53 protein-coding genes and 1 riboswitch are annotated in these 51,362 nt (G+C 42.3%); of the genes, 12 read left to right on the top strand and 41 right to left on the bottom strand.

All coding sequences use genetic code 11. The features are described from left to right. From K1I97_RS03980 to K1I97_RS03970, 3 genes are all read right to left on the bottom strand, one after another. A partial coding sequence (locus K1I97_RS03980) for an accessory Sec-dependent serine-rich glycoprotein adhesin (protein WP_223351602.1) occupies positions 1-2,699 on the bottom strand: 2,699 nt, incomplete at its 3' end. 699 nt (positions 2,700-3,398) lie between these two features. Further along, a complete protein-coding gene (locus K1I97_RS03975; RefSeq protein ID WP_223331374.1) occupies positions 3,399-4,943 on the bottom strand; it encodes a peptide chain release factor 3 in 1,545 nt (514 codons plus the stop codon). Between the two features lie 143 nt (positions 4,944-5,086). Further along, complete coding sequence (locus tag K1I97_RS03970; RefSeq protein ID WP_223331373.1) at positions 5,087-5,779, bottom strand: YwaF family protein; 693 nt, start codon at positions 5,777-5,779, stop codon at positions 5,087-5,089. Between the two features lie 165 nt (positions 5,780-5,944). Here K1I97_RS03970 and gatC point away from each other — a divergent pair, with 165 nt between their 5' ends. The 6 genes from gatC (at position 5,945) to nusB (ending at position 10,671) form a co-directional block, all read left to right on the top strand. Then, positions 5,945-6,247: an Asp-tRNA(Asn)/Glu-tRNA(Gln) amidotransferase subunit GatC gene (gene gatC, locus K1I97_RS03965; protein WP_223331372.1), complete on the top strand. Its 303-nt coding sequence runs from the start codon at positions 5,945-5,947 to the stop codon at positions 6,245-6,247. Beyond that, positions 6,247-7,713 carry an Asp-tRNA(Asn)/Glu-tRNA(Gln) amidotransferase subunit GatA gene (gatA, locus tag K1I97_RS03960; RefSeq protein WP_223331371.1) on the top strand — a complete coding sequence of 489 codons (1,467 nt, stop codon included), beginning with the start codon at positions 6,247-6,249 and terminating at the stop codon, positions 7,711-7,713. Before gatC ends, gatA begins: the two co-directional genes overlap by 1 nt. Next, complete coding sequence (gene gatB / locus K1I97_RS03955) at positions 7,713-9,155, top strand: Asp-tRNA(Asn)/Glu-tRNA(Gln) amidotransferase subunit GatB (protein ID WP_223331369.1); 1,443 nt, start codon at positions 7,713-7,715, stop codon at positions 9,153-9,155. The genes gatA and gatB overlap by 1 nt, the downstream gene beginning before the upstream one ends. Before the next feature lie 129 nt (positions 9,156-9,284). Beyond that, a complete protein-coding gene (gene efp / locus K1I97_RS03950) occupies positions 9,285-9,845 on the top strand; it encodes an elongation factor P (protein WP_000568642.1) in 561 nt (186 codons plus the stop codon). A 21-nt stretch (positions 9,846-9,866) separates the two neighbouring features. Further along, positions 9,867-10,256, top strand: a complete 390-nt coding sequence (locus K1I97_RS03945) for an Asp23/Gls24 family envelope stress response protein (protein WP_000510584.1) — start codon at positions 9,867-9,869, stop codon at positions 10,254-10,256. Further along, positions 10,249-10,671 carry a transcription antitermination factor NusB gene (nusB, locus tag K1I97_RS03940; protein ID WP_223331367.1) on the top strand — a complete coding sequence of 141 codons (423 nt, stop codon included), beginning with the start codon at positions 10,249-10,251 and terminating at the stop codon, positions 10,669-10,671. Before K1I97_RS03945 ends, nusB begins: the two co-directional genes overlap by 8 nt. A gap of 249 nt (positions 10,672-10,920) precedes the next feature. Here the strand turns inward: nusB and K1I97_RS03935 are convergent, their stop codons facing one another. From K1I97_RS03935 to K1I97_RS03830, 22 genes are all read right to left on the bottom strand, one after another. Continuing rightward, the gene (locus K1I97_RS03935) at positions 10,921-11,229 is read right to left on the bottom strand and encodes a hypothetical protein (RefSeq protein WP_223331366.1); all 309 of its coding nucleotides are present in this window, start codon (positions 11,227-11,229) and stop codon (positions 10,921-10,923) included. A 13-nt stretch (positions 11,230-11,242) separates the two neighbouring features. Further along, the gene (locus K1I97_RS03930; RefSeq protein WP_223331364.1) at positions 11,243-11,557 is read right to left on the bottom strand and encodes a hypothetical protein; all 315 of its coding nucleotides are present in this window, start codon (positions 11,555-11,557) and stop codon (positions 11,243-11,245) included. Continuing rightward, the gene (locus tag K1I97_RS03925; protein WP_223331363.1) at positions 11,538-13,259 is read right to left on the bottom strand and encodes a cutinase family protein; all 1,722 of its coding nucleotides are present in this window, start codon (positions 13,257-13,259) and stop codon (positions 11,538-11,540) included. The genes K1I97_RS03930 and K1I97_RS03925 overlap by 20 nt, the downstream gene beginning before the upstream one ends. Then, the gene (locus K1I97_RS03920; protein ID WP_223331361.1) at positions 13,252-13,653 is read right to left on the bottom strand and encodes a hypothetical protein; all 402 of its coding nucleotides are present in this window, start codon (positions 13,651-13,653) and stop codon (positions 13,252-13,254) included. The genes K1I97_RS03925 and K1I97_RS03920 overlap by 8 nt, the downstream gene beginning before the upstream one ends. 140 nt (positions 13,654-13,793) lie before the next feature. Further along, positions 13,794-14,195: a hypothetical protein gene (locus tag K1I97_RS03915; RefSeq protein ID WP_223331359.1), complete on the bottom strand. Its 402-nt coding sequence runs from the start codon at positions 14,193-14,195 to the stop codon at positions 13,794-13,796. A 140-nt stretch (positions 14,196-14,335) separates the two neighbouring features. Then, positions 14,336-14,737, bottom strand: coding sequence for a hypothetical protein (locus K1I97_RS03910; RefSeq protein WP_223331358.1), 402 nt, complete (start codon positions 14,735-14,737; stop codon positions 14,336-14,338). 66 nt (positions 14,738-14,803) lie between these two features. Then, complete coding sequence (locus K1I97_RS03905; RefSeq protein WP_223331357.1) at positions 14,804-15,226, bottom strand: hypothetical protein; 423 nt, start codon at positions 15,224-15,226, stop codon at positions 14,804-14,806. A gap of 69 nt (positions 15,227-15,295) precedes the next feature. Then, complete coding sequence (locus tag K1I97_RS03900; protein ID WP_223331356.1) at positions 15,296-15,718, bottom strand: hypothetical protein; 423 nt, start codon at positions 15,716-15,718, stop codon at positions 15,296-15,298. A 69-nt stretch (positions 15,719-15,787) separates the two neighbouring features. Further along, positions 15,788-16,189, bottom strand: a complete 402-nt coding sequence (locus tag K1I97_RS03895; RefSeq protein WP_223331355.1) for a hypothetical protein — start codon at positions 16,187-16,189, stop codon at positions 15,788-15,790. A gap of 151 nt (positions 16,190-16,340) precedes the next feature. Beyond that, positions 16,341-17,108 (bottom strand): acetyl-CoA carboxylase carboxyl transferase subunit alpha, encoded by a 768-nt coding sequence (locus tag K1I97_RS03890; protein ID WP_223331354.1) that lies wholly within the window; start codon positions 17,106-17,108, stop codon positions 16,341-16,343. After that, on the bottom strand, positions 17,105-17,971 hold the full coding sequence (accD, locus tag K1I97_RS03885) for an acetyl-CoA carboxylase, carboxyltransferase subunit beta (RefSeq protein ID WP_223331353.1): 867 nt from the start codon (positions 17,969-17,971) through the stop codon (positions 17,105-17,107). Before accD ends, K1I97_RS03890 begins: the two co-directional genes overlap by 4 nt. Positions 17,972-18,006: 35 nt before the next feature. Then, positions 18,007-19,374: an acetyl-CoA carboxylase biotin carboxylase subunit gene (gene accC / locus K1I97_RS03880; protein WP_223331352.1), complete on the bottom strand. Its 1,368-nt coding sequence runs from the start codon at positions 19,372-19,374 to the stop codon at positions 18,007-18,009. A gap of 11 nt (positions 19,375-19,385) precedes the next feature. Continuing rightward, on the bottom strand, positions 19,386-19,808 hold the full coding sequence (gene fabZ / locus K1I97_RS03875) for a 3-hydroxyacyl-ACP dehydratase FabZ (RefSeq protein WP_000565515.1): 423 nt from the start codon (positions 19,806-19,808) through the stop codon (positions 19,386-19,388). After that, complete coding sequence (gene accB, locus K1I97_RS03870) at positions 19,805-20,293, bottom strand: acetyl-CoA carboxylase biotin carboxyl carrier protein (RefSeq protein WP_223331351.1); 489 nt, start codon at positions 20,291-20,293, stop codon at positions 19,805-19,807. Before accB ends, fabZ begins: the two co-directional genes overlap by 4 nt. 2 nt (positions 20,294-20,295) lie before the next feature. Further along, a complete protein-coding gene (gene fabF / locus K1I97_RS03865) occupies positions 20,296-21,531 on the bottom strand; it encodes a beta-ketoacyl-ACP synthase II (protein WP_000774052.1) in 1,236 nt (411 codons plus the stop codon). Positions 21,532-21,559: 28 nt separating this feature from the next. Next, positions 21,560-22,291 (bottom strand): 3-oxoacyl-[acyl-carrier-protein] reductase, encoded by a 732-nt coding sequence (gene fabG / locus K1I97_RS03860; protein WP_001177612.1) that lies wholly within the window; start codon positions 22,289-22,291, stop codon positions 21,560-21,562. A gap of 45 nt (positions 22,292-22,336) precedes the next feature. Further along, positions 22,337-23,257: an ACP S-malonyltransferase gene (gene fabD, locus K1I97_RS03855; RefSeq protein ID WP_223331350.1), complete on the bottom strand. Its 921-nt coding sequence runs from the start codon at positions 23,255-23,257 to the stop codon at positions 22,337-22,339. Further along, a complete protein-coding gene (fabK, locus tag K1I97_RS03850) occupies positions 23,250-24,224 on the bottom strand; it encodes an enoyl-[acyl-carrier-protein] reductase FabK (protein ID WP_223331349.1) in 975 nt (324 codons plus the stop codon). Before fabK ends, fabD begins: the two co-directional genes overlap by 8 nt. 117 nt (positions 24,225-24,341) lie before the next feature. Continuing rightward, on the bottom strand, positions 24,342-24,566 hold the full coding sequence (locus tag K1I97_RS03845; protein WP_000257840.1) for an acyl carrier protein: 225 nt from the start codon (positions 24,564-24,566) through the stop codon (positions 24,342-24,344). A gap of 57 nt (positions 24,567-24,623) precedes the next feature. Continuing rightward, entirely contained in the window at positions 24,624-25,598 is a 975-nt protein-coding gene (locus K1I97_RS03840; RefSeq protein WP_223331348.1) for a beta-ketoacyl-ACP synthase III, read from the bottom strand. Continuing rightward, complete coding sequence (gene fabT / locus K1I97_RS03835) at positions 25,598-26,032, bottom strand: fatty acid biosynthesis transcriptional regulator FabT (protein ID WP_000386342.1); 435 nt, start codon at positions 26,030-26,032, stop codon at positions 25,598-25,600. Before fabT ends, K1I97_RS03840 begins: the two co-directional genes overlap by 1 nt. A 90-nt stretch (positions 26,033-26,122) precedes the next feature. Beyond that, positions 26,123-26,908, bottom strand: coding sequence for an enoyl-CoA hydratase (locus tag K1I97_RS03830; RefSeq protein ID WP_093586704.1), 786 nt, complete (start codon positions 26,906-26,908; stop codon positions 26,123-26,125). Positions 26,909-27,110: 202 nt separating this feature from the next. Here K1I97_RS03830 and K1I97_RS03825 point away from each other — a divergent pair, with 202 nt between their 5' ends. From K1I97_RS03825 to serS, 3 genes are all read left to right on the top strand, one after another. Continuing rightward, positions 27,111-28,475 (top strand): aspartate kinase, encoded by a 1,365-nt coding sequence (locus tag K1I97_RS03825; RefSeq protein WP_000869649.1) that lies wholly within the window; start codon positions 27,111-27,113, stop codon positions 28,473-28,475. Between the two features lie 2 nt (positions 28,476-28,477). After that, positions 28,478-28,849, top strand: a complete 372-nt coding sequence (locus K1I97_RS03820; protein ID WP_132973510.1) for a DUF956 family protein — start codon at positions 28,478-28,480, stop codon at positions 28,847-28,849. A 213-nt stretch (positions 28,850-29,062) separates the two neighbouring features. Continuing rightward, entirely contained in the window at positions 29,063-30,337 is a 1,275-nt protein-coding gene (serS, locus tag K1I97_RS03815) for a serine--tRNA ligase (RefSeq protein WP_132973508.1), read from the top strand. 25 nt (positions 30,338-30,362) lie between these two features. On the opposite strand, the gene K1I97_RS03810 is transcribed toward serS, so the two are convergent. The 7 genes from K1I97_RS03810 to zapA all read right to left on the bottom strand — a co-directional run bounded on the left by K1I97_RS03810 (position 30,363) and on the right by zapA (position 38,879). After that, positions 30,363-31,262, bottom strand: a complete 900-nt coding sequence (locus K1I97_RS03810) for a TDT family transporter (protein ID WP_132973506.1) — start codon at positions 31,260-31,262, stop codon at positions 30,363-30,365. A gap of 110 nt (positions 31,263-31,372) precedes the next feature. Next, positions 31,373-31,921 carry a carboxymuconolactone decarboxylase family protein gene (locus K1I97_RS03805; protein WP_033680925.1) on the bottom strand — a complete coding sequence of 183 codons (549 nt, stop codon included), beginning with the start codon at positions 31,919-31,921 and terminating at the stop codon, positions 31,373-31,375. 130 nt (positions 31,922-32,051) lie between these two features. Continuing rightward, positions 32,052-33,374 carry an alanine/glycine:cation symporter family protein gene (locus K1I97_RS03800; RefSeq protein ID WP_223331347.1) on the bottom strand — a complete coding sequence of 441 codons (1,323 nt, stop codon included), beginning with the start codon at positions 33,372-33,374 and terminating at the stop codon, positions 32,052-32,054. A 90-nt stretch (positions 33,375-33,464) separates the two neighbouring features. Further along, positions 33,465-33,553, bottom strand: a riboswitch (glycine riboswitch). A gap of 235 nt (positions 33,554-33,788) precedes the next feature. Continuing rightward, on the bottom strand, positions 33,789-35,018 hold the full coding sequence (locus K1I97_RS03795) for a glycosyltransferase (RefSeq protein WP_223331378.1): 1,230 nt from the start codon (positions 35,016-35,018) through the stop codon (positions 33,789-33,791). A 576-nt stretch (positions 35,019-35,594) separates the two neighbouring features. After that, positions 35,595-37,931, bottom strand: a complete 2,337-nt coding sequence (locus tag K1I97_RS03790) for an endonuclease MutS2 (protein ID WP_223331344.1) — start codon at positions 37,929-37,931, stop codon at positions 35,595-35,597. A 100-nt stretch (positions 37,932-38,031) separates the two neighbouring features. Next, positions 38,032-38,580 carry a CvpA family protein gene (locus tag K1I97_RS03785; protein ID WP_125394717.1) on the bottom strand — a complete coding sequence of 183 codons (549 nt, stop codon included), beginning with the start codon at positions 38,578-38,580 and terminating at the stop codon, positions 38,032-38,034. Further along, positions 38,577-38,879, bottom strand: a complete 303-nt coding sequence (gene zapA / locus K1I97_RS03780; RefSeq protein ID WP_223331343.1) for a cell division protein ZapA — start codon at positions 38,877-38,879, stop codon at positions 38,577-38,579. The genes K1I97_RS03785 and zapA overlap by 4 nt, the downstream gene beginning before the upstream one ends. Positions 38,880-38,965: 86 nt before the next feature. On the opposite strand from zapA, the gene rnhC reads away from it, so the two are divergent. The 3 genes from rnhC to recD2 all read left to right on the top strand — a co-directional run bounded on the left by rnhC (position 38,966) and on the right by recD2 (position 42,983). Then, entirely contained in the window at positions 38,966-39,847 is an 882-nt protein-coding gene (gene rnhC / locus K1I97_RS03775) for a ribonuclease HIII (RefSeq protein WP_223331341.1), read from the top strand. 3 nt (positions 39,848-39,850) lie between these two features. Continuing rightward, complete coding sequence (gene lepB, locus K1I97_RS03770) at positions 39,851-40,465, top strand: signal peptidase I (RefSeq protein WP_125844723.1); 615 nt, start codon at positions 39,851-39,853, stop codon at positions 40,463-40,465. A 148-nt stretch (positions 40,466-40,613) separates the two neighbouring features. Then, entirely contained in the window at positions 40,614-42,983 is a 2,370-nt protein-coding gene (recD2, locus tag K1I97_RS03765; protein WP_223331339.1) for an SF1B family DNA helicase RecD2, read from the top strand. A 47-nt stretch (positions 42,984-43,030) separates the two neighbouring features. On the opposite strand, the gene tig is transcribed toward recD2, so the two are convergent. The 9 genes from tig to mvk form a co-directional block, all read right to left on the bottom strand. Next, the gene (gene tig / locus K1I97_RS03760) at positions 43,031-44,314 is read right to left on the bottom strand and encodes a trigger factor (RefSeq protein ID WP_223331338.1); all 1,284 of its coding nucleotides are present in this window, start codon (positions 44,312-44,314) and stop codon (positions 43,031-43,033) included. A gap of 92 nt (positions 44,315-44,406) precedes the next feature. Further along, positions 44,407-45,063, bottom strand: coding sequence for a DNA alkylation repair protein (locus K1I97_RS03755; RefSeq protein WP_223331337.1), 657 nt, complete (start codon positions 45,061-45,063; stop codon positions 44,407-44,409). After that, positions 45,064-45,696, bottom strand: coding sequence for a response regulator transcription factor (locus K1I97_RS03750; RefSeq protein WP_223331335.1), 633 nt, complete (start codon positions 45,694-45,696; stop codon positions 45,064-45,066). It abuts the gene before it with no gap. Positions 45,697-45,705: 9 nt separating this feature from the next. Beyond that, the gene (locus tag K1I97_RS03745; protein WP_223331333.1) at positions 45,706-46,704 is read right to left on the bottom strand and encodes a sensor histidine kinase; all 999 of its coding nucleotides are present in this window, start codon (positions 46,702-46,704) and stop codon (positions 45,706-45,708) included. Continuing rightward, on the bottom strand, positions 46,701-47,399 hold the full coding sequence (liaF, locus tag K1I97_RS03740; protein ID WP_223331331.1) for a cell wall-active antibiotics response protein LiaF: 699 nt from the start codon (positions 47,397-47,399) through the stop codon (positions 46,701-46,703). Before liaF ends, K1I97_RS03745 begins: the two co-directional genes overlap by 4 nt. 76 nt (positions 47,400-47,475) lie before the next feature. Further along, entirely contained in the window at positions 47,476-48,486 is a 1,011-nt protein-coding gene (gene fni, locus K1I97_RS03735; protein WP_223331329.1) for a type 2 isopentenyl-diphosphate Delta-isomerase, read from the bottom strand. Beyond that, on the bottom strand, positions 48,470-49,477 hold the full coding sequence (locus tag K1I97_RS03730; protein WP_223331326.1) for a phosphomevalonate kinase: 1,008 nt from the start codon (positions 49,475-49,477) through the stop codon (positions 48,470-48,472). The genes fni and K1I97_RS03730 overlap by 17 nt, the downstream gene beginning before the upstream one ends. Beyond that, positions 49,464-50,417: a diphosphomevalonate decarboxylase gene (gene mvaD, locus K1I97_RS03725; RefSeq protein WP_223331325.1), complete on the bottom strand. Its 954-nt coding sequence runs from the start codon at positions 50,415-50,417 to the stop codon at positions 49,464-49,466. Before mvaD ends, K1I97_RS03730 begins: the two co-directional genes overlap by 14 nt. Next, positions 50,399-51,277, bottom strand: a complete 879-nt coding sequence (gene mvk / locus K1I97_RS03720; RefSeq protein ID WP_223331324.1) for a mevalonate kinase — start codon at positions 51,275-51,277, stop codon at positions 50,399-50,401. Before mvk ends, mvaD begins: the two co-directional genes overlap by 19 nt. Between the last annotated feature and the right edge of the window lie 85 nt (positions 51,278-51,362).

Raw genomic sequence — 51,362 nt, 5'->3', positions numbered from 1 at the left:
GCGCTTGTTGAAGCACTTTGGCTAGCACTCGTCGAGGCTGACTTGGATGCGCTTGTTGAAGCACTTTGGCTAGCACTCGTCGAGGCTGACTTGGATGCGCTTGTTGAAGCACTTTGGCTAGCACTCGTCGAGGCTGACTTGGATGCGCTTGTTGAAGCACTTTGGCTAGCACTCGTCGAGGCTGACTTGGATGCGCTTGTTGAAGCACTTTGGCTAGCACTCGTCGAGGCTGACTTGGATGCGCTTGTTGAAGCACTTACTGAGGCACTCGTTGAGGCAGACACACTTGCCGACGTACTTGCGCTTGTTGATTGTCTTTGACTTAGACTAGTTGAAGTACTGCTACTCTTATACTCACTATCAGAAAGTTTTACAGTGAACGTATCCGTAGTCTTATCTTTATAGATAATGGTAACTGTTCCATTGTTACTAATAGTAAAGGAATCAATACGTTTTTCCTGCTTATTGTTTAGTTTCTCAACAGCCGTCAATATACGAGTTTTTTCTTGAGGTTTTAATTCAGAAACATTCTCTACTTGGAAGGTTTCAGTCGGTGCTACCCCTTCCATAATATCTGTCAGCCTACCTTGCACAATACGGACATTACCTGGCGAAGCATTTCCTGCACTATTTTTATTCCCAGCCTTATCCGTTGCTACTGCATTACGTTGCCAACTATTTCTACCATTTTTATCGTACTCTAGATTATCATTCAAATGAGCTCTTACTGTAATGCGAGCTGGACTAGCAGTAGTCGCTGTGATATTCCCCGTTAAATGCTCTACAGTTCCCGTCCCATATTTATTATCTTCAAAGAAATTATTTTTAAGGGCTGAACCATTTGCATCTTCATTTGAAACGATCTTAAATTCTGATAATTGCCCGCTATTATCTGTAGCAGTGAAATTAATTTGAATATCATCTCCTACGTACACAATATAGTTGCCGTTTACAGGTGTTAGAGTTTGACCGTTACGAGTCACCGTCGCACTTGGAACTGGAACAGCATCCACATTAGCTGGGATAACAGCTGTAGTATTATCACGGTAGGTAATGGTAATATTCCCATTTTCAGCTACCGAAATCGTTCCGGTTACGCCATCTTTCGTAAAATCACTACCAGATAAAAGCGACTGGTTTTTTTCTTTAAATTTTTCAAGTACCTGATTGCGTTCACTTAGAGTCAAAGAAGAGGGATTCTTAACAATAACAGTATCCCCACTAACTGGGTTGTGGCGTTCGTTGAAGCCCTTGATATGGACATTCGTACGTGCTGTCGCAGTCAGGCCATGAATATCTCTTACTGTGTACTCCAGAACATAGGTACCAGGTTTATAGGGTTTCCAAGTTCCGTTTTCACGACCCACTGTCCCTATTACGTTAATAGTGTATGTTCTTTGAGCACCTGTTTGATTTCCCCATTTATCATAGGTATATAGATCCCCATATCCCCTTTTCTTAGTAGCTGGATAGTCCGGTGCATTTAAGCCTGTAATAATAGCATTGGATGGGGAAGCCGTGATTTTATCCATCCCTTTATCATCATTCAGCCTCATCTGGTAATTAACTGATTCATCATTATAAATTGTGATATTAGATGGCATAGAGATTGTAGGTGGATTAGAAGCTGCACGTAGGTGTGCCCCTCTAGTAATCACTGTCCCATTTCGTACATCGCGTACACCAGAATTAGTCGCCAAAACAGCATTAATAATCGAATTACGTGCTAAAGTAGCTTTTTGCACTACTGTTGTTAAATCGCTAGTCGGATCAGCTAAGGCCTTTTCAATTTCTGTTAGCGCTGCATTAGCCTTAACAAGAGCTGAATCCGCATTTGGCAAATCAACTGCTTTTGCTAGATACTCACCTATCTCAGCTGAAAGGTTGGTCAGCTTCTTACGGTTTTCATCTTGTTGTTTAGCTGTAACTTCTGATGATGCTATTGCAGCAGCTGCAGCCGCAACCAAGCTAGTTGTTACAGAAGTTGATTGAACTGCACTGACACTATTCTTACCAGTAATTTCAGTTGTTTTTAATGCAGCTGAATCAATTTCAAGGTTCTTTGCTTCTTTTGAAGTAGAAGACTGCTGTTCAATTGCTGGCGTCGATGCGCTCTGTTCAACAGACAGACTTGATACTATGGAAACATTCGATCCACTTGTTGATTGACTGGCACTAGCAGAAGTACTGATGGACTCACTGAATGAAGTGCTGGCAGAAAGACTAGTAGAAGTGCTGGCGGAAGCACTAGCTGACGAACTATGAGACACAGATTCTGATAGCGAAGTACTTTCACTCACAGAAATAGACAAGCTAGCAGAAGTTTCTGAGTCACTCGTTGATGTCTCACCCAGAACCACAGTGTTTCTTGTAGCCAAGATATCCTTTGATTCTACCGTCTTTTCAACTGCAACAGTATCATTAGCGTATACTCTCGTCTGAGTAGCTGCAAAACCTCCCAAAATGGTTCCAGTTGCTGCTACACCTTTCAACAAATCTAAGGCAGTCAATTTTTGACTTGCCTGATCTTCTACTAATTCTGTTTTTACCTGCGTAGCATCAACACCCCCACGCATAACTTTAAACAGACCAAATAGGGAAGTTGAGGCCCGCAACCAATGTTTCCCCGACTTGATTAATTTATACCTTGTGATGCGGTCGGTCTCTCTATATTCACCTCGTTGGCGTCTAAAAAACATGTCCACTCTCCTAACCTAAAAAAGAAATTCTTCTTTCTAAAAAATTTTATCTCCTTATTATATCCTAAACATACCTACAATTCAATATTTATGATTAGAAAAAAAAAACGAAAATCGGCCTATTTCCCACCAACTAGGTGCGGCAAAGCAAGAAATGGAAACTCCAGCACAATCTAGGAATAAATTCTGTTCAACTATTCATCGAAAAATAAGAATCAAGTGGCTTTCCCTCAGACAAAAGAGCCTAAACGACATTTATAAAAGGCACGTGATTTCAACTCCAAACTGAGGAGAAATATCATTTTCGGATAATTGAACAACAAAATCATCCTAGAGGAAGTAACTGTATCCCCTATGTAAGTTAGACTTTTTCACTAAATTATCTTCATTATAAAAAATTCCACGAATAATTTGAATTCGTGGGATTTTCTTGCTAGAACGATTATTATACTACAACACGGAGTTTGGCAAATCGATTTCATTTGTAAAACGTGGTTACGACGGAAAAATCCACGAATCGATAATATTCGTGGATTTTTCCTAGTGAAGCGTTTCGGTAAGCCGATTTTACACTACGACACGGAGTTTGGCAAATCGATTCTATTTGCCAAACGTAGTTAGTGAGGCAGTTAGCTAGTTCGCCAAATAGCGACTAGCGTCCAACAATTAGGAACTTTAGTTCCAATTGTTGTTGCTGAGTTACATCTTCTCTTCCAACTCAACATCTGGATATTTATCCGCAAACCAGCGGAGGGCAAAGTCATTTTCAAAGAGGAAGACTGGTTGGTCGAAACGGTCCTTGGCCAAGATATTGCGGCTTGATGACATCCGTTCATCCAAGTCCTCAGGCTTGATCCAACGAACGGTCTTTTTACCCATTGGGCTCATGACCACTTCTGCATTGTACTCGCCTTCCATGCGGTGCTTAAAGACTTCAAACTGGAGTTGACCTACGGCGCCCAGCATGTACTCGCCTGTTTGGTAGTTCTTATAAAGCTGGATGGCTCCCTCTTGTACCAATTGCTCAATCCCCTTGTGGAAGGATTTTTGTTTCATGACGTTCTTGGCAGAAACTTTCATGAAAATCTCAGGAGTAAAGGTTGGCAGTGGTTCAAATTCAAACTTGTTTTTCCCAACAGTTAGCGTATCCCCAACTTGATAAGTACCTGTATCATAAACCCCGATAATATCACCTGCCACGGCATTGGTCACATTCTCACGACTTTCCGCCATAAACTGAGTGACATTCGACAGTTTGGCACTCTTCCCAGTACGAGGCAGATTGACACTCATTCCACGCTCGAATTCACCTGATACGATACGGACAAAGGCGATACGATCACGGTGACGAGGGTCCATGTTGGCTTGGATTTTAAAGACAAACCCTGAGAAATCCTTGTCATAAGGATCCACAATTTCGCCATCTGTTTTCTTGTGTCCATGTGGCTCTGGAGCAAATTTCAAGAAAGTTTCAAGGAAGGTCTGCACACCAAAGTTAGTAAGAGCTGAACCAAAGAAGACAGGCGTTAATTCACCCGCTAAAATAGCTTCTTCTGAAAATTCATTTCCTGCTTCTTGCAAAAGTTCGATATCGTCCTTAACCTGAGCATAGAAAGGATTGCTGCCAAAAAGTTTGTCCCCATCTTCCAGACTGGCAAAGCGTTCATCCCCTTTATAAAGCTCCAAGCGTTGGTTATAGAGGTCATACAAGCCTTCGAAGGCTTTCCCCATCCCTATTGGCCAGTTCATTGGATAGCTCGCAATACCTAGGACTTCTTCTAGTTCTTGCAAGAGATCCAGTGGCTCACGCCCGTCACGGTCCAGCTTGTTCATAAAGGTAAAGACTGGAATGCCACGGTGTTTCACAACCTCAAACAATTTCTTGGTTTGAGCCTCGATACCCTTGGCAGAGTCCACGACCATAACCGCAGCATCCACCGCCATCAAGGTACGATAGGTATCTTCTGAAAAGTCCTCGTGCCCTGGTGTGTCTAGGATGTTGACTCGTTTGCCGTCGTAGTCAAACTGCATAACAGATGAAGTAACCGAAATCCCACGTTGTTTCTCAATATCCATCCAGTCAGACTTAGCAAAAGTCCCTGTTTTCTTTCCTTTTACGGTACCAGCCTCACGAATCTCGCCCCCAAAGTAGAGCAACTGCTCAGTGATGGTTGTTTTCCCGGCGTCCGGGTGAGAGATAATGGCAAAGGTACGGCGTTTCTTGATTTCTTCTTGAATAGTCATATGTTCTCTTTCTTTGATTTTCTATTTTTAGTTGTTTCAATGGCTAAGAATGATTTTTACATTGGATTTTACCATTCCTTTCAACTCTCCATTATATCGGATTTTGGGGAGTTTTTCAATTGCTCATCCGATGAAAAGGCGAGCTAGAGTACAGATTTCATCTGTTTTCTCTTTTTCCATCGTTTTTTGAACAAAATATCAAAGAAAACAAGAGCCAGTGAAAGGATGACCGACACAAGGAGGTACTTTATCCATAGAGGAGCATTCGAGATAAACGGTGTATCTCTTAAGAGACCATAATTTCCACCAGTCACCTGATTAACCCCAACTAAAAAGAGATTGAGGATAAAAGTATAGGCTACTATCATATATTTCTTGAGTAGGCTCTTGTCATAGTGATTCATCAAGTAAACCAAGGAATTCACCAAAAGGGCATAGTGCCCAATCAAAAATGAAAAACTGGTAATATGGGGAAAATCATAGGGATCAAAAACCGGGTAAACCAAGGCAAAGACCGCTCCACTTGCTCCTAAGAGGGCAAAATATTGCTTGCTCCGCCATTTATCTGGTAAGAAAACCACTGCAAACATAGCCAAACGGCAATGGTAAAATGGAAGGCTATTAGAAAATGGAATCCCAAAGCTAACATACCAGCTATATAGAGCTAGTAACTGGAGGATCTGAATCCCCTTAAACAAGCGGACAAATTTCGGATTATTGTGATAAGCAAGTGCTCCATAAATACAAAGTACTAAGAGAAGCATCATGATCCCATACCAAAAAAGCGAAATGGGAGGAGGAACAGTTTGAGATCTGGTGATAAATTGATGGAACATTTTTTTATCCTAACTCTTATTTTTTCTATTCTCTAGTTTAACCATTATAGCGAATTAAAAGCGATTTTTCAATTTCTATTTCTTTTCAGTTTGGCTCCCTTATTTATAGGAAAATATGGTAAAATAGAACAGACTAAAAATCATCATTTCACGAAAGGATGCAAGATGAAAATTACGCAAGAAGAGGTAACACACGTTGCCAATCTTTCAAAATTAAGATTCTCTGAAGAAGAAACTGCTGCCTTTGCGACAACCTTGTCTAAAATTGTTGACATGGTTGAGTTGCTAGGCGAAGTCAACACTACTGGTGTCGCACCTACTACGACCATGGCTGACCGCAAGACCGTACTCCGCCCTGATGTGGCCGAAGAAGGAACAGATCGCGATCTCTTGTTTAAAAACGTACCTGAAAAAGAAAACTACTATATCAAGGTACCAGCGATCCTAGATGATGGAGGAGATGCCTAATGACTTTTAATAACAAAACTATTGAAGACTTGCACAATCTTCTTGTCTCTAAGGAGATTTCAGCAACTGAATTGACCCAAGCTACACTTGAAGATATTAAGTCTCGCGAGACAGCTATCAACGCTTTTGTCACCATCGCTGAGGAGCAAGCTCTTGCTCAAGCTAAGGCCATTGATGAAGCAGGAATTGACGCGGACAATGTCCTTTCAGGAATTCCGCTGGCTGTTAAGGATAACATCTCTACTGACGGTATTCTCACAACTGCAGCCTCTAAAATGCTCTACAACTACGAGCCTATCTTTGATGCGACAGCTGTCACCAATGCAAAATCTAAGGGTATGATTGTTGTCGGAAAAACCAACATGGACGAATTTGCCATGGGGGGATCAGGTGAAACTTCCCACTACGGAGCGACTAAAAATGCTTGGGACCAGACCAAGGTTCCTGGTGGTTCATCAAGTGGTTCTGCTGCAGCTGTAGCTTCAGGCCAAGTCCGCTTGTCACTTGGTTCTGATACTGGTGGTTCCATCCGCCAACCTGCTGCCTTCAACGGGATCGTTGGTCTCAAACCTACCTACGGAACAGTTTCACGTTTCGGTCTCATTGCCTTTGGTAGCTCGCTAGACCAGATTGGACCTTTCGCACCAACTGTTAAGGAAAATGCCCTCTTGCTTAACGCGATTGCCAGCGAAGATGCTAAAGACTCTACTTCTGCTCCTGTCCGCATTGCCGACTTTACTTCAAAAATTGGTCAAGACATCAAGGGCATGAAAATCGCTTTGCCTAAGGAATACCTCGGTGAAGGAATTGACCCAGAAGTTAAAGAAACCATTCTGAACGCAGCCAAACACTTTGAAAAACTTGGTGCTATCATTGAAGAAGTCAGCCTTCCCCACTCAAAATACGGTGTCGCAGTTTACTACATTATCGCTTCATCAGAAGCATCCTCAAACTTGCAACGTTTTGACGGTATCCGTTACGGCTACCGCGCAGAGGATGCGACGAATCTTGATGAAATCTATGTAAACAGTCGTAGCCAAGGATTCGGTGAAGAAGTGAAACGCCGTATCATGCTGGGTACTTTCAGCCTTTCATCAGGTTACTACGATGCCTACTATAAGAAGGCTGGTCAGGTCCGTACCCTCATCATCCAAGATTTTGAAAAAGTCTTTGCGGATTATGACTTGATTTTGGGACCAACTGCACCAAGCGTTGCCTATGACTTGGACTCGCTCAACCACGATCCAGTTGCCATGTACTTGGCTGACCTTTTGACCATCCCAGTCAACTTGGCTGGTCTCCCAGGAATTTCGATTCCTGCTGGATTTGCTCAAGGACTACCAGTCGGTCTCCAATTGATCGGTCCTAAGTACTCTGAGGAAACCATTTACCAAGCTGCTGCTGCCTTTGAAGCAACAACAGACTACCACAAACAACAACCTGTGATTTTTGGAGGTGACAACTAATGAACTTTGAAACAGTTATTGGACTTGAAGTCCACGTAGAGCTCAACACCAATTCAAAAATCTTCTCACCTACTTCTGCCCACTTTGGAAATGACCAAAATGCCAATACCAACGTCATTGACTGGTCTTTCCCAGGTGTACTGCCAGTTCTCAATAAAGGTGTTGTTGATGCCGGTATCAAGGCAGCTCTTGCCCTCAACATGGACATCCACAAAAAGATGCACTTTGACCGCAAGAACTACTTCTATCCCGACAATCCCAAAGCCTACCAAATTTCTCAGTTTGATGAGCCAATCGGCTACAACGGCTGGATTGAAGTGGAGCTAGAAGACGGTACAACTAAGAAAATCGGTATCGAGCGTGCCCACCTAGAAGAAGACGCTGGTAAAAACACCCACGGTACAGATGGCTACTCTTATGTTGACCTCAACCGCCAAGGGGTGCCCTTGATTGAGATTGTATCTGAAGCCGACATGCGTTCCCCTGAAGAAGCCTATGCTTATTTGACAGCCCTCAAGGAAGTTATCCAGTACGCTGGCATTTCTGACGTTAAGATGGAAGAAGGTTCTATGCGCGTGGATGCCAACATCTCGCTTCGTCCTTATGGTCAAGAGAAATTCGGTATCAAGACAGAGTTGAAGAACCTCAACTCCTTCTCCAATGTCCGTAAAGGGCTTGAATACGAAGTCCAGCGTCAAGCTGAAATCCTTCGTTCAGGTGGTCAAATTCGCCAAGAAACACGCCGTTATGATGAAGCCAACAAGGCAACCATCCTCATGCGTGTCAAGGAAGGGGCTGCAGACTACCGCTACTTCCCAGAACCAGACCTACCACTTTTTGAAATCTCAGACGAGTGGATTGAGGAGATGCGTACAGAGTTACCAGAGTTTCCAAAAGAAAGACGTGCGCGCTATGTTGCCGACCTTGGCTTGTCAGACTACGACGCCAGCCAGTTGACGGCAAACAAAGTCACTTCTGACTTCTTTGAATCAGCTGTTGCCCTCGGTGGCGATGCCAAGCAAGTCTCAAACTGGCTCCAAGGTGAAGTCGCTCAATTCTTGAACGCCGAAGGCAAAACACTGGAACAAATCGAGTTAACACCAGAAAACTTGGTTGAAATGATTGCCATCATCGAGGACGGCACTATCTCTTCTAAGATTGCCAAGAAAGTCTTTGTGCATTTGGCTAAAAATGGTGGCGGTGCGCGTGAATACGTGGAAAAAGCAGGCTTGGTGCAAATCTCAGATCCAGCTATCTTGATTCCAATCATCCACCAAGTTTTTGCCGATAACGAAGCCGCTGTCGCCGACTTCAAGTCAGGCAAACGCAACGCAGACAAGGCTTTCACAGGATTCCTCATGAAGGCAACCAAAGGCCAAGCCAACCCACAAGTTGCCCTTAAACTGCTTGCCCAGGAATTGGCGAAGTTGAAAGAAAACTAGACAGAAAAAAACCAGCCCTGAGGTTGGTTTTTTTCTTCTCTACCAGCTCCCAATAACTATTTTGGCTTTATTTCCAGAATATTTTATGGTAAAATGAATAGTAATAATATTTATTAAAGAGGTAAAAACATGATTGAAGCAAGTAAATTAAAGGCTGGTATGACCTTTGAAACAGCTGACGGAAAATTGATTCGCGTTTTGGAGGCTAGCCACCACAAACCAGGTAAAGGAAACACGATCATGCGTATGAAATTGCGTGATGTCCGTACTGGTTCTACATTTGACACAAGCTATCGTCCAGAGGAAAAATTTGAACAAGCCATCATCGAGACTGTTCCAGCTCAATACTTGTACAAAATGGATGACACTGCTTACTTCATGAATACAGAAACTTACGACCAATACGAAATCCCTGTAGTCAATGTTGAAAACGAATTGCTTTACATCCTTGAAAACTCAGAAGTGAAGATCCAATTCTACGGAACTGAAGTGATCGGTGTAACCGTTCCTACTACTGTTGAATTGACAGTTGCAGAAACTCAACCATCTATCAAAGGTGCTACTGTTACAGGTTCTGGTAAGCCAGCAACAATGGAAACTGGACTTGTCGTAAACGTTCCAGACTTCATCGAAGCAGGACAAAAACTCGTTATCAACACTGCAGAAGGAACTTACGTTTCTCGTGCCTAATCTCTAGAAAGAGGTCATTCTATGGGAATTGAAGAACAACTTGGTGAAATCGTTATCGCCCCACGTGTACTTGAAAAAATCATTGCTATTGCTACAGCAAAAGTAGAGGGTGTTCACTCTTTTTCAAACAAATCAGTATCTGACACCCTTTCAAAACTTTCTCTCGGCCGTGGCGTTTATCTTAAAAACGTGGACGAAGAACTCACAGCAGATATCTATCTCTACCTTGAATACGGAGTAAAAGTTCCTAAGGTAGCTGTTGCTATCCAGAAAGCTGTCAAAGATGCTGTCCGCAATATGGCTGATGTAGAGCTCGCTGCTATCAATATCCACGTTGCAGGTATCGTTCCAGATAAAACACCAAAACCAGAATTGAAAGATCTGTTTGACGAGGACTTCCTCAATGACTAGTCCACTATTAGAATCTAGACGTGAGCTCCGTAAGTGCGCCTTTCAAGCCCTTATGAGTCTGGAGTTTGATACAGACGTCGAAACTGCTTGTCGTTTCGCCTATACTCATGATCGTGAAGATACGGATGTGCAACTTCCAGCCTTTTTGACAGAGCTAGTTTCTGGTGTTCAAGCTAAAAAGGGAGAACTAGACAAGCAAATCACACAGCATTTAAAAGCAGGTTGGACCATTGAACGCTTAACGCTCGTTGAGAGAAACCTCCTTCGCTTGGGTGTCTTTGAAATCACTTCATTTGATACCCCTCAATTGGTTGCTGTTAACGAAGCTATCGAGCTTGCAAAGGACTTCTCAGATCAAAAGTCTGCCCGCTTTATCAATGGACTGCTCAGCCAGTTTGTAACAGAAGAACAGTAAATAGAAAAAGTGTTTGACAGACATCAAACACTTTTTTCTTTGCCTCCCACTATCTAAAAAAGTGGTAATAGATATAATATTACAAGTTTAATATTCATTTTTCTAAAAATATTTTTAAAAAAAAGTCCTACTTACATCTAAAAACTAGTAAGAAGAATTAAATTATCTACTTTTATTGTATAATTACTTCTTTTTTATCTATAATAAAAATCTATAACAAATATACCCTTCTTTTATAGGGTATATTTGTTATAGATCCTTTTCTTCTAACTTTCGATAAAAGTTTTTATTCTCTTGGTGTCGAGCTTCCAGCACATTCTCTATACGATTCTTATACAGTTGATGATAGCTGTCTAAATTGTTCTCTATCTCAAAGATATAAGGTTGAATTTCAGCAAAACTACTGTCTCTACATGCATAGGAAAGCGCCTCTAGGAGATGATCCGTCTCCCTGCTAAACTTGTGGAAATCATCATCCAAATCCATCTCCAAACGCTCTAAGTCTCGTAATTTACGATTGTGCTCATCCTCTAATTTCTGAAGTTCCTTTTTATCCATGACTAGTTTTCTCCTAGCTTTTGATCGGACTCTGTAAAGTAGGTGTTTGCAAGGTCTGTGTCAAGTAAGTTTCGGCGGCATCTGCAGCTTTCCCCTCAAATCCCCCCTTAATATTGTTCACATAGGTCTTAGAAGCGTAGTCTTGCATATCTGCGGCTGCTTCTTGCAACTTTTTAGCCAACTCAGCTCCTTTAGCAAGGATTGACAACTCTTTTGCAGTTACCAAGGTCCTGACTGCTTGGCGTTCTTGTTCCTTCATTCTTTCCTTGAAGCCTCTGTCGAGTTGCTCTCTTGTAATTAAAGTATCCTCATCCGTTAGGACTAACATTTTTTCCCCTCCATGTTTGTTTTACATCTGCCAATAGATTATTAAAATCTTCAGCTCTATCTGTATCTATAGTCTCAAAGGAGCCACTAGCTTTAACCAGACTTTCCCCTAGTTGCTCGATTTGTGTCAGGAAGTATGTTGCTGCAGTCTTCGTGTCACTTTCTACGCCTTCATCCCAAAAGCTTGTTGTATCAAAACCAGAAAGTAGATTTGTAACTTCTGAACTTGACAAATATCCAACCATGTCAAAGGCTGTCTGTCTTGTTTCTTTTATCATGTTTTGAATATCTTCCTTAGCATCTGAAAGTAAGGTTTTCACAGATTTTACTTTATTTTCCATGTCAAAATTTGCCAACTGGGCTGCTGTCTGAAGCAACTGAGCTCGAACCAAGATTCTCTTTTCTCCTGTAAGATTGCCATTTCTCAGTTGTTCCTGATAACGAGGAATAGCTTCTCGATCCCACTTTATAGATTCCTGACGAGCTTCTTCGACGATTTTACTATATTCAGTTGTAAAATTCTCGTAAACTGAATAACCAATAGCTGCCTTTATTTTAAACTCACCTCTCATAATGGAATTTAAAACATTTGAGGCTACATTTTCATCAACTCCTAAAGCCCTGAGAGAATCCAACGTTGTCGCTATCAGTCGAGCCAACTTTTCACCTGCCCTGAGCAATTCCGGGTGAAAATCCTCAGACGCAGTCAATAAATTTCCCTTTCCATCCGATTGGAAAACACCAAAGTCATGGGAGCTTTCCGGATCAGTAATCTGGGTATAATGCAAGGGGACCAGGACATTGACTTTACCGACGGGTTTCTTGAGGGATTCATCGGAGTCCCCAGGTAATTTAGTGATGGTATGCTCACGATTAAGCATACCCACGATATCAAAAGGATTGACATAATACTCTATCTTTTCGCTAATCTTTTGGATTTTCTCATCACTGAGGCCCATTTTCTTTAAACTCTTTGTCGTGTCTGGACCGTCAAAAAGAACTACTTTTCCGATTTTCTCCAGTTCTTCATCAGTGAGGCCAGCTACCCCTTGCGCAGAGACAATGGTTCCTAGGGAATGACCTGTAATGTCCATCGTAGCTTGCGGAGCTTTTTCGCGCATCTCTGCGATTTTCGTTTTCATTCCTACTGTCGCTAACTTGGCTTGCGGCGTATGGATATGATTGAGCGCAAACTGAGCATCGTTCTCAACCCAGTCGTTCAAATTTTCCAAACTGATGGCATCACTGCCGCGGATAGCCATATAGGTTTTCGTAGTATCATTAGTCAAGGTAGGCGTATCCGTTAAGTAGTAGGCATTAAAACCAGCTCTCTCATCCGTTAAGAGTCCTTTTTGATAGCGTTTGCGTACATATTTTTCTTGACGATATCCTCCATTAAGATTAGGAAGCTGGAGATCCATCGTATCTTCTATAGTATGTAACTCAGGATCCGGCTGCAAGTAGACTTTACCATCATGAGGAAGGTTTTTACCTCCAGGGGTGATTTCCAATTTTTTTGTAATTTCGTTGTAAGATTGAGCGTCTTGAGAAAAGTCAAATTGTAGAGAATCACCAGAATCTAAGGCTCCTTTTTCATCTTTTCTTAATTTTTCATAAGGAAAAAGAACGGGTCTTCCCCTATAGGCCGCCTGAGCCAAATCCGCATAAAAATTATCAAAACTTTTTAAATTGCTATTACTCAAATTTTTTCCCTCCAATACCTAGACCATTAACTAATGTCATAGAGGTTAAATTAATTTTTCCATCTTCTACACTTATCATTACATGCCAACCAGAATTTTCAATGTTATTGAATGTTCCATAGATGTCAATAATCTCTCCACCTCCTTGAGGCGTACCATTTCCTATCTTATCCCATTGTGTCTGTTTCCAATCAATTTGAACCGATTCTATCTTTGCATTTTGAGATTTTACAAAATCCTTAATTTCTTCTTCATGCTCTTTCAAATAAGCCAACTGCTTAGCTCGCGGACTCAGAGTTATTCCTCCAAATAAATTTGTTTCTTGTGCCATCCATGCGCCTCCTCCAAAAATTACAAGGGCTAAAACCAGCCAAAGTAAAGTACGTTTTTTCATGATTATCCTCCTTAAACGTGGATTCTAAACCTATTATATCATGAATGTAAAAAAAAATACTTATGGCAAGTATTGTAAGTCAACAGGGAATGAATGATGTTAAATCCGCATAAAAATTATCAAAATTTTTTAAATTACTATTAGTCAAGCAGTTTACCCCCAATACGCAACGGACTACCAATTCCGGTAGAATTAATTAAAATTTTTCCATCTGTAATCTTAATAATAACACTCCAGCTTGAGTTTGATATATTATTAAATCCTCCATAAACCTGAACAATATCGCCTCCTCCTTGAGGTGTACCATTTCCTATCTTATCCCATTGTGTCTGTTTCCAATCTATTTGAACCGATTCGACTTTAGGATTTAAAGATTTTACAAACTCCTTAATCTCCTCTTCGTGCTCCTTCAGATATGCCAACTGCTTGGCTCGTGGACTAAGAAATGCTCCTCCAAATAGATTTGTTTTCTGCGCCATCCATGCTCCTCCTCCAAATACTACAAGGGCTAAAATTAGCCAAAGTAAAGTACGTTTTTTCATGATTATCCTCCTTAAACGTGGATTCTAAACCTATTATATCATGAATGTAAAAAAAAATACTTATCACAAATATTCGAAGTCAATAGGGAATGAACAATATTCAATTCGCATAAAAATTATCAAAGGTTTTTAAATTGCTGTTAGTCAAAAATCCTTCCTCCTACTCGCAATGGACTGCCTTGCATCATAGTATCAAAAGCAACCCGTCCATCCTCGATTTCAAAAATAACTTGCCAAGTTGAACCCTCTATACTATTAAAACCTCCTCCAACTATTACAACATTGCCCCCACCTTGTGGAGTTCCATTTCCAACTTTTTCCCACTTAGTTTCATCCCAATCAATCTGAACCGATTCGACTTTAGGATTTAAAGATTTTACAAACTCCTTAATCTCTTCTTCATGCTCCTTCAGATAGGCCAACTGCTTAGCTCGTGGACTCAGAGTTATTCCTCCGAATAGATTTGTTTTCTGCGCCATCCATGCTCCTCCTCCAAATACTACAAGGGCTAAAACCAGCCAAAGTAAAGTACGTTTTTTCATGATTATCCTCCTAAATAAGCTGACTGTGCTAAATCCGCATAAAAGTTGTTATAATCTTTTAAATTACTATCCGTCATACTTGTTCCAACCTCCATTTTTTAACACTCTAGGGGGATTGTACATGCCAATCCGTTCTATTGAAGGTACATCATTTTTAGTTTTTAATCGAAAATCTATTGTAAAGTCAGAATCCTTTATATAATTAAAAGAACCCTTCACTGATAGATTATAACCTCCGCCTTGTGGAGTTCCATTCCCTACCTGTTCAACAGTTAAACTATTCCAATCCATCTGAACAGATTCAATCTTTGAATTTTTAGACTTTACGAATTTTACAATTTCTTCTTCATGCTCCTTCAAATAAGCCAACTGCTTAGCTCGTGGGCTCAGAGTTATTCCTCCGAATAGATTTGTTTCCTGCGCCATCCATGCGCCTCCTCCAAATGCTACAAGGGCTAAAATGAGCCAAAGTAAAGTACGTTTTTTCATCTTTTTCCTCCTAATTAAGCCGACTGTACTAAATTTGCATAAAAGTTAGCAAGGATTCTTAAATTACTATTACTCATAAAGATCCCATAAATTTCCTTTCAAAATTCTTATTGGTTGCATTTCAGAAATTCTCTTAATATTGGGAATACTATTGCTATTATATTCTATAGGGAAACCAATTGTAAATTCAGTATCCTCATTGTTATTTATTTTTCCATCCAATGTTATAATATATCCCCCACCTTGAGGAGTACCATTTCCTATCTGACCAACTTCCATGCTATCCCAATCAAATTGAACACTTTCGACTTTAGGATTTCTAGCCTTTATAAAATTCGTCATCTCTTCCTCGTGCTCCTTCAAATAAGCCAACTGCTTAGCTCGTGGACTAAGAAATGCTCCTCCAAATAGATTTGTCTCTTGTGCAATCCATGCGCCTCCTCCAAAAATTACAAGTGCTAAAATGAGCCAAAGCAAGGTACGTTTTTTCATGATTATTCTCCTAATTAAGCTGACTGAGCTAAATTTGCATAAAAATTATCAAAGGTTTTTAAATTGCTATTAGTCAAAAATCCTTCCCCCCACTCGTAAATAATTGGCTAAAGCCATTGAATTAGGAATAATTTTATCATTCTCAATATCAAAAGTAACATTCCAAGAGGAGGACTCAATGTGATTAAAACTTCCATATACATTTACAATTTCGCCTCCCCCTTGAGGGGTTCCATTCCCAACTTTTTCCCACTTAGTTTCATCCCAAGCAATCTGAACAGATTCAATCTTTGAATTTTTAGACTTTACGAATTTTACAATCTCTTCTTCATGCTCCTTCAGATAATCCAACTGCTTGGCTCGTGGGCTCAGAGTTATTCCTCCGAATAGATTTGTCTCTTGTGCAATCCATGCGCCTCCTCCAAAAATTACAAGTGCTAAAATGAGCCAAAGTAAGGTACGTTTTTTCATTCTTTCTCTCCTAATAAGAAACTTTCTATTTCTACTACTAAAAACACTACTGTTAACCCGTTGTCATCATTTTACCTTATTTATACGTTTTTTTCATCTAAACACGGTTATCAAAAAAGCTAGAACAAAATGTTCTAGCTTTTAAATTTTCTTAGTATTTTCTAAAGCGTTGGTAACGTTCTTCGATAAGTTGGTCGAGTGGTAGTTCTTGCAATCTATCTAGTTCTACACGCAATTCATTTTTAACGCATCCTAGCAGTTCTTTACTTGACAGCCCTGCTTCTGAGATTACCTTGTCCACGATTCCCATTTCTAGGAGTTCATGTGAAGTGATTTTCATCAATTCCGCTGCTTCCATAGCACGACTTCCATCTTTCCAAAGGATAGAGGCAAATCCTTCAGGGCTGAGTACGGCGTAGATTGAGTTTTCTAACATCCAGACACGGTTAGCTACGGCTAGAGCTAGGGCCCCACCAGATCCACCTTCACCGATAATAATCGCGATGATTGGAACCTTGAAGTCACTCATTTCCATCAGGTTTCGAGCAATTGCTTCACCTTGTCCACGTTCCTCGGCTCCAACACCTGGGTAAGCACCCGCCGTATTGATAAAAGTCACAACTGGACGGCCAAACTTTTCTGCCTGTTTCATCAGGCGAAGAGCCTTACGATAGCCTTCTGGATGAGGTTGCCCAAAATTTCGTTTGAGGTTGTCATGAAGACTCTTCCCCTTTTGGATACCAACGACAGTTACTGCTTGGTCACCTAACCAGCCAATTCCACCGATGACCGCACCATCATCACGGAAAGAGCGGTCTCCATGCAATTCGATAAACTCGTCAAAGATTCCATTGGCAAAATCAAGTGCGGTCAAGCGACTCTGCTCGCGTGCCTCTCTGACTATTTTTGCAATATTCATCCGCGACTTCCTCCATGCAATCTTACTAATTTAGCAATTGTTTCTGGTAGTTCTCTACGTTTGACAATTGCATCAACAAATCCATGTTCAAGCAGAAATTCTGCCTTTTGGAAGTCATCCGGTAAGGTCTCTCGAACTGTATTTTCGATAACACGACGCCCAGCAAAACCAACCAAACTCTGGGGCTCTGCTAGGATAATATCACCTTCCATAGCAAAAGAAGCAGTCACCCCACCTGTTGTCGGATCGGTTAAAATAGTTAGGTAAAAAAGTCCTGCCTTGGAATGACGTTGAACTGCCGCAGAAATCTTAGCCATCTGCATCAAGCTCATGATTCCTTCTTGCATACGGGCTCCACCAGAAGCTGTGAAGAGAACGACTGGCAAGTTTTCTAGCGTTGCATACTCAAACAAGCGCGTGATTTTTTCACCCACAACAGTTCCCATAGAAGCCATGATAAAGTTAGAGTCCATGATTCCAAGGGCAACTTTTTGTCCCTTGATACTAGCTGTACCAGTTAGTACTGCTTCATCCAAACCTGTCTTTTCACGCATTGTTGCAAGTTTTTTCTGGTAGCCAGGAAAGTTTAATGGATCTTGAGTTTCAATACCCGTAAACATCTCCACAAAGCTGTCAGAATCAATCGTCAAAGCCAAGCGTTCCTGAGCTGAAATACGGAAAGTATAGCTACAATGGGGACAAATTCGTTCGCTCCCAAGATCCTTTTGGTAAATGGTGTGTTTACAACCAGGACACTGGGAGAAGAGTTCATCCGGAACCTCAGGCTTGACTTGTGGTTTCTGCCTTACGGAACGGTTAGGATTGATCCGAATATACTTATCCTTTTTACTAAATAGAGCCATAGCTCCCCCTTTTAGTTCTCATACTATTTAAAAGTCTATTCTTTTTCTTGGTATTTTGGCAAGAAAGTTTCCATCAAGAAGGAAGTATCGTAGTCACCAGCGATAACTCGGCGGTCTGAAATCAGATCCAACTGGAAGTCTGCATTGGTTTGCACTCCTTCAATATCAAGTTCATAAAGTGCCCGTTGCATCTTCATAAGAGCATCAAAACGATTCTCCCCATGAACAATGATTTTAGCAATCATACTGTCATAGTAAGGAGGAATGGTGTAGCCTGGATAAACTGCTGAGTCCACGCGCAAGCCAACTCCACCACTTGGTAGATAGAGATTAGTAATTTTCCCTGGGCTTGGAGCAAAGTTAAATCCTGGATTTTCCGCATTAATCCTGCACTCGATAGCATGACCTCGTAGGACAATATCTTCTTGTTTGAAAGGTAAAGGTTGCCCGGCAGCAATGCGAATCTGTTCCTTCACGATATCAACACCTGAAACAAACTCTGTGACTGGGTGTTCAACTTGCACACGAGTATTCATTTCCATGAAGTAGAAATTGCCACTCGCTTCATCGAGAAGAAATTCAATCGTACCTGCATTTTCATAGCCAACAGACTCTGCTGCACGAACGGCTGCAGCACCAATTTCATGACGAAGGGTTTTGCCAATCGCAATAGACGGACTTTCTTCTAAGACCTTTTGGTTATTCCGTTGGAGTGAACAATCCCGTTCACCAAGATGGACAACATGACCCTCTTGGTCCGCAAGAATCTGAACTTCGATATGACGAGCTGGATAAATCACACGCTCAAGATACATAGCGCCATTTCCAAAGTTGGCCTTGGCTTCACTGGATGCTGTTTCAAAGGCTGCGACCAAGTCTTCTGCCTTTTCAACCTTACGAATTCCTTTTCCACCACCACCTGCCGATGCCTTTAGCATGACTGGATAGCCAATTTTTTCTGCAACTGCAAGTGCTTCTTCAGCCGTGTGAACTTCACCATCAGATCCTGGGATAACTGGAACCCCAGCCTTGATCATTTGCTCACGTGCATTGATCTTATCTCCCATGGTATCCATTACAGCGCCAGAAGGGCCGATAAACTTAATCCCCACTTCATCACACATCGTTGCAAACTTGGAGTTTTCGCTAAGAAAACCAAAACCTGGGTGGATGGCTTCTGCTTCTGTCAAGACTGCAGCAGATAAAATCGCATTAATATTGAGATAAGACTCTGTCGCTTTACCAGGTCCGATACAGATAGCTTCATCCGCTAGGAGTGTGTGAAGAGCTTCCTTATCAGCAGTTGAATAAACTGCTACGGTCGCAATGCCCAATTCACGCGCAGCTCGAATAATGCGAACCGCAATCTCACCACGGTTGGCAATCAAAATTTTACGAAACATGGAGAACCTCCTTAGTTTCCAATTGCAAAGGTAAGAGTACCACTCGCTGCAAGCTTACCATCTACTTCAGCCTTTGCTTCAACCACAGCAATCGTACCACGACGTTTAACAAAAGTAGCCGTCATGACTAATTGGTCACCTGGTACAACTTGCTTCTTGAACTTAACCTTGTCCATGCCAGCATAGAAGACCAGTTTCCCTTTATTTTCAGGTTTGGACAATTCCAAGACACCAGCAGTCTGGGCCAAGGCTTCCATGATAAGAACACCAGGCATGACTGGGTATTGAGGAAAATGACCATTGAAGAAAGGTTCGTTGATGGTGACATTTTTAATGGCAACAATAGTATCCTCGCTCACTTCCAAGACACGGTCCACTAGGAGCATAGGGTAGCGATGGGGTAGAGCTTCTTTGATTCCTTGAATATCGATCATTTGATGCGTACCAATCCTTTACCGAACTCAACCATTTCTTCATTTGAAACGAGAATTTCTGTCACCACGCCATCTTTAGGTGCAGGGATTTCATTCATGACTTTCATGGCTTCAATGATCACCAAAGTCTGACCTTTTTTAACACTGTCTCCAACTGTGACAAAGGCAGGTTTATCTGGTCCAGCGGCCAAGTAAGCCACCCCTACAAGTGGACTTTCAACGACATCACCCTCTGGAGCAACCGTCGTTTCAGCTGGTACTGGAGCTTCTTCCACTGCACTCTCTACTGGAGTTGAAGGGGCAGAAACTACTGGACTTGCAGCTACTGCAGTTGGCACTGGAGCAACTTGAGCTGGTGCTTCAGAAGCCATTCTTGCTTCATTCTTACTAAACTGCAATTCGTCCGTTCCATTTTTATAAGAAAATTCTCTCAAACTTGATTGGTCAAATTGACCCATCAAGTCCTTGATCTCATTTAAATTCATAATTATTTATTCTCCCAACGTTTGAAAGCAAGAACCGCATTGTGTCCACCAAAACCAAAAGTATTTGAAATAGCATAAGGGATTTCTTGCTCCAAGCCTTGTCCATAAACGACATTCGCTTCGATATAGTCTGACAACTCGCTTGTTCCAGCTGTCATTGGTACATAGTTATGACGCATGGCTTCGATGGTAGCGATGGCTTCTACTGCCCCTGCAGCACCAAGCAAGTGTCCTGTGAAGGACTTAGTTGAAGATACAGGTACTTCTTTACCAAGAACAGCAACGATAGCACCACTTTCTCCTTTTTCATTAGCAGGAGTTGAAGTTCCGTGGGCATTGACGTAAGCCACTTGCTCTGGAGAAATTTCTGCTTCTTCCAAAGCCAACTTCATGGCCTTAATCGCACCTTGACCCTCTGGATGAGGTGAAGTCATATGGTAAGCATCACAGGTATTACCGTAGCCAACTACTTCAGCCAAGATAGTTGCGCCACGTTTTTCAGCATGTTCAAGACTTTCAAGAACCAACATACCTGAACCTTCTCCCATCACAAAACCATTACGATCTTTGTCAAATGGGATAGAAGCACGAGTTGGATCTTCTGTAGTTGATAGGGCAGTCAAAGCTTGGAAACCAGCAATGGCAAATGGAGTGATAGATGATTCTGATCCACCAACTAACATAACATCTTGGAAACCAAACTTGATAGAGCGAAAGGCATCCCCAATGGCATCATTTGATGAGGCACAGGCTGTATTGATTGATTTACAGATACCGTTTGCTCCGAAACGCATGGCAACATTTCCTGAAGCCATATTTGGCAAGGCTTTTGGAAGTGTCATTGGTTTAACGCGTTTTGGACCTTTTTCATGAAGACGGATAACCTGATCTTCGATTTCTTTAATTCCCCCAATACCAGAAGCCACGATGACACCAAAGCGATCTTTATCGATTGCTTCTACATCAAGATTTGCATTTGTCACCGCTTCTTGAGCAGCATACAAGGCATACAAAGAATAGTTGTCAAAACGGTTGGTATCTTTTTTGACAAAGTATTTATCAAATGGGAAATCTTGAACTTCTGCCGCATTGTGCACAGCAAATTCGCTGTGGTCAAACTTAGTGATTTCTCCAATTCCAATCTTCCCAGTTTGCAAACTGTTCCAAAATTCTTCTGGAGTATTTCCGATAGGAGAGGTCAATCCGTAACCTGTTACTACAACTCGATTTAGTTTCATCTGTCTTACCTATATCTTTCCTTATTTTTTACATGCTAAGTCCACCATCAACGGCGAGAACTTGTCCAGTCAAATAATCTTGTCCAGCCAGAAACACTGTTGCATCTGCGATATGTTCTGCTTGACCAAAATGTTTCATTGGGATTTGGGCCAATGTCGCTTCCTTGACCTTATCAGATAAAACAGCAGTCATATCTGACTCAATCATCCCTGGTGCAAGAGCATTTACGCGCACATTACGATTGGCAACTTCACGTGCTACTGACTTGGTAAAACCAATCAAACCTGCTTTAGAAGCTGCATAGTTGGCTTGTCCGATATTTCCCATCAAACCGACCACACTAGACATGTTGATAATCGCACCTTCACGTGCCTTGATCATCTGTTTCAAGACTGCTTGCGTCATGTTGAAAGCACCTGTCAAGTTGATCTTAATCACTTTTTCAAAGTCTTCTTCGGTCATCTTGAGCATAAGCGTATCTTGAGTGATCCCAGCATTGTTGACCAAGACATCGACAGAACCGAGTTCTGCAATCGCTTGATCTACCATACGTTTTGCGTCTGCAAAGTCTGAAACATCACCTGAAATCGGTACTACTTTGACACCATAGTTTGAAAACTCAGCCAGCAATTCTTCTGAGATTGCTCCTCGACTATTCAAAACTACATTAGCGCCTAGTTGGGCAAATTTGTGAGCAATGGCAAGTCCGATACCACGACTTGAACCTGTTACAAAGACATTTTTGTTTGTAAGTTGCATTCTATCTCTCCTGTTTCCTGTTGTATTTTGTGGGAGAAGGGATCATTAGTTTCCTAACAAAGCATCCAAGCTTGCCTGGTCTTCAACGTTAGCTAGCTGAGCTGTTTTATCGATTTTTTTGACAAAGCCTGATAGGACCTTACCAGGACCAATTTCAATAAAGTTGGTTACCCCAGCATCCTGCATCACAGCGATACTTTCATAAAAACGAACAGGTTCTTTGACCTGACGCGTCAAAAGCTCTTGGATTCGACCTTTTTCCATAACAGTAGCTTCCGTATTGCCAACTAGTGGGCAAATAAAATCAGAGAAACTCACTCCCTCAAGAGCTTCAGCTAGTTGCTGACTGGCTGGCTCAAGAAGGGCTGTATGGAAAGGACCCGATACATTTAAAGGAATCAATCGTTTTGCTCCTGCTTCCTGTAAGAGTTCCACTGCGCGGTCAACCGCAGCCACCTCGCCACCTATAACGATTTGGCTTGGGGTGTTGTAGTTAGCTGGAGTCACTACTCCAACTTTAGAGGCTGTTTCACAAGCTTCCTCAATCACTTCAACTGGAGTATTAAGAACGGCAACCATCTTTCCAGAGCCTGCAGGTGCAGCCTCTTCCATATAAGCACCACGCTTAGCAACCAAAACAACTGCATCCTCAAAGTCCAAGGCACCACTTGCTACAAGAGCAGAATATTCCCCAAGAGACAATCCTGCTACCATATCTGGCTGGTAGCCCTTTTCTTTCAATAGCCGGTAAATAGCAACCGAGGTTGCTAAAATAGCTGGTTGCGTATAGCGAGTCTGGTTTAACTTGGTTTCTTCCTTATCGATTAAGTCACGAAGGTCATAACCCAAAACCTGACTGGCTTGGTCAATTATTTCCTTAACGATAGGGTAGCGATCATAGAGATCACGCCCCATTCCTAGATACTGAGCACCTTGACCTGCAAATAGAAAGGCTGTTTTAGTCATTTCTTACAACTCCTGCCCAACGAGAGGCTTCTTCTTGAATTTTTTTGGCTGCGCCATAGTATAGGTCTTTTAGGATTTCTTCGACAGTTTCCTCTTTAGAAACCAAGCCAGCGATCTGACCTGCCATGACAGACCCACCTTCTACATCTCCATGAACAACGGCTTTGGCAAGAGCACCAGCTCCCATTTGTTCAAAGATTTCTAAATCTGGATTTTCTTGTTTAAAGGCATCTTTTTCAGCCTGCTCAAAGTCACGTGTCAACTGATTTTTAATGGCACGAACAGCATGACCAAAGTGTTGAGCGGAAATAGTCGTATCGATATCACGCGCTTTTAAGATTTTTTCCTTGTATTTTGGATGAGCGTTAGATTCCTTAGCTACTACGAAACGCGTACCAACTTGAACGGCCTCAGCACCAAGCATAAAGCCTGCAGCAACACCTTCACCGTCCGCAATTCCTCCAGCTGCGATAACCGGAATTGAAACAGCTGCAGCAACTTGACGAACCAAGGTCATCGTTGTTAATTTACCAATATGTCCACCGGCTTCCATTCCCTCTGCAATAACTGCATCTGCACCAATTTTTTCCATACGTTTTGCCAAAGCAACACTTGGAACAACAGGAATAACAGTAATTCCTGCATCATGGAAACGAGTCATGTATTTACTTGGATTTCCTGCACCAGTTGTCACCACCTTGACCCCTTCTTCAATCACGAGATCAACGATGTCTTCTACAAAAGGTGACAAGAGCATGATGTTGACACCAAAAGGTTTGTCCGTAAGTGATTTGATTTCATCGATATTAGCCTTTACGACCTCTTTAGGTGCATTCCCACCACCGATGATCCCTAGACCACCAGCTTTTGATACTGCACCAGCCAAGTCACCATCCGCAACCCAGGCCATTCCTCCTTGAAAAATAGGATAATCAATGTTCAATAATTCTGTAATACGTGTTTTCATAGTGCCTCCATCATTCCTTGCTTACGTAATAGTTCGATGAGTTTATCATTTGAGTTTCAAACTATTACCTAAACAAGAGGGAGTGGGTTTCCCCTACTCCTTCTAGTAATATGTTAATTATTTTGTTTGCTCTTCAACGTAGGCAACCAAGTCACCAACTGTTTTCAAGTTATCTTCTGCTTCGATTTGGATATCGAAAGCATCTTCGATTTCAGAGATTACTTGGAACAAGTCCAATGAATCTGCATCCAAATCATCAAAAGTAGATTCAAGTGTTACTTCTGATGCGTCTTTCCCAAGTTCTTCAACGATAATTTCTTGTACTTTTTCAAATACTGCCATGATAGGACTCCTTTAAAATATAAAAAATTTATAACTATGTGTTTACCACATGATTACCTAGATTGTAAGAATGAGTGTGCCCCATGTCAAACCTCCACCGAAGCCTGATAGGAGAATCGTCTGGCTACCATCTAAACGAATCATGCCATTCTCCACACACTCTGAAAGCAAAATCGGGATACTTGCTGCACTGGTATTTCCATACTCCATCATATTGGCAGGAAGCTTTTCTCGGTCTACACCGATTTTCTTAGCCATTTTATCCAAAATACGGATATTTGCCTGGTGAAGCAAGAGATAATCCAATTCCGATGCTGCGATTGGACCATTTTCAATGGTCTCTTTGATTGACCTAGCAACATCTCGATTTGCAAAATCAAAAACTGCTCGTCCATCCATCTTCAAAAAAGCAGGAACTGCTTCTTGATCTGAGAAAGGAGAAGCCAAAGCCGTTTGACCATAGGTCAAACACTCGCTCCGAGAGCCATCTGTATAGAGACTTTCCACGAGGAAGTGCCGTGTTTCGCTCGTTTCCAAGAGAACGCCACCAGCACCATCTCCAAAGAGAACGGCTGTCGAACGATCAGACCAATCAACTGCCTTGGATAAGGTTTCAGCCCCGATAACAATCCCTTTTTTGAACTGTCCAGAACTTAAAAACTTTTCTGCAGTTGAGAGAGCGAATACAAAGCCACTGCAAGCTGCTGTCAGATCAAAGGCGAAAGCTCTATGCGCTCTGATATTCGCCTGAACTCGAGCTGCTGTGGAAGGCATCATCGAGTCTGGGGTAATCGTCGCTACAATGATAAAATCAATCTGATCCGCTGTTAAGCTCCCTTTATCTAGCAAGCTCTTCGCAACTTCTGTCGCCAAGTCACTTGTAGATTCCGTTTTTGAAATATGTCTCTGTTTAATTCCTGTCCGACTTGAAATCCACTCATCGCTTGTATCCATGATTTGAGCCAAGTCCTGATTAGTGACCACTTGCTCTGGAACATAATGAGCAACCTGGCTTATTTTTGCAAAAGCCATTATTTCAAATCCTCCAAAAATTGATAAAGATTAGTCAAGCCCCTGCCCATCACTTCTATTTCTTCAGAACTCATACCATCGATAATTTTTTCGACCATGGCCTTGTGGAAACGTTTATGAAGGCGGTGAACCAAACGACCTTTCTTTGTCAAATGCAGATAGACCACACGACGATCCTGATCAGAACGAATGCGCTCAACATAACCTTTTCTTTCGAGATTATTCAAGCTGGTCGTAACAGTTCCAAGAGTGACCATCAGTTCTTTAGAAACCTTACTTGGTGTCGCCTCTGGGAACTTGCCAATCACATCAATCGTGTGCATTTCTTTGATGGAGATGTCTTTGAAACGACTACCTCGTAAGCTAACCTCCTCAATCACAAGGACATTATTAAAAATAGATGTTAAATACTCATTCACTTGTTGGTAGTCCAAAGTATTCCCTCCTTCTCAAAAAAACTTTTGTATTCAAAACATTTGACAAAAAAAGTATATCAAACTTCAAAGAATTGCGCAAGTATTTTTTTATTTTCCTGAAAATTTTGGTCGTCTTCTTTCAGAATGAGCTCGAACTCCTTCTTTAAAATCTTCAGTTAAAGACAAAGATTCTTGCAGTTTCAATTCCAGTTCAGCATAATTCTGCCAATCCTTAAATTGGCTTTCCCAAACCAACTTTTTAATGGCTGCGTATGAGTTTGCTGAGCCTCGTCTTAATTTCTTCAGAACTTGTTCTCTTGTCTTTTCTAGCTTATCTGCCTCGCAAACACGGTATACCACGCCCCATTCCAGTGCTTTTTCCGCAGTCAAAGCTTCTCCTGTCATGGCAAGTTGCGCAGCCCGTGTTACTCCGATACTACGACTCAAGAGATGGATCCCACCAGCGTCTGGCGCCAATCCCACTCCAACAAAGGCTTGGATAAATTTTGCCTTATCAGTCGCCAAACAAAAATCGACTGCTACTGCCATATTGGCTGCAGCACCAGCAACTGCTCCATCTACCTCCATCAAAACAGGTTTAGGGATCTGCTTAATTTTATAGGAGATTGTATTGACTAATTCTGCAATCTTATTCAAAGAAGGAATGTCATCCTCATCCACTGCACGCTTCATCTCAACCAAATCTCCCCCAACTGAAAAGACCTTCCCATTCGCGTTAATCAAGATAAACTGAACAGCTTGATCCTGTTCTGCTAAGGTTAAAGCTTCTAAAATCTCCTCACACATTGGGATATGGAAACCATTTGCCACTTCGGGACGATTCAAAGTAATGATAGCAAGATCATCTAGGATCTGATATAGGATATGATTCATAGCTTCTCCTTTTATAAGGTGATAAAATTATTTCATTGTCAAAGTATACCTTTTTTTAGATAAAGAGGCAAGAGAAAACCAATCGAAAGTGTCTCGGCTGATCAAAACGCTCACTTTATCCTAAAGACTATACTATTTTCTTCATTGAAAAAAGGCCCTCTTTCTGCTATAATCGTATAAAATACTTACTTGAGGAGTCCCTATGAAGGTTGTAAAATTTGGCGGAAGCTCTCTTGCCTCTGCTAGTCAGTTAGAAAAAGTTTTAAACATCGTTAAAAGCGATAAAGAGCGCCGTTTTGTGGTCGTTTCTGCACCGGGTAAACGCAATTCTGAGGATACCAAGGTTACAGATGCCTTGATCAAATACTATCGTGATTATGTAGCAGGAAATGATATCAGCAAGAGCCAAAACTGGATCATCGATCGCTATGCGGCTATGGTGAGCGAACTAGGCTTAAAACCATCAGTTCTAGAAAAAATTTCTAAAAGCATCCGTGCCTTAGCGACTCTTCCTATTGAGGAAAATGACTTTCTCTATGACACCTTCCTAGCAGCTGGAGAAAACAACAATGCCAAACTTATCGCAGCTTACTTTAACCAAAACGGCATCGATGCGCGCTATGTTCACCCTAGAGAAGCGGGAATTATCGTAACAAGCGAACCTGGGAATGCTCGCATCATTCCCTCTAGTTATGACAAGATTGAAGGCTTGGCTGACAGCAACGAAGTCCTTGTTATTCCTGGTTTCTTTGGGGTCACTAAAGAAAATCAAATCTGTACCTTCTCCCGTGGTGGATCCGACATAACTGGTTCCATCATCGCTGCCGGTGTTAAGGCTGATCTCTATGAAAACTTTACGGACGTAGACGGTATCTTTGCTGCCCATCCAGGTATCATTCACCAGCCTCATTCTATCCCTGAATTGACCTACCGTGAAATGCGTGAGTTGGCTTATGCTGGATTTTCAGTTCTTCATGATGAAGCTCTTCTACCCGCTTACCGTGGGAAAATTCCTCTCGTTATCAAAAACACCAATAACCCTGACCATCCGGGTACTCGTATCGTTCTAAAGCATAGCAGTGATAAATTCCCAGTCGTTGGAATCGCTGGTGATTCTGGCTTTGTCAGCATCAACATGTCGAAATACCTCATGAACCGTGAAGTTGGATTTGGACGCAAGGTTCTGCAAATTCTCGAAGATCTTAACATCGGATGGGAACACATGCCAACAGGTATCGACGATCTTTCGATCATTCTCCGCTCCCGTGAGTTGACTCCTATCAAAGAAGAAGAAATTCTACGTCAGCTCGTTCAAAAGGCTGAAGTGGACCATGCCGAAATCGAACATGACCTTTCAATCATTATGATTGTCGGAGAAAAGATGAAGAGTCATATCGGGGTAACTGCTACTGCAACACGTGCTTTGTCTGAGAATAAAATCAACATCCAGATGATGTCCCAAGGTTCAAGTGAAGTTTCCATCATGTTTGTTGTCAATAAAGATCAAGAAAAAGCAGCTATCAAGGCTCTCTACCATGCCTTTTTCGATGAAAGTAAGGAAGACTGATCATGGCCCAATCTCTCAATAAAGTCATTGACCTCCAAACCACTGGAACATCTTACCTCTCTATCTCTGGAAAGGTTGGAAAATTTCTAGTCGGGAATCAAGCCTTAGAGTTTTATCCTGATGTCAACGTCGAACAATATATCCAAATTCCCTGGTCCAACATTCAGCAAATCGGAGCCAACGTAACTGGTCGCAAAATCAGTCGCCACTTTGAAGTCTTCACTGATCAAGGAAAATTCCTCTTTGCTTCCAAAGACTCTGGAGCTATTCTCAAAATCGCTCGAGAAAAACTTGGTAATGACAAAGTTGTGAAACTTCCTACTTTACTCCAGACCATTGGACAAAAATTTAAAAATCTATTTGCAAAAAAGTAGAAACTTTAGTATAATCATAGCAACGGATAAGTAGGTTATCCTCTTCTTTCAGAAAGTCTGCGGGTGCTGCGAGCAGATAGGAGGGATAGGTGAAATTCTACCGTTATTCACAATTAAATACAGAATCAAGTGCACACCTGTGAAGTTGGATGGAACCGTGGCCCTGCCACTCCAACGCTTTGTTAGGTGTGCTTTTTTCATAAAGGAGTTCTTATGTTAGATATCAAACGTATTCGTACAGACTTTGATGCTGTCGCTGAAAAATTGGCTACACGTGGTGTAGATGCTGCAGTCTTGAACGAGATGAAAGAAATCGACGCTAAACGTCGTGACATCTTGGTCAAAGTTGAAAATCTCAAGGCAGAACGTAACACAGTTTCTGCAGAGATTGCTCAAGCCAAGCGTAATAAGGAAAATGCTGATGACAAGATTGCTGCTATGCAAGCTCTCTCTGCTGAAGTAAAATCTCTCGATGCTGAATTGGCAGAAATCGATGCTAAATTGACAGAATTTACCACTACTCTTCCAAACATCCCAGCTGACAGCGTTCCTGTTGGAGCTGATGAGGATGACAACGTCGAAGTTCGCCGTTGGGGAACTCCACGCGAGTTTGACTTTGAGCCAAAAGCTCACTGGGATCTTGGGGAAGACCTTGGTATCCTTGACTGGGAACGTGGTGGAAAAGTGACGGGGGCTCGTTTCCTCTTCTATAAAGGACTTGGGGCTCGTTTGGAACGTGCTATCTACAACTTCATGTTGGACGAGCATGGCAAAGAAGGTTATACCGAAGTCATCACTCCCTACATGGTCAACCATGATTCTATGTTTGGTACTGGTCAATATCCAAAATTCAAGGAAGACACTTTTGAATTGAAAGACACTAATTATGTCCTCATTCCTACAGCTGAAGTGCCTCTTACAAACTACTACCGTGATGAAATCCTTGATGGAAAAGACCTACCAATTTACTTCACTGCTATGAGCCCATCATTCCGTTCTGAAGCAGGTTCAGCAGGCCGTGACACACGTGGCTTGATTCGTTTGCACCAATTCCACAAGGTTGAAATGGTCAAATTTGCCAAACCAGAAGAATCTTATGAAGAATTAGAAAAAATGACAGCCAACGCTGAAAATATTCTTCAAAAGCTTAATCTTCCATACCGTGTGGTCGCGCTCTCTACTGGAGATATGGGCTTCTCAGCTGCCAAGACTTACGATTTGGAAGTTTGGATTCCAGCCCAAAATACCTACCGTGAAATCTCAAGCTGTTCAAATACAGAAGATTTCCAAGCTCGTCGTGCTCAAATCCGTTACCGTGATGAAGCCGATGGCAAAGTGAAACTCCTTCACACCTTGAACGGTTCTGGACTTGCAGTTGGACGTACAGTGGCTGCTATTCTTGAAAACTACCAAAACGCAGATGGTTCTGTGACCATCCCTGAAGTTCTTCGTCCATATATGGGTGGAGCTGAAGTTATCAAACCATAAAAAATAAGGCCTAGCTAGAAGATAGCTAGACCTTTTTTCGTAACCAAATTAGATAACCACTCAAGACAAAGAGTAAAATACTTAAGCAAAGGAGGGTTTCAGCCAATATCAAATAATCCAGAAAAGGAAGTTTCAAAATTCCCTGAGCCATTTTAAGCGATGTAGCTGTGATGATGGTTGGGAAGGTTAAGGCTGAGAAAGCTGGTTGAAAGCCTTGTTTTAAAATATTGGGCAGGCGAGTTAAAACAAAGAAAAAGAAAGATTGAGACGCTAGGATCATGACGATCAAGAGCCATGTTGGCAAGCTTGCCCCTCCAACTCGAACTAGTGAGGCCAAGAGTAGGGAAAAGGGAGCACAGTAGATTCCTTCTTGTCCAAGCAAGGCCATTGGGAGTGGATGTTTCTTTAAATCCCTATAAATAAGCGGATAGAGATAGAAGGTCAAGACAAAACCAAAAATCAAGGTTGCATAGGCAATTTCAACGATGCCTACCAGAGGATAGGTCAAGGCAGCTACTGCTATCCCCACATAGAGCACCGTCCAGCTAGGAGTCGCATTGACTCTCTTGCCTGGACAGGCAAATTTAATGGTAAAGTAAGTGATTAAAGCGAGGTCCAAGAGAAAGGAAAACCACCAGAGCCCTTGTGATATCAAAGGAAGATGAGGAAACAAACGAAAGACATAAGTCGATAAAATCATCCCAGCCATGGGAAAAGTAGCCATTCCAGATAAAAGAGGGGGCTTGGTCAATTCTTGCTTGGTTTCTTCCCAATTAAAAAGATGAAGAATCAGAAAGAAAATACACAAAATTAAACCAGTCAGACTCAATAAATGCGACAGAACAGGCCAAGTATCCGCAATCAAGTTTCCTGCACCTGCCAAACCTAACAAACAACCAGAAAATACCAAGGGGAGTTTTTTCATGGCAACCTCCGTTAATCATATTATTATCAGTATAGCATAAAAGCCTTTAAAATAGCACAGAAAAATGAAGACTGGGTAGATCAGCCTTCATTTTTTATTTAGGATTCGAACTAGGCATAGGGTTGTAATTCTGGGTTAATAGGCGTATTGGCTAGGTTGTTAGCATAGTTGCAAAGGCTGGCTAAGCTGACACCGAGAACCACATCCAAGGCATTTTGTTGCGTGTAGCCAGCTTCCAAAAATTCAGTCAAGGCTTCATCTCCCACACGCCCTTTGGTATTGATGACCGCCAAGGTAAACTTAGCTAGAGTATCTAGTTTTGGATCTGTCTCAATTGGAGTACGGTTGCGGAGGGCTTGAAGAAGATCATCATTCATCTGGATTTGTTTGATTGAAAAGGCTGTGTGACCAGCAACGCAGAAAGCACAACCATTGGTTACAGCAGCTGTGATTTGCACTACTTCACGTTCCACTGGTGTTAAGCTATTGCGACGGTTGATGGCTCCGACAGTTCGGTAGGCTTCAAGCGCGGTAGGGGCATTGGCCAAGAGACCGATTAGGTTGGGAATATAGCCATTGTTGTCTTTTTGTACTGTTTCAAGAACTTCTTTTACTTCTGCTGGTGCTGATTCCACTGTATGGATGGTAAATGTTGTCATAAGAAACCTCTTTTCATTTTGTTGTCATTTAGTCTATCATAGAATTTTTCACTTGGATAATATATATTTTCAATCGCCTTGATAGGAACTGTCTATGAAATGAAAAAATCACACGAAAAGTGTGATTGGGTTAGTGTTTAAAATACTTTTTAGTCTCAGCAATAACGACTGGTGACAAGACCAAAAGGGCAATCAAGTTTGGCAAAGCCATCAAGGCATTGACGATATCTGCGATAATCCAGACCATATCCAGCTCGATAAATCCTCCCAACAAGACCATGACTACAAAGACCACACGGTAAAGCCAGATAAAGCGAACACCGAAGAGAAATTCAAAACAGCGTTCTCCGTAGTAGTTCCATCCAAGAATCGTCGTAAAGGCAAAGAGTACAAGGAAGATGGTCAAAAGGGCAGGTCCAAAGTGTGAAAAAACTGTTGAAAAGGCTGACTGGGTCAAGGCAACTCCATTCAAATCACCACTCCAAATCCCAGTTACCAAGATTGTTAAACCAGTCAACGTACAGATAATGAGGGTATCAATAAAGGTTCCTGTCATGGAAATCAAGCCTTGCTCGACAGGCTCATTTGTCTTAGCCGCAGCTGCTGCAATGGGAGCTGAACCAAGACCAGATTCGTTAGAGAAGACTCCTCGCGCCACACCATTTTGGATAGCCATCCGAATGCTGGCACCTGCAAAACCACCTACCGCAGCTGCTGGACTAAAGGCTGAAGTAAAGATGAGGGCAAGTGTAGCAGGGATTTTCTCGATATTAAAGAGAATAACTGTAAGAGTTCCTAAAATATAGACAATGGCCATAAAAGGAACGACTGCTGTCGAAACCTTTGAAATGGATTTGAGTCCACCAAAGACTGCAATTCCTACAAAAATAGACAAAACGAGAGCTGTGATAGCTGGTTCCACTTGAGCCGTATTTTGAATGGATTCTGTAATAGAATTGACCTGGGTAAAGGTACCAATCCCTAGAAGAGCCACCAATACACCAGCTAGGGCAAAGAAGATAGCAAGTGGACGCCACTTTTCTCCCATTCCCAAAAGGATGTAGTGCATGGGTCCTCCAGCTACAGCTCCATTTGCATCCTTCGTGCGATATTTGATGGCCAGCAAGCCTTCGGCATACTTGGTCGCCATCCCAAAGAAGGCTGCCATCCACATCCAAAAGAGGGCCCCTGGTCCTCCAACCTTAATAGCAGTTGCAACCCCGATGATATTTCCCGTACCAACGGTGGCTGCTAGAGCCGTACATAGAGCAGCAAAGCTCGATACATCGCCATGCCCCTTATCCTTGGTAAAGATCAACTGAAAGGCCTTTGGAAGACGTGCCACTTGTAAAAGGCCTAGTCGGATGGTCAAATAGATACCTGTTCCGACCAATAAGATCAAGAGGGGAGGCCCCCAAACGAAAGCATCAAGCGCTTTTAGCAATTCTAACATATCCTTCTCCTATCTTTTCAACCCCAAAAGAAAGAGCACATGCAGGATACATGTACTCTGGAATGCTTAGATAAATGCCAAAAAGCGGTCTATCTTAGCTCTGTCCTTTTACCTGAGAGTTTGAGCAGTTACCTGCCTTGCCCCTTCGGTGCCTTTACGGTCTCTCCAGAGTTCCGTCCATTTACAGTCATGGGAAATCAAACGTTTCTCCACTTCTATTAAACTTCATTCGGTGTTGGTATTTAATTTTTTATTATTTTACAAAAAATGTTGGAAGTTGTCAATGTGTTTATGAATAAAATAGAAATTAGTTCACCAGTTTTTACTGTATGAATGGCCTTATTACCCCGAAAGTAGAGCCATAATTCAATAGAAATCATAACTTTCTGATAAATTTTAAAATGTTATCTAAACTCATTTCCCACTCGGTGCTTCTCCTAAAAATTTTCGAATGGCTTCTACCATTTTCTCCGGTTCAGTTGACGAAAAAATACGACTTTTTCCTCTCAATTCATGGTTTGTATTGTCAAAAGCAAAAATTGGTTTATGTTTATTACCAATTTCTTCTACAATAGTTTCTACAACTCCACCATGATTGATATCCAAATAAAAATCCATATTATCCAAAGCTTCTTTCATATTAAAAGGATTAAAATTTGGATAAATTGATAGATTTAAAAATCGTTGCATATCAACTACACTATCAGCAAAATTTGTTGGCGCTAATATTGTAAAATGAACTTCTGATAGTTCTGTCAAAAGATATTCTATTGATTCTAAAATAGCACTATTTGTAAAAATACAAGTATGATATAACGGTGCTCTCACTAGCTCATTAAAAGAACGTCTGATAATATCTGCTTCCAATAATACATCGTTCCAATTCAAACCATAATAAAACCACCACAATTTACGAAAACGAGTCAAAGTTAAATGAGTCCATGGTTTAAACTCTGAGGTATAGTGAATAATCTTAGGTTCAGAATTTCCATAATAGTCAGATTCGTACCATTTACTGTTGCCTGTTAAATGTAAAAATTGATCCAAACCAACCATAAAGTTATACTCTTTATTCAAATGTAGCCACTGGTCACCAAAATACATGTTGAGAACGCCTTGATCTCCATAAACATGCTCATGATGTTGGACAGTTAACTCTAGTAAACTTTTTGTCGAATGATTTTCCCTCCATTTCTTCGCATCAATCAACAACATACCCGCATTAAAGGTTGTCAACCAACCATCTTGTCCAAAATCTTGAACAGCTGCAATGGCATAGCCTTGTAAGTCTAAGGAGAACAATTCATCCAATCTTGCATTTACGATCATATCTGAGTCTAAGTAGAGAACTCTGTCTTCTTGTACTTCATCTGCTATGAAATACCTAAAGAAAGTAGCATAGGATAGAATTGCATTTGGCAAGCGAAAATCACGAAGGTTGTGAGCCGTTTTTTTAACATTGACGATCTCAGAACCAATGACCTTAAGGCGATTTCTCATTAAAAGAAACCATTCACTAGGTAAATCGTCATTAAACACATAAAATTTCACTTCATGATTATGAACCGAAACGGATTTTATTACGGTTTCTACCTTATCAAGGTAATGAATATCCGCTCCAAGAGCAATCACTTTATGATACATTCTCATCACTTCTCTCCAATATCAATTTTTCCTAGTTGATAACGAATAGACATCACCAAGTTCTCTTTATCCTCTAAGCTAAATATCTGATTTTCCTATCACTGAAATGCTACCAATAATATCGCCAACCCCATTTCAGTGGTTAATATCCAATTCAGTTTTAAGCACATAATCGTTATTAGATTAATAATAAAATCAAAAACTCCCATTCCATTCTCAAATATTGAATCCTGACCAATGGTGATTTCTTACATATAACAGATTGAACAAAAATCATTAAAAATACTCTACTAGCAACTCAGCATCTAAAACTTCAATATGACGATAATCTCCAACTGACTGTACTAGATTTTTAAAATCTATCCTGCATTTCTCGACTCTTTTAAAAGTGAAATTTGCAAAAACAGTACTTCTATATTCTCACAAATCACTCCCCATTGTCATCTCTTTACAATGTATTTACCACTGACTTCGTCAATCTTATCTTCAACCTCGAATTTGTATTTTTAACTGATTGGAACTTTCGTTATAATTTATTGTTTGATTTAACCTTACTTTATAAATTACGGAATCCTTCTACCCTTTAAAAGTCACAATGGTTGCGCCACTGCCTCCAGCATTTTGTGGGGCATAGCCAAAACTCTTGACATGCTTGTTTCTTTGTAGGTATTTGGTAACACCCTCGCGGATGACTCCTGTTCCGATACCATGAATGATGTCTACTTGTGCCATGTTATTGAGCAAGGCTTGATCAATAAAGGCGTCCAGCTCATTCATGGCTTCCTCGTACCGTTTGCCACGAAGATCTAGTCTCGCCTGTGGACCACGACCAGATGCACGTTTGACTACATTAACTTGTTTTTTCTTGACTAGGGCCTCTTGCTGAGCCTGAACAAGATCAAATTCTTTCTCTTCCAAGGTCATCTTGATCAAACCAACTTGGGCCTCCCAACGGTCGTCCTTGAGCTGATTGGTCAAGGTTCCACGCTGTCCATAACTGAGGACCACAATATCATCTCCCACCTTCGGAGCTCGTTTTTTCTTGGCTTTTTGAAGGACCTTGTTTTTAGACAAGTCGACTTTTTCAGGGGCCAGTTTTTTCAGCTCAGCCTTGGCTTCAATGATTTCGTGGGGTTTAAGCTGAGACTTACTGTGGAGGTTCTTGAGAATCTGGTCACTCTCACTTAGAGCGAGTTCCACAATCTCAGCGGCTTGTTCACGCGCCTTGTTGAGCTCAGTTTCCTTTTCACGATTGAGCTCGTTGTAAAGTTTTTTGAGTGCTCGGTTCATCTTGAAGTTTTCTTGCTCGACCTCACGGATATTGTCCAAGCGTTTACGGCTTTCAAGCGTTTGTTCTTCCAATTGCTCAATGATGCGGTTGACATCATTATCTTGATCAACCTGCTGGCTGGCATCTCCCACGATGACATCTGACAAGCCCAGGCGTTTGGCAATTTCAAAGGCATTACTTCGACCGGGAACTCCCTGCATAAAGCGATAGGTTGGACGCAGGCTGGCTGTATCAAACTCCATGCTGGCATTTTGCACAAAGGCTGTCTCAATACCATAAGCCTTGAGCTCTGGATAGTGGGTCGTCGCCATAGTCTTGACCTGACGCAGACGAAGATCCTCCAGAATAGCCATAGCAAGGGCTGCACCTTCCTGTGGATCGGTACCAGCCCCGAGCTCATCTAGCAATAAGAGCGAATGTTGGTTGACCTTGCCAAGAATATCTACGATATTGGTCATGTGGCTGGAGAAAGTAGATAAGCTTTGCTCGATAGACTGCTCATCCCCGATATCTGCGAAAATCTCTTCGAAAATACCGACACGGCTCCCCCTATCAGCTAGAATGGGCAAGCCTGACTGGGCCATAAGTTGAGTCAAGCCCAGAGTTTTAAGCATGATGGTCTTCCCACCCGTATTGGGACCTGTAATGACAATGGCCGTTAATTCCTTACCAAAGTATACATCGTTTGCAACAGCATTTTTGACCAAAGGATGGCGAACATGAAGGAGTTGAATCTCTTGATTCTCTGAAAGTTGAGGAACGACTGCTTGTCTTTCTTGGATGAAACGCACTTTGGCACGAATCAAGTCTAAATGGCCGATAATCCAAGCGTCATTGGCAATCTCAGCAGCATGAGGACGGGCGCGTTCTGAGAGCTCCTGCAGGATACGAATCATCTCATAGCGTTCGTCAGCTCGTAGACTAGCGATGTCTTCGCTCAGTTTCACGACCTCACGTGGCTCGATATAGACCGTATTCCCACTGGCAGAGATGTCATGAACAACACCTGCAATCTTGTTACGATAAGTGTTTTTCACAGGTAAAACCTGACGGCCATTTCTGCTAGCGATTATGCCTTCCGTCAACATCTGCGCTTTTTGCTTGAGCAAGTCTTGCAAGACATCTCTGACTTGGCTCTCGCTATCATGGATTTTCCGACGGATGCGTGCTAGCTCTTCGCTGGCAAAATTTTCGATAAATCCTGCATCATTTAGGGCTTGGAGGCTCCCTTGCAAGTGTGGAAAATCATGCAGTTTCTCAAACCATCTCGCCAACTGCTCCAAGCGTACATTTTCAAGATTAGCATAAAAACCTTGCAACTCTCTGCTAGCCAGCAAGACCCGTTTGAGGAGTAGGAACTCCTCAATACTGAGGTCCGCCCCCATCTCCAGACGCTTGCAGACAACTGATATATCACGCGTCGCTAGGATGGTAAAGTGAGGTTGCTCCACAAAAAGCGCCTGCATTTCCTCCATCTCTGTAAAGGCTTGTTTGATCTTATCCACCTTGGCAGTTGGAGCCAAGCCTTTTAGCTCCTCTAGGCCTTGTTCTGTCAAGAGATGCGGTTCAAACAAGGCCTTGATTTTATTAAATTCTAAGGTTTCTAGTATTTTTGTATTCATATTTTTTCCTTGTATGCTGGTTTACAAGATTATAGCAACTAGAGGTTTTGACCTAGTCCTCCAATCTGTAAACAAAGGGCTAGGAAAAATCCCGCCCTTTTTATCCGATTAAATTTGTCACCCAGAGTTGTTTGATAAGGTTTGTCGTAAAAGGGATACTTTGGATGATGTGTTTAGCTACGATACTTTTTTCAAGTGAATTTTGAACGGCTGCCATAGGTACAGTTGCAAGAATGGTCAAAGCCATTTGCAAGACAAATAAGGTTACCAATAGCGACAAAGCCCCCGCACTAACCCGGAACCACTTGCCACCTAGTGTTTTAACTGGAATCAAATGAAGAAACAAACCGATAAAACGTCCGATACTGTAACAAATTCCGAAAACTAGGAGGTAGGCCAGACCCGCATAAAAGACTTTATCTAGTTGAAAAAGCTGGGCTGAAGGGAAGAAAAAGGTACCCTGCCCTTCCTGAGGATTAGCATAAGGGACAAGCAAGTGAAATTGATCTCCCAGCGATTTATAAAACTGCCCAGCAACAAAGGCTGAAATCACTGCCACGAGGAAATAATAAACTTGTAGCACCAAACCTCTACGGTAGCCGATGTAAAAACCCCAAGCTAGAACCAGTAAGAGAAGGATCGAAATCATAGGGAATCCTCAATCTTGCTCTGCTCTTGCTTGACTGCCACTAGCTTATCTCGAAGGTCTTTAAGCTCCTGCTCCTTATCGTCAAACTCAATCTCACGACTAAGCTGCGTCGATAGGCTGTTAATCGCTAAAAGAAGCGCAATGGTTTCATCATCCGCCCCAGGCATTCGTTCTTTAATTGCTTGGTATTTTTCAGTCGCAACCTTAGCGATTTCCTCCATAAAGAGGTTGTCATGCTCGGTTGTCAAGGTTAATGTCTTTTTCCCGAATGTAAACTTATATCGATTTAGATTTGCCATAAAATTCACCTCACGATATTATACCAAATTTCGCTAACTTTGTCAGTTTTTACCAATTCTCCTGCTTTTGTGGTACAATAGAAACTATGGCAAGTATCACACTCACACCAAGTGAACAGGAAATTCAGAGCTTTTTGAGTCAGTATCAGAAGGCTCTCAATCCTAGTAAAAATCCCTATATTCGCTATTTTTTGCGACTACCTCAGGCAACAGTTTCCATCTATACTTCTGGAAAAGTCCTCCTGCAGGGCGAAGCTGCTGAGCAATACGCCACTTTCTTTGGTTATCAAGTTGTAGAGGAAAATAGTGGACAAGATTTTCCTATGATTGGGACTGACGAGGTGGGAAATGGTTCCTACTTTGGTGGGCTTGCTGTCGTGGCTTCCTTCGTGACAGCTGACCAGCATGACTTCTTACGAAAACTCGGTGTGGGGGATTCAAAGACCCTGACAGACCAAAAGATTCGTCAGATTGCCCCTATCCTCAAGGAAAAAATCCAGCATCAAGCGCTCCTTCTCTCACCGAGCAAGTACAACGAAGTTATCGGAGAGCGTTACAATGCTGTTTCTGTAAAGGTTGCCCTTCACAACCAAGCTATCTTTCTCCTTCTTCAAAAAGGAGTCCAGCCAGAAAAAATCGTGATTGATGCTTTTACAAGTCCTAAAAACTATGACAAGTACTTGACGCAAGAAGCCAACCGTTTTCCCAACAAGGTTAGTTTAGAAGAAAAAGCCGAGGGCAAATATCTGGCTGTCGCAGTTAGCTCCATCATCGCGCGGGATCTCTTTCTCGAAAACTTGGAAAATCTTGGACGAGAACTAGGCTATCAACTGCCAAGTGGCGCAGGAACTGCTTCTGATAAGGTTGCTAGCAAAATCCTTCAGACCTATGGCATGAAAGGACTTCATTTCTGTGCCAAACTGCATTTTAAAAATACTGAAAAAGCCAAAGCATTGCTAGAAAGGTAAGTTATGAATTATTTTAAAACATTTCTAAAAGAGTGGGGACTCACATTCCTCATCATTATAGTAGTTGGTCTCAGTCGTCTCTTTCTCTGGACCAATGTCCGTGTGGAAGGACACTCTATGGATCCGACTCTAGCTGATGGTGAAATTCTCTTTGTCGTTCGACATCTACCCGTTGATCGCTTTGATATCGTAGTTGCTCATGAAGATGATGGAAATAAAGACATCGTTAAACGTGTCATCGGCATGCCCGGTGATACCATTCGCTACGAAAACGATAAACTTTATGTCAACGATAAAGAAACGGACGAACCCTACCTAGCAGACTACCTCCAACAGTTTAAAAATGACAAACTTCAGAGCACCTATTCAGGGAAAGGCTTTGAAGGGGATAAGGGTGTCTATTTTAGAAGCCTTGCTCAGAAAGCTCAGGCCTTTACTGTCGATGTAAATTTCAACACTAGCTTCAGCTTTACCGTACCCGAGGGTGAGTACCTCCTCCTTGGAGATGACCGTTTGGTTTCTAGCGACAGTCGCCATGTTGGAACCTTTAAAGCCAGTCAAATCAAAGGAGAAGCCAAATTCCGTTTCTGGCCACTCAACCGTATCGGAATCTTTTAAAATCAGCAACTAGATGCTGTGATAGTCTTTTTGAGTTAGCTTTTAGAATTAGATTGCAACTTGGCAATATCTTGTACCAAGTCCCAAATCCAAGGAAAGCCTAACTGGAAGCTCTATCCCAGCTCTTTTTCTATCAAAAAGGAAATCTATGGAAGTTTATTTTTCAGGCACCATTGAACGCATTATTTTTGAAAATCCCAGTAATTTTTATCGTATCCTCCTCCTAGATATCGAAGATACCAATGCTGAGGACTTTGACGATTTTGAAATCATCGTTACAGGAACCATGGCTGACGTGATTGAGGGCGAAGACTACACTTTTTGGGGACAAATCGTTCAACACTCCAAGTACGGAGAACAACTACAAATCAGCCGTTATGAACGGGCAAAACCAACTAAAAAAGGGCTAGTTAAGTACTTTTCGAGTAGCCACTTCAAGGGAATTGGTCTCAAAACGGCTCAAAAAATCGTGGATTGCTATGGTGACAATACCATAGACGAAATTCTGGAACATCCTGAAAAGCTAGAAGGCATCTCAGGACTCTCTGCCCAAAACCGTGAGGCTTTCGTCTCTACCCTCCGTCTCAACTATGGGACAGAGATGGTCTTGGCAAAACTTGCCAACTACGGTATTCCCAATAAACTAGCCTTTCAGATTCAAGACTTTTACAAGGAAGAAACTCTCGATATTGTCGAAAATTATCCCTACCAGCTGGTCGAGGATATCAAGGGTTTGGGTTTTACCATTGCTGACCAACTAGCGGAGGAACTAGGCATCGAAAGTCAGGCTCCCGAGCGCTTTCGTGCTGGCCTTGTCCACAGTCTCTTTCAAGGCTGTATGGATACGGGCGATACCTACATGGAAGCCCGAGATTTGTTGGAACAGACCCTGACTCTCCTCGAGTCTTCCCGACCCGTGGAATTGGACCCCAGCCAAGTTGCCCAAGAACTCTCCTACCTCATCGAAGAAGACAAGGTTCAGCAGATTGATACCAAAATCTTTGATAACAGCCTCTTTTTCGCTGAGGAAGGCATTCGCAGTCACTTGGTTCGTATTCTTGAAAAAGGAAAGAAACAAAGTCAGGATTTGGAAACCATTCAAAAGCATATCGCTAGTGTTGAGGAAGAACTGGGTATTGAGTATGATAGCATCCAAAAGCAGGCTATCTGTGACGCCATCCAGAACAAGGTCTTTATCCTAACAGGTGGGCCTGGTACAGGTAAGACGACTGTTATCAATGGGATTATCGCTGTCTATGCCCTTTTAGAAGGATTTGACCTCAGGAAGAAAAGCAACTTACCTATCCTTCTAACAGCCCCAACTGGTCGAGCAGCTCGACGCATGAATGAATTGACAGGTTTGCCTAGCGCGACCATACACCGCCATTTGGGAATGATGGGTGATGATGATACCAGCCATCTGGAAGATTATCTAGATGCCGACTTTATCATAGTAGATGAGTTTTCTATGGTGGATACTTGGCTAGCCAACCAACTCTTCTCTAACATCTCCTCTAACAGTAAAATCCTCATCGTGGGAGACAGTGACCAGCTACCGTCTGTCAGTCCTGGACAAGTCCTTGCAGACCTGCTCCAGATACCCCTGATACCTCAGACGCGCTTGGAACGGATTTACCGTCAGAGTGAAGAATCAACTATCGTCACCTTGGCTAGTCAGATTCGACAAGGAATCTTGCCAGCTGACTTTACCCAGAAAAAGGCAGATCGCTCCTACTTTGAAATTGCTAGTGGTCATATCCCTGCAACGATTGAAAAGATTCTCGGTGCCGCCCTCAGAAGTGGCATTGCTGCTCGTGATATTCAGGTACTGGCGCCTATGTATCGAGGAACTGCTGGTATTGACGCCATCAACCAACTCATGCAAGACCTCCTTAACCCACTACAAAAAGATCAACTCAGTTTTGAAGCTCCCCAGTGCCACTATCGAACAGGGGACAAGGTTATTCACCTAGTCAACGACGCCGAAGTCAATGTCTTTAACGGAGACCTAGGCTATATCACAGATTTGATTTCTGGAAAATACACCGAGTCCAAACAAGACGAGATTGTCATTGATTTTGACGGCAATGAAGTCGTCTACCCACGTAACGAATGGTACAAGATTCGACTAGCCTATGCCATGAGTATCCATAAGTCTCAGGGAAGTGAGTTTCCCGTTGTCATCCTGCCCATCACCAGTGCTAGCAAGCGCATGCTGGAACGCAATCTCATCTATACAGCCATTACACGGGCCAAAAGCAAGCTCATCCTTCTTGGCGAATTACAGGCCTTTGACTATGCAGTCAAGCATATAGGAACTGCCCGTAAGACCTATCTGATTGAGCGCTTCAGTGATTTAATTGAAAATAATATTGAAGAAAGTAAACAAGCCTTCTCTGAAACTGCCACATCAAGTGACTCTGAACAATCCTACATCCTCACCGAGAAAAACTGGTCCAGCATCCCCGCTATGATTGGGATTACAGATGCAGACCTCAAAGAGATTTTTGAAAAATAGTGCATCAGAAAACCCACCTAGTTAGGTGGGCTTTTTCTCTTTTAAGATTATTTTACTGTTGCTGTACTTGTGATCAATTCAACAGCTTTTTTGATTGCGATATCGTGTTTCAACATATCAGCTGAAAGCAAGTTTTGTACTTGTGCCACTTCCATGTTGTAAGTTGCAGCCAATTGTTCGATTTCTTTTTGGATTTCTTCTTCAGTAGCGTCAAATCCTTCAGCCTTCGCAACTGCTTCGATAACAAGGTTAGTCTTAGTGCGTGACTCAGCTTCTGCTTCGTATTGTTTGTGAAGGTCTTCTTGAGTAGTTCCAGTGATTTGGAAGTACATGTCAGGGTTGATACCTTGACGTTGCAAGTTTCCAAGGAATTCATTTACTGAGCGGTGAACTTCTTCGTGGATCATTTCTTCTGGAAGTTCTACGATTTCAGCGTTTTCTACAGCTTTATCGATTGCTGCACCTTCAAGGGCATCTTTGTATGCTTCTTCTTTCGCAGCAGTCAATTCTTTGCGGTATTTTTCTTTCAATTCGTCAAGAGTTTCCACTTCTTCGTCGATGTCTTTTGCAAGTTCATCGTCAAGAGCTGGAACTTCTTTTGCTTTTACTTCGTGAATAGTTGTTACGAATTTAGCTTCTTTACCTGCAAGGTCTTCTGCTTGGTAGTCTTCTGGGAATGTTACAATAACGTCAACAGTTTCGCCAGCTGAGTGTCCAACCAATTGGTCTTCAAAACCAGGAATGAATTGACCTGATCCAAGTCCAAGTGAGAAGTTTTCACCTTTTCCACCGTCGAACTCAACACCGTCGATAGAACCAACGAAGTCGATGACAACAGTGTCGCCATTTTCAGCAGCGCCTTCTTTGATAACCAATTCAGCCAAGTTGTTGCGTTCGCGTTCGATACGCTCTTCAACGTCAGCATCTGTTACTTCTTTTTCTGCATCTACTGATACTTCAAGATTTTTATAGTCACCCAATTTAACTTCAGGTTTTGTCACGACTTCAGCAGTGATAACCCAGTCTTGACCTTTTTCCATTGAAGTGACATCAATTTTTGGTTGTGCAACGACTTCAAGACCAGCTTCTTTTACTGCAGCTTCATAAGCGTTTGGCAAAAGAGCATTCAACACATCTTGGTAAAGTGTTTCTTCACCAAATTTTTTATCAAAGATAGGACGTGGAAGGTGACCTTTACGGAAACCTGGAACGTTAAGAGTTTTCTTTACTGAGTTAAATACACGGTCCACTTCTGGTTTGATTTGGTCTTGAGAGATTGTGAAAGTCAAGACACCACGGTTTGTTTCTTTGTTTTCAAATGATACAGACATTCTGTCATTTCTCCTTAAATTTTTTTAAATACAGTCTATTATAACATAAACGGGCGACTTTTTTCAAGTAATGAATGCGCTTTTCAATAGTGCTAGAGGTACTTGCTCGCTTCCCTGATACTAAGTTCAGCCATTCTCTTCTTATTTTTCTCAATATAACGTGCTACCCATTCGGGATTGGTTTTAGAGTAGTCTCTTAGAGCCCAGCCGATGGCTTTGTTGATAAAAAATTCTGTCTGGTCCAGATTGTTTAGCAGGATCTTTTCCATCAGTTGGACATTTGTTTTCTCTTTCCTTAACAACTGGTGATCAATAGCGACTCGTCTCAGCCAGATATTATCTGACAGGCTCCATTTTAAAATCACTTCTTCAAGTTCTGGATTGCCGGCTACCAAATTTCCTACTACTCGATCTAGGATATCTACCGTGTCCCACCAAGACTTGGTCACGACCAGGCGCTCAAGCTTAGGCAAATCGTCCTTCGTTAGATAAGACTGCATGGCTTTCAAATAGTTGGCAGCCACATATTGGTATTCTCTAGGTTCCTTTTCCCAGCAAGTGTCTACAAAATCCCAATCAATAACTTTTGTTTTTTTCGCTTCTGGAAAATACTTTTTATAGAGGGCGTTTCTTTCAGGACCTGCAATCCCTAAAAAGGGAAATTGATGGCGCATATAGGCTTCCATGGGGCCTGCCTTTTTCGGATCTTTTGCTGCTTCTAGCTCCCCAAGTAAATCTGCAAGACTCATCTAAAAATCCTCCTGCCCGACCAAGTGGTGCTGAAAGGCATAGACCGCAGCCTGGGTGCGATCACTGACCTCAAGTTTGGCTAGGATGTTGGACACATGGGTCTTGACTGTCTTGAGAGAGATGAAGAGTTCATCTGCAATACGCTGATTTTCGTAGCCCTTGGCGATGAGTTGAAGTACATCTCGCTCACGCGCAGTCAAGTCCTCATGAAGTTCCATATGATTGCGGTGGTATTCGACCTTCTTGCTGACCTCTTGTTCAATGGCCAGCTCGCCAGCAGCCACCTTACGAACAGCATGGAGCAATTCATCTGCACTAGAAGTCTTGAGCATATAACCTTTGGCACCCGCATTCAAGACTGGCATGATTTTTTCATTGTCCAAGTAAGAAGTTACAATCAAAATCTTGGCTTCAGGCCATTCTTTGAGGATGGCTAAGGTCGCGTCAATCCCATTCATCTCAGGCATGACGATATCCATGACAATGACATCTGGACGCAGTTTCAAGGCCAACTCAATACCTTGAGCCCCATTGGCAGCCTCGCCCACAACTTCCACATCGTCTTGGAGATCAAAATAGCTTTTCAAGCCCAATCGAACCATTTCATGGTCATCTACAAGTAAAATTTTCATCTCTACTCCTTATAATTCCTTATCTAACAGGGGAATACGGATATCAACTGCCAGTCCTTGCTTGGGTGCTGTCAAAAGTTGAACCGTTCCTGCCATATCTTCGACTCGCTCCTTGATGTTTCGCAGTCCATAACTCAAGTCATCTAAACTCCCCAACTGGAAACCAATCCCATTGTCCACTACCTTCAGCTGCAATTCAACATCTGTCTGATAGAGGTAGACATCTAGGCAAGAGGCCTGAGCATGGCGTAGGGTATTGCTGATCAACTCCTGTAAAATACGGAAGATATGTTCTTCAATCTTCTTGGGCAGTTTAGACACATTTTGCTTGAGACTAACCTTGAGATCACTCTTGTCCTCAAGCTCTTTTAAGAGGATTTGAATCCCCTCAATCAAACTCTTCTCTTCCAACTCAACTGGTCGCAAATGTAGGAGCAAGACCCGCAAATCTTTCTGGGCTGTTTCTAGGATGGCCGCAACACTTTGCAACTGGGTCTGCATCTTTTCTCTATCCAGCTTCAAAGCCTGCTGGCTGACACCTGATAAAATCATATGAGCCGCAAACAACTCCTGACTAACCGTATCATGTAAGTCACGTGCTATCCGCTTCCGCTCTTTCTCGATGATTGCTTCTTCCTTGACCAGACTTTGATTTTCAGCCTTTTGAACAGCCTCTGTCAAGAGGTTGAGCTTGCCAGACAAGGACTTAAAACTGGCATCCAAGTCTGGATCTGCAAAGGGGATAACCTCTTTTCCTGCTAGCAATCGCTTGAGATTGACCTGCATTTTTCTGCGAGAAACTTCTTCTATCACGCGCCAAAAGAGGACAAAAAAGAAGGTCATGGAAAGGCTAAAGACCAAGATCAAGAAGATGAGTTTCTCTGGTTTCTCGATATCCTGTAGCAAATAGGACCAGTCTAGTTCAAAAATATCTAGTAAACTATTAGTCAAAAAGAGGATAAAGAGGAAAGAAGTCAAACCGATTAACAGATACGATTGCTTTTTCATCCTCTGACCACCTCCACATCGCCAACCATACTAGTTAGAAAAATCTTGACGCTCTTGTTACTCTTGAGGTAGTCTCTGGTTTCCTGATGATAGTGTTCATTACGGAGGGCTCGCTTGGGTTGATGGAGGAAAGTTAAATCTCCATAGAGGCAGTTGACACTGAGACTGATTTCCACATCTACGGGCACGATAATCCTAGTCGTTCCGACCATCTTTCTAAGGATAATGACATTGTCATGATTGGTTAGGATAACCCTTTCTAGATGAATGGTGTCCTTGCCCATGAGGCGAAAGAGGTTGATATCGTCAAATTGGCAGGTCTGGTGACTAGAGAAATGATGAAGATTGCCAAACCAAGGATTGTGTTCATTTTTAACCGTTACCACCTCTTCAAAGACCAAATCCGTATCCTCTCTTTCTTGATTCATCATAGGATAAAGAAGAAAGAGACTATAGATAACTGCCACAAAGATAGCTAAAATCACAAAGGGATTGAGCATGACGATGAAAAAGAAAAGAATAGTCGCCACAAGGAGGAAAACGTTGTTGCCCTCTTTACCTGTATAATAGCGGAGCAAGAGCAAAAAGAGGAATAGAATCAGCAGAAAACGCGAAAAATGCTCTGATACCATCAAAATCAGAGCTCCCGTCAACAGACAGGCTTCAATAAATAAAAAGACTTGAAATTTTTTCATAGACGCATCCTCTCCCTTCTATTTTATCACAATTTAAAAAAGTCACCTCGGTCTGAGGATGGAAAAAAGGCGGTAGTTACGCCTTTTTCATCTGATCTTTTGCTTCTTTTAGTTTACCGTAAAGAATATAGTCTACGTTTTGCAGATCTGCTATGGTGGCACAATTAAGAGCACACATGATCAAACGCAGATCTTCTTTCCAGCCTTGGACAATACCAATCACCTCTTCGACGGAGTAAGTTTCAATCAACTCTAGAACAGTACGTGACAGTCCTACAGCCTTGGCCCCAAAGACCAAGCACTTAATCATATCAAGAGGATTTCGAACCCCTCCGCTAACCAAGAGTTCGACCTTGTCTTTCCAGTCTTGAGCATTGAGGAGAGCTTGCATAGTAGACTGGCCCCATTGATTGAGGTAATCACGCTGGCCACTGCGACGGTTTTCAATGTAAGCAAAGCTGGTACCACCACGACCCGACAGGTCAAAGGTTCGAACCCCCAGTCCATAAGCTCTCTCGATGGTCTTCACATCCATTCCAAAGCCTACTTCCTTTAGGACAATAGGAACGGGGATTTGTTTGCTATAATCTGCTAGATGCGATTGCCAGCTTCTGAACTTCCTTTCTCCCTCCGGCATGAGCAATTCCTGCATGACATTAACATGCACTTGGAGGAGAAGAGGATTCATCTCTTCTACAGTCTGAAGTCCCAACTCAGCAGGCTTGTCCAATCCAATATTGGTTCCGAGGAGAAGCTTTGGATGGCTAGGTTTGACAGAAAAAGAGTCATCTGTTGGATCTTTTAGGGCTGCACTATAAGAGCCCGTCACAAACAAAATCCCACAGGCTTCTGCCACCTGAGCCAGCTTTTGATTGATTTCTCTCCCCTTATCGCTCCCACCTGTCATGGCATTGATATAAAAAGGAAAGTCCCATTTTCGACCAGCAAACTCTGTAGACAAATCAATCTCATCCAGGTCATAAAGAGGCAGGGAATAATGAATCAACTCCACCTCATCAAAGCTATTATAGGAACTTTTCTGCTCAAGGGCATAGCGGATGTGCTCATCCTTACGATTTGTCGTCATGTCCTATCCTTTCTTGGTATAAGAGCTCAATCCCTAGATCGGCCCAGCGATTTTTTAAGGTTTCGGTTGATTGCTCATCAAAACTCAAGGCAATCCCACAGTCACCACCACCAGCGCCACTGCTCTTGGCAACAGCCAGCAAATCTTGACTGGCTTCTTTCAACTGTCTCAGCGAAGGCGTGTAAATATCTGGGCTCAAACCTTCTAAAAGCTGACTGGCTATTCCCACCTGCTCGATGATTTTTTCTGCATTCCCCTGCTCCAAGGCTTCTACCAAAGCAGCCACCGTTGCTTTTGAGGAACTTAAAAAATTCTGGTCTATGTTTTGTTTGATTTGCTTGACCATGTCACTAGACACAGCCACTTCCTTGGTCCATCCCACCAGGAAATCACATCCTAGGGATGGTCTCACTTGTGAGATAGAAAAGTCCCAGTCACGCTCCAAAACTGTCGCCAAGCTTTCTTCTTTCAGCCAAGCAGCTATCTTCTTTCGATCAAAAGACTGGTAGAGAACCAAATCCTCTGCCACAATACAGGCAAGGTCTCCCATAGAGCCATTGTCGCCTCGCTTGAGCAAGACCGCGCTAGCCAGCTTGAACAAGAGTTCCGGATCAACCGTAATATCATATAGAGCCAGCAGGGCCTTGATCACCAAGACAACGACGCTACCGCTAGAACCCAGACCAAACTTTTTGCCTTCTCGTTCCATTTTGCCACGGATTTCTAGAGAAAAAGGCCTTAAATCCTGACCTCGATAAGTCAGGAAATCTTCCACTAAAGCAATCGTTTCTTGAATCAAGCTGTAGTCAGGATTTGGCGTCAAGTCCACTGCGAAATCAAACAGATCTGAGTAGATACGGTAGCTATCAGAAATGGTAATCTCAGCCTTCATATAAATGGGGATAGCTTTTATCAAGGCTAACTGCCCTGGCTCTAGAATAGCATATTCACCCGCCCAGTATAGTTTTCCGCAAGTTTTAACAGCAATCATCTTGGCTCAAATCCTTTGTTTTTGACACAATCAAGCGATAACGTTGACCAAAGATTTCAGATAAATAATCCAAATCTTTCTCCTGACAGAGGACCTTGACATTGGGACCGGCATCCATGGTAAAGTAACAGGCTTCACCTTGCTCACGAAGCTGACGAACAAAGTCCATCGCTTCATAGGACGCATCCGTTAGATATGAAAAGGCTGGACTAGCAGTCTTGGTCGTAGCGTGCATAGCAAGGGCATTTTTCTCCGTTAATTCCCCAACCTTTGCAAAATCATTCTCTTTGAGATGAACAAGCATATCCTGATAATCTTTCTCAGACTGGCGAACCCAATCATCAAAGGTCGTCGAGGTTTCCACACAGAGTTTCATCCCATCACGGCTAGAAATTGGTTTTTTCTTGTCCTCTAGCACCAACATAATCATAGCTAGTTTCAGGTCTGTATCAACAGAGTAGATTTCCCCACTATCCTTATCCCAGGCACCTAGTGGTCCATAAAAACTGCGAGAGGACGACCCTGAGGCAAACTTAGCCTCCTGAGCCAACTGACTTCTATCCAATCCAAGCTGAAAATAAGCATTGCAAGCCTTAACCAAGGCGGACAAACCGCTAGAACTTGAGGACAGGCCCGCTGCGGTAGGCATGTTGTTTTGAGTATCGATACGGACAAAACCTTCCCCAGCCGGACGGTATCGGTCGATGATTTTGCTCATTTTGGCATGCTCAGCCTCATTTTGGAGCTGACCATTGATATAAAAGGTATCAGCAGTCGCATCCGTCGGTAGAGGCGACAAGGTCGTCTCTGTGTACATATTTTCCAAAGTCAGAGAGATACTGCTAGTAGCAGGGACCATCTCTTTTTCTTTTTTCTTTCCCCAGTATTTGATAATGGCAATATTTGCGTAGGAACGTACTGTTACAGGCTTTCGATCCATGTCTGAACAGCTCCTTTCTCTTCTAATCGTTTTGCTAGTTCTTGTGCTTGAGCTGGATTGTCCACCAAGGCGATAATACAGCCTCCTAGCCCACCACCACTCATCTTGGCACCCAGAGCACCATGGTTAAGAGCCGCTTCAACGAGGGAGTCTGCCTCAGGGCTGCTGACACCAATTTCTTTTAAATGTAAATGCGCTTGACTGAAAATTTGTCCCAATCCTTCAGCATCTTTTCGTCTAATCGCATCTTCTGCTTGCTGGGTCAATTCTCCCAAGGCATGCAAAAACGGTAGGGCATCCTTGCCCTTGCTTTGAACTACTTGGATAGCTTCACGAGTGTGACCATACACGCCCGTATCAGCAATCACCAAATAGGCAGATAAGTTCATCTCAAGTTCTGTAAAACCAACATTCTTGATAAAGCGAATGGGCTGGTCACTGAGACAGGTCTTAGCATCCAAACCGCTCGGATTCATATGGGCAATCATCTCAGCCCGATTGACCAAGATTTCTAATATATTATGAGGCAGGTCGGCTTGATAGTAGTCAAAAACCGCACGAATGGCCGCTATGCTGATAGCCGCTGACGAACCCATTCCCCGCTTTTCAGGGATAGCCGAGGCAATCACACAGCGAATGCAGGCTTCTTTGATATCCAAATATTCTAGCGAGGCATACACAGCCATGGACAAGGTGTCCTCCTCATAGAGGCGCCAAGGACTTTCAGCAGGAACTACCTTACAAGTCACTTCCACCTCTAAGAGAGGCAGAGAAATGGCAGGATAGCCGTATACGACCGCATGCTCCCCTATTAAAATAATCTTACTATGTGCCTGACCGACACCAACTTTTTTTGTCATGTTTTCCTTTTTGCTAGACGAAAAGACCGTCTCATTTCATACAGTAGTATTTTCTCCTATCTATTTTATTATATTTTCACAAAAA

It is taken from the genome of Streptococcus oralis, from assembly GCF_019929345.1.
Lineage (GTDB): Bacteria > Bacillota > Bacilli > Lactobacillales > Streptococcaceae > Streptococcus.
The sequence above is the reverse complement of the archived record's forward strand: the minus strand, read 5'-3'. Positions and strand labels throughout refer to the sequence as shown.

Excerpts from the sequence above, each read along its gene's own strand:
- K1I97_RS03975 (WP_223331374.1), bottom strand. The coding sequence starts at position 4,943 with ATGACTATTCAAGAAGAAATCAAGAAACGCCGTACCTTTGCCATTATC.
- K1I97_RS03970 (WP_223331373.1), bottom strand. The coding sequence starts at position 5,779 with ATGTTCCATCAATTTATCACCAGATCTCAAACTGTTCCTCCTCCCATT.
- gatC (WP_223331372.1), top strand. The coding sequence starts at position 5,945 with ATGAAAATTACGCAAGAAGAGGTAACACACGTTGCCAATCTTTCAAAA.
- gatA (WP_223331371.1), top strand. The coding sequence starts at position 6,247 with ATGACTTTTAATAACAAAACTATTGAAGACTTGCACAATCTTCTTGTC.
- gatB (WP_223331369.1), top strand. The coding sequence starts at position 7,713 with ATGAACTTTGAAACAGTTATTGGACTTGAAGTCCACGTAGAGCTCAAC.
- efp (WP_000568642.1), top strand. The coding sequence starts at position 9,285 with ATGATTGAAGCAAGTAAATTAAAGGCTGGTATGACCTTTGAAACAGCT.
- K1I97_RS03945 (WP_000510584.1), top strand. The coding sequence starts at position 9,867 with ATGGGAATTGAAGAACAACTTGGTGAAATCGTTATCGCCCCACGTGTA.
- nusB (WP_223331367.1), top strand. The coding sequence starts at position 10,249 with ATGACTAGTCCACTATTAGAATCTAGACGTGAGCTCCGTAAGTGCGCC.
- K1I97_RS03935 (WP_223331366.1), bottom strand. The coding sequence starts at position 11,229 with ATGGATAAAAAGGAACTTCAGAAATTAGAGGATGAGCACAATCGTAAA.
- K1I97_RS03930 (WP_223331364.1), bottom strand. The coding sequence starts at position 11,557 with ATGTTAGTCCTAACGGATGAGGATACTTTAATTACAAGAGAGCAACTC.
- K1I97_RS03920 (WP_223331361.1), bottom strand. The coding sequence starts at position 13,653 with ATGAAAAAACGTACTTTACTTTGGCTGGTTTTAGCCCTTGTAATTTTT.
- K1I97_RS03915 (WP_223331359.1), bottom strand. The coding sequence starts at position 14,195 with ATGAAAAAACGTACTTTACTTTGGCTAATTTTAGCCCTTGTAGTATTT.
- K1I97_RS03910 (WP_223331358.1), bottom strand. The coding sequence starts at position 14,737 with ATGAAAAAACGTACTTTACTTTGGCTGGTTTTAGCCCTTGTAGTATTT.
- K1I97_RS03905 (WP_223331357.1), bottom strand. The coding sequence starts at position 15,226 with ATGAAAAAACGTACTTTACTTTGGCTCATTTTAGCCCTTGTAGCATTT.
- K1I97_RS03900 (WP_223331356.1), bottom strand. The coding sequence starts at position 15,718 with ATGAAAAAACGTACCTTGCTTTGGCTCATTTTAGCACTTGTAATTTTT.
- K1I97_RS03895 (WP_223331355.1), bottom strand. The coding sequence starts at position 16,189 with ATGAAAAAACGTACCTTACTTTGGCTCATTTTAGCACTTGTAATTTTT.
- K1I97_RS03890 (WP_223331354.1), bottom strand. The coding sequence starts at position 17,108 with ATGAATATTGCAAAAATAGTCAGAGAGGCACGCGAGCAGAGTCGCTTG.
- accD (WP_223331353.1), bottom strand. The coding sequence starts at position 17,971 with ATGGCTCTATTTAGTAAAAAGGATAAGTATATTCGGATCAATCCTAAC.
- accC (WP_223331352.1), bottom strand. The coding sequence starts at position 19,374 with ATGTTTCGTAAAATTTTGATTGCCAACCGTGGTGAGATTGCGGTTCGC.
- fabZ (WP_000565515.1), bottom strand. The coding sequence starts at position 19,808 with ATGATCGATATTCAAGGAATCAAAGAAGCTCTACCCCATCGCTACCCT.
- accB (WP_223331351.1), bottom strand. The coding sequence starts at position 20,293 with ATGAATTTAAATGAGATCAAGGACTTGATGGGTCAATTTGACCAATCA.
- fabF (WP_000774052.1), bottom strand. The coding sequence starts at position 21,531 with ATGAAACTAAATCGAGTTGTAGTAACAGGTTACGGATTGACCTCTCCT.
- fabG (WP_001177612.1), bottom strand. The coding sequence starts at position 22,291 with ATGCAACTTACAAACAAAAATGTCTTTGTAACAGGTTCAAGTCGTGGT.
- fabD (WP_223331350.1), bottom strand. The coding sequence starts at position 23,257 with ATGACTAAAACAGCCTTTCTATTTGCAGGTCAAGGTGCTCAGTATCTA.
- fabK (WP_223331349.1), bottom strand. The coding sequence starts at position 24,224 with ATGAAAACACGTATTACAGAATTATTGAACATTGATTATCCTATTTTT.
- K1I97_RS03845 (WP_000257840.1), bottom strand. The coding sequence starts at position 24,566 with ATGGCAGTATTTGAAAAAGTACAAGAAATTATCGTTGAAGAACTTGGG.
- K1I97_RS03840 (WP_223331348.1), bottom strand. The coding sequence starts at position 25,598 with ATGGCTTTTGCAAAAATAAGCCAGGTTGCTCATTATGTTCCAGAGCAA.
- K1I97_RS03830 (WP_093586704.1), bottom strand. The coding sequence starts at position 26,908 with ATGAATCATATCCTATATCAGATCCTAGATGATCTTGCTATCATTACT.
- K1I97_RS03825 (WP_000869649.1), top strand. The coding sequence starts at position 27,111 with ATGAAGGTTGTAAAATTTGGCGGAAGCTCTCTTGCCTCTGCTAGTCAG.
- K1I97_RS03820 (WP_132973510.1), top strand. The coding sequence starts at position 28,478 with ATGGCCCAATCTCTCAATAAAGTCATTGACCTCCAAACCACTGGAACA.
- serS (WP_132973508.1), top strand. The coding sequence starts at position 29,063 with ATGTTAGATATCAAACGTATTCGTACAGACTTTGATGCTGTCGCTGAA.
- K1I97_RS03810 (WP_132973506.1), bottom strand. The coding sequence starts at position 31,262 with ATGAAAAAACTCCCCTTGGTATTTTCTGGTTGTTTGTTAGGTTTGGCA.
- K1I97_RS03805 (WP_033680925.1), bottom strand. The coding sequence starts at position 31,921 with ATGACAACATTTACCATCCATACAGTGGAATCAGCACCAGCAGAAGTA.
- K1I97_RS03800 (WP_223331347.1), bottom strand. The coding sequence starts at position 33,374 with ATGTTAGAATTGCTAAAAGCGCTTGATGCTTTCGTTTGGGGGCCTCCC.
- K1I97_RS03795 (WP_223331378.1), bottom strand. The coding sequence starts at position 35,018 with ATGTATCATAAAGTGATTGCTCTTGGAGCGGATATTCATTACCTTGAT.
- K1I97_RS03790 (WP_223331344.1), bottom strand. The coding sequence starts at position 37,931 with ATGAATACAAAAATACTAGAAACCTTAGAATTTAATAAAATCAAGGCC.
- K1I97_RS03785 (WP_125394717.1), bottom strand. The coding sequence starts at position 38,580 with ATGATTTCGATCCTTCTCTTACTGGTTCTAGCTTGGGGTTTTTACATC.
- zapA (WP_223331343.1), bottom strand. The coding sequence starts at position 38,879 with ATGGCAAATCTAAATCGATATAAGTTTACATTCGGGAAAAAGACATTA.
- rnhC (WP_223331341.1), top strand. The coding sequence starts at position 38,966 with ATGGCAAGTATCACACTCACACCAAGTGAACAGGAAATTCAGAGCTTT.
- lepB (WP_125844723.1), top strand. The coding sequence starts at position 39,851 with ATGAATTATTTTAAAACATTTCTAAAAGAGTGGGGACTCACATTCCTC.
- recD2 (WP_223331339.1), top strand. The coding sequence starts at position 40,614 with ATGGAAGTTTATTTTTCAGGCACCATTGAACGCATTATTTTTGAAAAT.
- tig (WP_223331338.1), bottom strand. The coding sequence starts at position 44,314 with ATGTCTGTATCATTTGAAAACAAAGAAACAAACCGTGGTGTCTTGACT.
- K1I97_RS03755 (WP_223331337.1), bottom strand. The coding sequence starts at position 45,063 with ATGAGTCTTGCAGATTTACTTGGGGAGCTAGAAGCAGCAAAAGATCCG.
- K1I97_RS03750 (WP_223331335.1), bottom strand. The coding sequence starts at position 45,696 with ATGAAAATTTTACTTGTAGATGACCATGAAATGGTTCGATTGGGCTTG.
- K1I97_RS03745 (WP_223331333.1), bottom strand. The coding sequence starts at position 46,704 with ATGAAAAAGCAATCGTATCTGTTAATCGGTTTGACTTCTTTCCTCTTT.
- liaF (WP_223331331.1), bottom strand. The coding sequence starts at position 47,399 with ATGAAAAAATTTCAAGTCTTTTTATTTATTGAAGCCTGTCTGTTGACG.
- fni (WP_223331329.1), bottom strand. The coding sequence starts at position 48,486 with ATGACGACAAATCGTAAGGATGAGCACATCCGCTATGCCCTTGAGCAG.
- K1I97_RS03730 (WP_223331326.1), bottom strand. The coding sequence starts at position 49,477 with ATGATTGCTGTTAAAACTTGCGGAAAACTATACTGGGCGGGTGAATAT.
- mvaD (WP_223331325.1), bottom strand. The coding sequence starts at position 50,417 with ATGGATCGAAAGCCTGTAACAGTACGTTCCTACGCAAATATTGCCATT.
- mvk (WP_223331324.1), bottom strand. The coding sequence starts at position 51,277 with ATGACAAAAAAAGTTGGTGTCGGTCAGGCACATAGTAAGATTATTTTA.